The organism is Nonomuraea rosea, from assembly GCF_039539705.1.
GTDB classification, from domain to species: domain Bacteria; phylum Actinomycetota; class Actinomycetes; order Streptosporangiales; family Streptosporangiaceae; genus Nonomuraea; species Nonomuraea rosea.
In genome coordinates this window covers 505,715-551,364 of the sequence record NZ_BAABDQ010000005.1, presented here as the reverse complement: position 1 = coordinate 551,364, position 45,650 = coordinate 505,715, and the positions used below count along the sequence as shown (strand labels likewise).

The 45,650-nt window shown below is 72.6% G+C and carries 42 protein-coding genes and 1 pseudogene (1 of these 43 cut by a window edge); 13 read left to right on the top strand and 30 right to left on the bottom strand.

The features are described from left to right. From ABEA43_RS16295 to ABEA43_RS16270, 6 genes are all read right to left on the bottom strand, one after another. On the bottom strand, positions 1-1,163 hold a 1,163-nt coding region (locus tag ABEA43_RS16295), incomplete at its 3' end, for a tetratricopeptide repeat protein (RefSeq protein ID WP_345562584.1). Between the two features lie 16 nt (positions 1,164-1,179). Beyond that, positions 1,180-1,677 carry a hypothetical protein gene (locus tag ABEA43_RS16290; RefSeq protein WP_345562583.1) on the bottom strand — a complete coding sequence of 166 codons (498 nt, stop codon included), beginning with the start codon at positions 1,675-1,677 and terminating at the stop codon, positions 1,180-1,182. After that, positions 1,677-2,372 carry an RNA polymerase sigma factor gene (locus ABEA43_RS16285; RefSeq protein ID WP_345562581.1) on the bottom strand — a complete coding sequence of 232 codons (696 nt, stop codon included), beginning with the start codon at positions 2,370-2,372 and terminating at the stop codon, positions 1,677-1,679. Before ABEA43_RS16285 ends, ABEA43_RS16290 begins: the two co-directional genes overlap by 1 nt. Then, entirely contained in the window at positions 2,372-3,973 is a 1,602-nt protein-coding gene (locus ABEA43_RS16280) for a S8 family peptidase (protein WP_345562579.1), read from the bottom strand. Before ABEA43_RS16280 ends, ABEA43_RS16285 begins: the two co-directional genes overlap by 1 nt. Positions 3,974-4,057: 84 nt before the next feature. Continuing rightward, positions 4,058-5,656, bottom strand: a complete 1,599-nt coding sequence (locus ABEA43_RS16275) for a glycoside hydrolase family 13 protein (protein WP_345562577.1) — start codon at positions 5,654-5,656, stop codon at positions 4,058-4,060. Positions 5,657-5,834: 178 nt separating this feature from the next. Beyond that, a complete protein-coding gene (locus ABEA43_RS16270; RefSeq protein WP_345562575.1) occupies positions 5,835-6,575 on the bottom strand; it encodes a phytanoyl-CoA dioxygenase family protein in 741 nt (246 codons plus the stop codon). A gap of 103 nt (positions 6,576-6,678) precedes the next feature. Here ABEA43_RS16270 and ABEA43_RS16265 point away from each other — a divergent pair, with 103 nt between their 5' ends. From ABEA43_RS16265 to ABEA43_RS16250, 4 genes are all read left to right on the top strand, one after another. After that, a complete protein-coding gene (locus ABEA43_RS16265; protein WP_345562573.1) occupies positions 6,679-7,143 on the top strand; it encodes a nucleoside 2-deoxyribosyltransferase domain-containing protein in 465 nt (154 codons plus the stop codon). Between the two features lie 154 nt (positions 7,144-7,297). After that, a complete protein-coding gene (locus ABEA43_RS16260) occupies positions 7,298-7,762 on the top strand; it encodes a MarR family winged helix-turn-helix transcriptional regulator (RefSeq protein WP_345562571.1) in 465 nt (154 codons plus the stop codon). Between the two features lie 93 nt (positions 7,763-7,855). After that, entirely contained in the window at positions 7,856-8,329 is a 474-nt protein-coding gene (locus ABEA43_RS16255) for a hypothetical protein (protein WP_345562569.1), read from the top strand. A 135-nt stretch (positions 8,330-8,464) separates the two neighbouring features. Next, positions 8,465-9,439 (top strand): aldo/keto reductase, encoded by a 975-nt coding sequence (locus ABEA43_RS16250; protein WP_345562567.1) that lies wholly within the window; start codon positions 8,465-8,467, stop codon positions 9,437-9,439. A 40-nt stretch (positions 9,440-9,479) separates the two neighbouring features. Here the strand turns inward: ABEA43_RS16250 and ABEA43_RS16245 are convergent, their stop codons facing one another. Next, a complete protein-coding gene (locus ABEA43_RS16245; RefSeq protein WP_345562565.1) occupies positions 9,480-9,938 on the bottom strand; it encodes a helix-turn-helix domain-containing protein in 459 nt (152 codons plus the stop codon). A gap of 69 nt (positions 9,939-10,007) precedes the next feature. Between ABEA43_RS16245 and ABEA43_RS16240 the strand changes: the two genes are divergently transcribed. Continuing rightward, positions 10,008-11,261 carry an MFS transporter gene (locus ABEA43_RS16240; protein WP_345562563.1) on the top strand — a complete coding sequence of 418 codons (1,254 nt, stop codon included), beginning with the start codon at positions 10,008-10,010 and terminating at the stop codon, positions 11,259-11,261. A 75-nt stretch (positions 11,262-11,336) separates the two neighbouring features. Here ABEA43_RS16240 and secD read toward each other — a convergent pair whose 3' ends face one another. The 5 genes from secD to kstD all read right to left on the bottom strand — a co-directional run bounded on the left by secD (position 11,337) and on the right by kstD (position 17,439). Continuing rightward, entirely contained in the window at positions 11,337-13,580 is a 2,244-nt protein-coding gene (gene secD, locus ABEA43_RS16235; protein ID WP_345562561.1) for a protein translocase subunit SecD, read from the bottom strand. 40 nt (positions 13,581-13,620) lie between these two features. Continuing rightward, positions 13,621-13,962: a hypothetical protein gene (locus ABEA43_RS16230; RefSeq protein ID WP_345562559.1), complete on the bottom strand. Its 342-nt coding sequence runs from the start codon at positions 13,960-13,962 to the stop codon at positions 13,621-13,623. Between the two features lie 47 nt (positions 13,963-14,009). Continuing rightward, positions 14,010-14,159, bottom strand: coding sequence for an MFS transporter small subunit (locus ABEA43_RS16225; RefSeq protein ID WP_345562557.1), 150 nt, complete (start codon positions 14,157-14,159; stop codon positions 14,010-14,012). After that, complete coding sequence (locus ABEA43_RS16220) at positions 14,156-15,559, bottom strand: L-lactate MFS transporter (protein ID WP_345562555.1); 1,404 nt, start codon at positions 15,557-15,559, stop codon at positions 14,156-14,158. The genes ABEA43_RS16225 and ABEA43_RS16220 overlap by 4 nt, the downstream gene beginning before the upstream one ends. A gap of 107 nt (positions 15,560-15,666) precedes the next feature. Beyond that, positions 15,667-17,439: a 3-oxosteroid 1-dehydrogenase gene (kstD, locus tag ABEA43_RS16215; RefSeq protein WP_345562553.1), complete on the bottom strand. Its 1,773-nt coding sequence runs from the start codon at positions 17,437-17,439 to the stop codon at positions 15,667-15,669. A gap of 281 nt (positions 17,440-17,720) precedes the next feature. On the opposite strand from kstD, the gene ABEA43_RS16210 reads away from it, so the two are divergent. After that, the gene (locus tag ABEA43_RS16210) at positions 17,721-18,932 is read left to right on the top strand and encodes a riboflavin synthase (RefSeq protein ID WP_345562552.1); all 1,212 of its coding nucleotides are present in this window, start codon (positions 17,721-17,723) and stop codon (positions 18,930-18,932) included. Between the two features lie 43 nt (positions 18,933-18,975). Here ABEA43_RS16210 and ABEA43_RS16205 read toward each other — a convergent pair whose 3' ends face one another. Further along, complete coding sequence (locus ABEA43_RS16205; RefSeq protein ID WP_345562550.1) at positions 18,976-19,923, bottom strand: aldo/keto reductase; 948 nt, start codon at positions 19,921-19,923, stop codon at positions 18,976-18,978. Between the two features lie 152 nt (positions 19,924-20,075). Between ABEA43_RS16205 and ABEA43_RS16200 the strand changes: the two genes are divergently transcribed. Then, the gene (locus tag ABEA43_RS16200; RefSeq protein ID WP_345562549.1) at positions 20,076-20,597 is read left to right on the top strand and encodes a GbsR/MarR family transcriptional regulator; all 522 of its coding nucleotides are present in this window, start codon (positions 20,076-20,078) and stop codon (positions 20,595-20,597) included. Here the strand turns inward: ABEA43_RS16200 and ABEA43_RS16195 are convergent. Further along, positions 20,542-21,027, bottom strand: a complete 486-nt coding sequence (locus ABEA43_RS16195; protein WP_345562547.1) for a GNAT family N-acetyltransferase — start codon at positions 21,025-21,027, stop codon at positions 20,542-20,544. The two genes, ABEA43_RS16200 and ABEA43_RS16195, sit on opposite strands and share 56 nt — an antisense overlap. Positions 21,028-21,144: 117 nt before the next feature. Here ABEA43_RS16195 and ABEA43_RS16190 point away from each other — a divergent pair, with 117 nt between their 5' ends. Together ABEA43_RS16190 and ABEA43_RS16185 are read left to right on the top strand one after the other, a co-directional pair. After that, positions 21,145-21,801 carry a TetR/AcrR family transcriptional regulator gene (locus tag ABEA43_RS16190; RefSeq protein ID WP_345562545.1) on the top strand — a complete coding sequence of 219 codons (657 nt, stop codon included), beginning with the start codon at positions 21,145-21,147 and terminating at the stop codon, positions 21,799-21,801. A gap of 31 nt (positions 21,802-21,832) precedes the next feature. Next, a complete protein-coding gene (locus ABEA43_RS16185) occupies positions 21,833-23,464 on the top strand; it encodes a serine/threonine protein kinase (protein WP_345562544.1) in 1,632 nt (543 codons plus the stop codon). Positions 23,465-23,468: 4 nt separating this feature from the next. Here the strand turns inward: ABEA43_RS16185 and ABEA43_RS16180 are convergent, their stop codons facing one another. The 12 genes from ABEA43_RS16180 to ABEA43_RS16125 form a co-directional block, all read right to left on the bottom strand. Beyond that, complete coding sequence (locus ABEA43_RS16180) at positions 23,469-25,250, bottom strand: tannase/feruloyl esterase family alpha/beta hydrolase (RefSeq protein ID WP_345562542.1); 1,782 nt, start codon at positions 25,248-25,250, stop codon at positions 23,469-23,471. Between the two features lie 28 nt (positions 25,251-25,278). Continuing rightward, positions 25,279-26,061: an ABC transporter ATP-binding protein gene (locus ABEA43_RS16175; RefSeq protein WP_345562606.1), complete on the bottom strand. Its 783-nt coding sequence runs from the start codon at positions 26,059-26,061 to the stop codon at positions 25,279-25,281. A gap of 52 nt (positions 26,062-26,113) precedes the next feature. Next, positions 26,114-26,887: an ABC transporter permease gene (locus ABEA43_RS16170; protein ID WP_345562540.1), complete on the bottom strand. Its 774-nt coding sequence runs from the start codon at positions 26,885-26,887 to the stop codon at positions 26,114-26,116. Continuing rightward, on the bottom strand, positions 26,884-27,702 hold the full coding sequence (locus ABEA43_RS16165; RefSeq protein ID WP_425570267.1) for an ABC transporter permease: 819 nt from the start codon (positions 27,700-27,702) through the stop codon (positions 26,884-26,886). The genes ABEA43_RS16170 and ABEA43_RS16165 overlap by 4 nt, the downstream gene beginning before the upstream one ends. Positions 27,703-27,707: 5 nt before the next feature. After that, on the bottom strand, positions 27,708-28,676 hold the full coding sequence (locus ABEA43_RS16160) for an ABC transporter substrate-binding protein (protein WP_345562537.1): 969 nt from the start codon (positions 28,674-28,676) through the stop codon (positions 27,708-27,710). 545 nt (positions 28,677-29,221) lie between these two features. Further along, complete coding sequence (locus tag ABEA43_RS16155; protein ID WP_345562535.1) at positions 29,222-30,601, bottom strand: aminotransferase class V-fold PLP-dependent enzyme; 1,380 nt, start codon at positions 30,599-30,601, stop codon at positions 29,222-29,224. Between the two features lie 158 nt (positions 30,602-30,759). Next, positions 30,760-31,740 (bottom strand): L-histidine N(alpha)-methyltransferase, encoded by a 981-nt coding sequence (gene egtD / locus ABEA43_RS16150; RefSeq protein WP_345562534.1) that lies wholly within the window; start codon positions 31,738-31,740, stop codon positions 30,760-30,762. A 17-nt stretch (positions 31,741-31,757) separates the two neighbouring features. Then, positions 31,758-32,477 (bottom strand): ergothioneine biosynthesis protein EgtC, encoded by a 720-nt coding sequence (egtC, locus tag ABEA43_RS16145; protein WP_345562533.1) that lies wholly within the window; start codon positions 32,475-32,477, stop codon positions 31,758-31,760. 1 nt (position 32,478) lies between these two features. Then, entirely contained in the window at positions 32,479-33,771 is a 1,293-nt protein-coding gene (gene egtB / locus ABEA43_RS16140) for an ergothioneine biosynthesis protein EgtB (protein ID WP_345562531.1), read from the bottom strand. Further along, the gene (gene egtA, locus ABEA43_RS16135; protein WP_345562530.1) at positions 33,768-35,027 is read right to left on the bottom strand and encodes an ergothioneine biosynthesis glutamate--cysteine ligase EgtA; all 1,260 of its coding nucleotides are present in this window, start codon (positions 35,025-35,027) and stop codon (positions 33,768-33,770) included. The genes egtB and egtA overlap by 4 nt, the downstream gene beginning before the upstream one ends. Positions 35,028-35,177: 150 nt before the next feature. Next, positions 35,178-35,417, bottom strand: coding sequence for an anti-sigma factor family protein (locus ABEA43_RS16130; RefSeq protein ID WP_345562529.1), 240 nt, complete (start codon positions 35,415-35,417; stop codon positions 35,178-35,180). 118 nt (positions 35,418-35,535) lie between these two features. After that, the gene (locus tag ABEA43_RS16125; protein ID WP_345562527.1) at positions 35,536-36,174 is read right to left on the bottom strand and encodes an RNA polymerase sigma factor; all 639 of its coding nucleotides are present in this window, start codon (positions 36,172-36,174) and stop codon (positions 35,536-35,538) included. 367 nt (positions 36,175-36,541) lie between these two features. Between ABEA43_RS16125 and ABEA43_RS16120 the strand changes: the two genes are divergently transcribed. Both ABEA43_RS16120 and ABEA43_RS16115 read left to right on the top strand, forming a co-directional pair. Beyond that, positions 36,542-37,486, top strand: coding sequence for an SDR family NAD(P)-dependent oxidoreductase (locus tag ABEA43_RS16120; RefSeq protein WP_345562525.1), 945 nt, complete (start codon positions 36,542-36,544; stop codon positions 37,484-37,486). Between the two features lie 40 nt (positions 37,487-37,526). Further along, positions 37,527-39,233, top strand: a complete 1,707-nt coding sequence (locus ABEA43_RS16115; protein WP_345562524.1) for a family 20 glycosylhydrolase — start codon at positions 37,527-37,529, stop codon at positions 39,231-39,233. Here ABEA43_RS16115 and ABEA43_RS16110 read toward each other — a convergent pair. From ABEA43_RS16110 to ABEA43_RS16095, 4 genes and pseudogenes are all read right to left on the bottom strand, one after another. Beyond that, positions 39,206-40,000, bottom strand: a complete 795-nt coding sequence (locus ABEA43_RS16110) for an ABC transporter ATP-binding protein (RefSeq protein ID WP_345562522.1) — start codon at positions 39,998-40,000, stop codon at positions 39,206-39,208. The two genes, ABEA43_RS16115 and ABEA43_RS16110, sit on opposite strands and share 28 nt — an antisense overlap. Beyond that, positions 39,997-41,679 carry a dipeptide/oligopeptide/nickel ABC transporter permease/ATP-binding protein gene (locus ABEA43_RS16105; protein WP_345562520.1) on the bottom strand — a complete coding sequence of 561 codons (1,683 nt, stop codon included), beginning with the start codon at positions 41,677-41,679 and terminating at the stop codon, positions 39,997-39,999. Before ABEA43_RS16105 ends, ABEA43_RS16110 begins: the two co-directional genes overlap by 4 nt. Next, on the bottom strand, positions 41,676-42,617 hold the full coding sequence (locus ABEA43_RS16100; RefSeq protein ID WP_345562518.1) for an ABC transporter permease: 942 nt from the start codon (positions 42,615-42,617) through the stop codon (positions 41,676-41,678). Before ABEA43_RS16100 ends, ABEA43_RS16105 begins: the two co-directional genes overlap by 4 nt. 1 nt (position 42,618) lies before the next feature. Continuing rightward, positions 42,619-43,798: pseudogene (locus ABEA43_RS16095) on the bottom strand (ABC transporter substrate-binding protein). Between the two features lie 292 nt (positions 43,799-44,090). Here ABEA43_RS16095 and ABEA43_RS16090 point away from each other — a divergent pair. Together ABEA43_RS16090 and ABEA43_RS16085 are read left to right on the top strand one after the other, a co-directional pair. Further along, positions 44,091-44,708: a TetR/AcrR family transcriptional regulator gene (locus ABEA43_RS16090; protein WP_345562516.1), complete on the top strand. Its 618-nt coding sequence runs from the start codon at positions 44,091-44,093 to the stop codon at positions 44,706-44,708. Continuing rightward, a protein-coding gene (locus ABEA43_RS16085) for a glycoside hydrolase family 3 C-terminal domain-containing protein (RefSeq protein ID WP_345562514.1) crosses the window boundary here: on the top strand, positions 44,689-45,650 show its 5' portion. 1,237 nt of this gene lie beyond the right edge of the window; the window shows 962 of its 2,199 coding nt (coding positions 1-962); the start codon lies at positions 44,689-44,691; its stop codon lies beyond the right edge, outside the window. Before ABEA43_RS16090 ends, ABEA43_RS16085 begins: the two co-directional genes overlap by 20 nt.

Genomic DNA, 45,650 nt, shown 5'->3' with positions numbered 1-45,650 from the left:
CCGCGCGGCGCGGCGCCCGAGCCGGTCGCCCCCGCAGCCCCGGGACGCGGCGCGGGGCCCGGCGTGATCGACCCCGCAGGCCGTCTGCCGGTCTCCGTCGCGGGCTCGCCGCGCGGCGCGGGGCCTGGGGCGGTTGCCTGGGCGAAGTCGCCGCGCAGGCGCATGAGGGCGGCGCGCAGGGCCCAGGCCGTGCTGCCTCTGCGCCAGAAGTGGGACTCCGCGCGCCTGGCCCAGTCCCGCGCCTCGGCGGCGCGTCCCGCGTCCAGCGCGCACTGGGCGCGGGCCAGCTCGGCCTCGGCGTAGTCCTGCATCAGCCGCTGCCGCCGGAAGCCGTCGATGGCCTGGTCCAGGGTGCGCCCGGCCTCGTCGGTCAGCCCGACGGCCAGCAGCGCCCTGGCCCGGTCGAGCGCGAGCACCGGCAGGAAGCCCGGGCTGGCCTCCCGGTAGAGGGGCTCCACCCGGGCGAACACCGCCAGCGCCGCCGGCACGTCACCCAGCAGCAGGTCGCAGTAGCCGTCGTTGTGCAGGGCCTTGGCGGCGAGCACGTCGTGACCGAGGGCGTGGGCGATCTGCGCGGACCTCTGCGCGTCGTCCCTGGCCTGGCGGATCCGGCCGGTCGAGAGGTGGATGACCGACCGGTTGAGCAGCACCCGGGCCAGCTCGACCCGGTCGTGGTCGAGGAGCATGGGAGCGGCGAGGTCCAGCTCCCGCAGCGCCTCGGCGTTGGAGCCCAGGCGCAGGAGGAGCAGGCCGCGCTGGGCGTGCACGATGGCCAGCTCCGGCGGCGGCGCGCCACGCTGGGCCTCGTCGAGCAGGCTCAGCCCGAGCTCTGTCCTGCCCAGCTCGGCCTCGGCGTGCGCCAGGCTGGTCAGCAACCGCGCCAGCAGATCGTCCCACCCAGCCCGGCCCGGAGCGTGGTCGGCGACGACGTCATCGGTGACGGCCGTGGCGGTGGTGGCGGAGGTGCCAGCATCATCGGCGGCTGCGTCGGTGGCGGAGGCGGCAGTGGAAGCGGCGGTGGCGGGCCAGCCGAGGCGGGTGAGGGCCTGCCGTAGCCGTCGCGCGGCCAGCGCCGGGCGGCCGTTGTCGGTCGCCTCGACGCTGGACCTGTGCAGCCGCTCGATCCGCTCGCGAAGAGCGGCTGCCCGTTCGTCGTCCGCCAATACCGCCTCGCGCCGGTCAGAGAATGAGTGAGGGGGTCACCGCCAGTATCGTCGCCAGCGCCGGATCGTCCAGCCCCTGTCTCACGACGAGCTGCGTCAGACCGCGCGGCACCACGTCGATGACGAATCTGCCCTGGTCGTCGGCCCTGACCAGATGCGGCCCATCGCTCGTGCGCAGCTCCACCAGGTGGTCGCCGGGCGGGGCGAGCCAGCCGTCCACGCGTACGGCGTGCTCGTCGTGCGCGCTCACGCTGATCATGATCGTGAGGATCTCGCCGTCGAAGGTGATCGTCCGGCTGTCCTCACCGCCCCGGACCCCGGCGGTGAGCCCACTGTCCTCGTGCGGGCGCAGGATCTCGAACTCCGGTGACTCCAGCGCCAGAGCGAACTGCAGGCGTTCGACCAGCGTCGCGGGGACCGGGTCTATCCGGCGGTAGACGTCCGCTATGTCGTCGATAAGGAGCTGGTCCTCGGTGGTGAAGTCGGATGTGTTCTCCCCATCTGCACCGTTCATCACGGGCTCCATTCCGGGTCCATCGCGAGCAGGCGGCGTAGCTTCGCGAGGCATCGGCCACGGGTGGGGCCGATGCTGCCCATCGGCATACCCAGAGCGGCGGCCACGGCGTCGTAGTGCGGGCGGGGCACGAAGGCGATGATCCTGAGCAGCTCGCCGCACCGCTCGGGCAGCCTTGCGACCGCGTTCCAGAGGGTCCGCCGCCGCTCGTCGTCCACCAGCAGCTCGTCCGGCGACAACAGGCCGCCGGGCAGTTCGTCGAAGGTGTCGTCACCGGGCAGATCGGCCTTGCGCGCGGCCGCGCCGGCCCGCCACGCCTCGCGGCGAGCCGTCGTGACCAGCCATTCGATGAGCGCGCCCGGTGCGGCGATGTCGTTCAGGTGGCGCAGCAGGATCAGCCAGGTGGTCTGGATGACGTCCTCCGCGGCCTCCGGGCTCAGGCCCTGGTTCCTGGCGGTGTGCCAGAGCATCGGCGTGAGCTCGGCGACGATGGCGTCCAGCGCGCCGCTCCTGCCCTCGCGGGCGTCGAGGAGCAGGCCCGCCAGCCGGTCGCGGCGCTCACCGCCGTGACCAGCCGGCGCCCGTCCAGGTGCGGGGGCGGTCGCCCGGCCAGCTGCCGGACCGGTCGCCGGACCAGGTGCGGGGCCGGCCGCCGAACCAGGTGCGGGGTTCAGTTCGGGGTCCTTGGTCATCATCAGATGGGGGTGGTTTCCGGGCGGATCACCTTTTCGCTGATCATCTGCTGGATGACGTCACGGGCGCGTTGCATGCGGTCGAGGCCCACCTGGTGCACCGTCCGGCTCAGCCGCGCGGCGATGACCCCGGCCACGATCGGCGCCGCGAACGAGGTGCCGCTCCAGCTCCTGAACGGGCTGGCCGAGTCGCTGTCGAGCGAGGTGCGCCGCCCGTTGGTGAGCGCGGCGTTCTGGGCGCCCTGCACGTACGGCGGGAACGTGCTGACCAGCATCGCGCCGGGCGCACGCCACCGGACGGCCGCGTTCTCGTTGCTGAAGATCGCGATCGTGTCGTCGGGGTTCTTGGCGCCGACGCCGATCATGGGCGCCAGCGGCGGGCCGCCAGGCACGACCGTGTCGGAGTGGGCGGCGAGGTAGAACGGCCTGGTCGTGGAGTAGTTGCCGGCCGCGTTCACCACGATGACACCGCGCGCCCGCAGCTCGTTGACCTTCTCGAACAGCGCCTGCATGGCGTCGGTCCCCTGCCGCGTCTCGGCGAAGCCGCCGAAGGCCAGGCACAGGACGTCCACGGTGAACCCGGACCTCATCCGCTCCAGCAGGCGGTCGATCGCGGCGTGCACCGCCTCACCCGGCACGATGCCGTCGGCGTGCATGACCTTGTACATCAGCACCCGGGAGTCCGGCGCGAGCTGCGCGATCAGCCCGGCGATCATGAGGCCGTGCCCGGTGTGGCTGTTGAGGGTGCCGACGAGCGGGTTCGGCAGCTCGCCGAGGTCCTCGTAGCCCATGAGCCTGGCGACCGGCTTGCCGCCCTGCGTGAGGTCCAGCGCCTCGATCACCGCCTGGCCCGGTGGGTCCACGGTCAGGAACGCGTCCGGGTCGCTCCACGGCTTGAACCAGGGGTGGCCGCGTACGACGCCGGTGTCCATGGTGACCACGGTGATCCGGTCGCCGCCGAGCTCCTGCACCGTCCTGCGGCGCGGCGGCCCGCTCATCAGGGTCACCGGCGTCCGGCCGTAGCCGACATGGGAGAAGACACCCGACTCGTCGGTCACGCCGTGCCCGCTCGTGGCCGGCGCGCCGCCCAGGTCGGCGCCGACGCCGTCGACGCCGGACCCGACGAAGAGGTGGTCCAGCGACGTCCTGGTCACGAACTCCTCCCGCGGCACCCCGCCCGCCTGCTCGCGGCAGGCCCTGCGCAGCGTGCGCAGCGCCCGCCAGGCGTCCAGGTCGACGTCCTGCACCTCTCCGTCGGGCTCCAGCCCGACCGGCATCCAGACCGGCTCCTCCGGGTAGTCCCTGCCGCGGGCGCGCTCGACGCCGCTCGGCGAGAGCTGCACGCCCCGGCCCAGGTTGCGGCTGATCCACTCCGTGGAGGTCTCCGACGCCAGCGCCTGGCCGGGGATCAGCAGCACGTACGCGCGGTAGATCGTGGAGTCCGGCGGGGTCTCGCCCTTGTCCAGCGGGACCGCCCAGGGGTCGAGGATCCGGGCGCCGTGCCGATCCAGGATGGCCTTGGGAAGGGTGATGCCCTGCCACGGCAGCCCGAAATGTTCCGTTGCGCCCTCGGCGGGCGGGTCGGGGATGTAGTCGATGGTCATAACATCGTCTCCGTTCCTCTGTGGCTACGAGGGCGGCTCCCCTGATGCGATACGCGCCTTTGATAACGAAAACGTCACGGTTGCTCAGTACGGAGGCCCGGCGAGCCGCCACCAGACCGTCGAGTCGGCCGCCAGCCGTCCGCCCTCCGGGGCCGCGCTGGCGAGCAGCACCTCTCCCCGTACGGGACTCTCGACGGGCCGCCCGGTCAGGTTGACCACGCAGGCGACGTCGCCGCGAACGAACGCCAGCGTCCCCTCCGGCGAGTCGAGCCAGGTCAGCGGCCCGTCGCCGAGGTCGTCCAGCTCGTGCCTGAGCCTGAGCGCCGCCTGGTACAGCCGCAGCGTGGAGCCGGCGTCGCGGAGCTGGGAGTCGACGCTGAGCGGCCCCCACGCCGCCGGGATGGGCAGCCAGCTCGGATCGGCGGCCGGGAAGCTGAACCCGTGGCTCGGCTGGAGGTCTGCCCACGGCATCGGCACCCGGCAGCCGTCGCGGCCGCTGTCGGGGTCGCGCAGCCGCTGCGGGTCCTGGCACAGCTCGTCCGGCAGGTCGAGCACCTCGGGCAGACCCAGCTCCTCGCCCTGGTAGACGTACACGGAGCCGGGCAGCGCCAGCATCAGCAGCGCGGCGGCGCGCGCCCTGCGCAGCCCCTGCTCGCCGCCACCGTAGCGGGTGACGTGCCGCTTGACGTCGTGGTTCGACAGGACCCAGGTGGTGGGCGCGCCGACCAGCGCGGTGGTGGCGAGCGAGGAGTCGATCACCGCGCGGAACCCGGCCGCCTCCCACGGGGTGGTCAGGAAGTGGAAGTTGAACGCCTGGTGCAGCTCGTCCTGGCGGACGTAGAGCGCCAGCCGGTCGGGGGTGGGCGCCCAGGCCTCCGCGACGCCGATCCGATCGCCGTCGTAGGAGTCCAGGATCTGCCGCCAGGCCCGGTGGATGTCGTGCACGCCGTCCTGGTCGAAGAAGGGCAGCACGGCGGTGCCGATCATCTCGACCTGCCCCGTACGGCCGATGTCGGGCAGGCCCTCGGCCTTGACCATGCCGTGCGCGACGTCGATGCGGAAGCCGTCCACGCCCAGGTCGAGCCAGAACCGCAGGACGCCGGCGAACTCCTCGTGCACCTCCGGATGCTCCCAGTTGAGGTCGGGCTGCTCGGGGGCGAACAGGTGCAGATACCACTGCCCGTCCGGCAGCCGCGTCCAGGCCGGTCCGCCGAAGACCGACTCCCAGTCGTTCGGGGGCAGGTCGCCGCTGCCCGCGCGGAAGACGTACCGGTCGCGGGCCGGGCTCCCGGGGCCCTCGCGTACGGCCTGGGCGAACCATTCGTGCCGGTCGGAGGTGTGGTTCGGGACCACGTCGATGATGATCCGCAGGCCCAGCCGGTGGGCGTCGTCGATCAGCGCCTTGGCGTCGGCCAGCGTGCCGAAGATCGGATCGACCTGCCGGTAGTCGGCCACGTCGTAGCCGAAGTCGGCCATCGGCGAGGTGTAGAACGGCGTCAGCCAGACCGCGTCCACCCCCAGCTCGGCGAGATACCGCAGGCGGCTGCGGACGCCGAGCAGGTCCCCGACGCCGTCGCCGTTGCCGTCGGCGAAGCTGCGCACGTACACCTGGTAGATCACGGCCTCGCGCCACCAGTCGGTGGCGCTGGCGGCGGGACGCTCCGCGTAGGCGAGCTCGGTCATGTGGGCCCCCAGATCAGGTGGCGCCGGCGGCTGCCGCCGGCGCGGGAGGTGGCGCGGGACCAGCGCGTACGCCGTGCGCCCGAGATGTGTTCATCGTCCGGCGCGGGCCACCCCCTGGCCTACCCCACCTCACCCCAGCCCGGCGGGGAACCGCAGGCCGGCGGGGGTGCGCGGGCGGCTAACGATCTCCCGTGGGGTCGACGCCGCGCAGCATCGTCCCCTGTCCCCGCGAGCGGTGCACGTCGTCGACCGGCCGGTCCTCGGGGTCGCGGAACTGGATGAGCAGGGTCGTACGGGCCTCGGCCGCCCGGTTGACGCCGGACCCGTGCACGGTGAGATAGGTGAGGAACAGGACGTCCCCGGCCTCCGCCTCGACCGGCACGGCGGCCTCCAGCGGCCAGCTCGCGAGCGGCAGATGCCAGCCGCCCTCCTCGATGTGCGGCAGCGGCCCGCTCCTGTGGCTGCCCGGCACCACCCGTACGCACCCCTTCTCCTCGGGCGCGTCGTCGAAGTGGAAGATGGCCGCGCCGAGCGTGTGCCTGGTGTGCGGGAAGTGCGCGGCGTCCTGGTGCATGGGGAACGGCGACCCCTTCTCCGCCGGCTTGACGAAGATCTTGGTGTGGTGGAGCTGGACGTTCTCGGAGCCCATCAGGGCCGCGGCCACGTCGGTGAACCGCGGATCGACCATGAGCCGGGCGAAGGCGGCCGAGCGGAACTGCGCGTCGTGGCAGTGCCGCAGCTCGGTCGCGCCGCCGGCCAGCTCCCTGGCGCTCCCCCAGGTGGCCTCGGTGTGGCGCAGCCTGGCCAGCACCGCGTGGCACTCCTCCCGGTACGCCCGCGCCTCCGCCTGGCTCAGCAGCCCCTTGACCAGCACGTAGCCGTTGTCCCGGTAGAACCGCACCATCGACGGGTCGTTCATCCCCGTGCTCCTGCCGTCCGAAGTCGTGGGTCTGCACCGAGAATGACATACCGCGAAAGGATGTCCTTCGTCCTTCCGCGTCACCTGGGAGAGGAACATCACCGTGCGCCCCTATTACGAGGCCCCCGACTACTACGAGCCCTCCCCCGGCGACCCGCCCGCGGTGTTCCTGGCCGGCGGGATCACCGGGGTCGAGGACTGGCAGCGGCGGGCCGCGGCGGCGCTGCGGCGGTTGCCCGCGATCGTGCTCAACCCGCGCCGCCGCGACTTCCCGATGAACGACCCCGCGCAGACTCCGATCCAGATCGCCTGGGAGCACCACCACCTGCACCTGCCGGGCGTGCTGACCCTCTTCTGGTTCCCGGCGGGCGGCAGCCTGCAGCCGATCGCCCTGCTGGAGCTGGGCGCCGCCCTCGACAACCCGGCCCGCGGGCTCGCCGTCGGGGCCGACCCGGGGTATCCACGGGTGGAGGACGTGCGCTGGCAGACCCGGCTGGCCCGGCCGGGCCAGATCGTGCACGCCACCCTGGACGACACCCTCGACGCCGTGCGCAGCCTGACCGGCTGACGGCGTCCGGGCCCAACTCTCCGCTACGGCTGACGCGTCCGGGCCTCCTCCCCTGTACGGGCCTCCTCCCCGGTCTCCGGTACGGGCCTTCTCCCCGGTACGGGTCGCCACCCGGCGCGCGGCTCGCCTCCCGGGGGTGCGGGAGACTGGGACCGTGACCAACGACGAACGCCCCAGCCCGCCCGTGACCAGCACCTCCATCGTGGTGCTCACGCTGGCCCGCCGGATCGAGACCGAGCTCGGCGCCGCTCTGGCCCCTCTTGATCTCACGGTCAGCCGGCTCGGGCTGCTCGGTCACATCGCCGGCGTGCCCGGGGTCTCGTTCAGCGATCTGGCAAGGATGTCGGGGACCACGGTGCAGAGCGTCCACACGGCGGTGAAGGCGCTGGCCGCCGCCGGCCTGGTCCGCGATCGCACCGCGCGGGCCGGCTCGGCCTCGACCATCGAGGTCACGCCCGAGGGGGCGCGGCTCCTCGACGCGGCGAAGGAGGCGGTGTCCATGGTGGACGAGCGCCTGTTCGGCCCGGACGCCGACCCGATCCAGCGCCAGGTCTCCGAGGCCGTCCAAGCCGCCTTCCAGCCCAACCGCACCCCTCGCCCCGGCCCAGCCACCCCCTGAGACCCCAGCCTCCCGCGCACCCCGGAGGACCTTCAAGGGGCCTGAAGCTTTCGTGCTAAGCTTCAGGCCGCCTGAAGGTTCTGAGGAGGGTCCGTGGAAGGTCTGTTGCTGTCGGTTCACGTCCTGGCAGCCATCGTGTTCGTCGGCGGCTCGGCCGTCGCGACGAGCCTGTTCCCCCGCTACGCCCCGGTGGCAGTCGGCGTTCCAGCCACAGGCGGGGAGGGCGGCACAGGCGGGGAGGGCGAGCGGAGCCGGTCCGTGGCCGTGGCGCTGCACCGCATCAGCCGGGGCTACGCCGTCGCCGGGCTCGTCGTCCCCGTGGCCGGGATCGTGCTGGCCATCGTCCAGGGCCGGATGGGCGAGATCTGGATCAACGTCTCCATGGTCCTCACCATCTTCGCCGGCGGCCTGCTGGCACTGCAGATCCTGCCGCTCCAGCGGGACGCGCTCGCCGAGCCGGGACCGCGCGACCGGCTGCGCAGGCTCAGCATGTTCGCCGGGATCTACAACCTGCTCTGGGCGATCGTCGTGGTGCTGATGATCGTCCGCCCGGGCGCGGACTCATGATCCCGTCGTCGCCACGAACAAGCCGAGCGGCGTCGATCACCCACTGGGCACCGAACCCACGTGGCCTGCCCATGCTTAACTAGGACGGGTAAAAACGATTCATTGTGATCATGATTGAGCTCGGGAAGGTCATCGTTGGACTACGAACGCCAGCCGTACAGGAGATGTGGCCGCAGCGGCCTGCTGCTCCCCGCCGTGTCGCTCGGCCTGTGGCACAACTTCGGCGCGGGCAAACCGCTGGACGGCCAGCGCGCCATCCTGCACAAGGCATTCGACCTCGGCATCACCCACTTCGACATCGCCGACCGCTACGGCCCGCCGATCGGCGCGGCCGAGTCCGCGTTCGGGCAGCTCCTCCCCCGCTCGCTGCGTGACGAGGTCGTCGTCACCACCAAGGGCAGCAACCCCATGTGGGACGGCCCCTACGGCAAGGGCAACTCGCGCAAGCATCTGCTCGCCACCCTCGACCGCTCGCTCGCCCGGCTCGGCCTCGACCACGTGGACGTCTTCTACCTGCACCGCGACGACGACGCCACGCCGCTCGAAGAGCAGGTCAGCACGCTCGACCACATCGTGCGCACCGGCAAGGCCCTGTACGCGGGCGTCTCCAACTTCTCCCCCGAGCGCACCGCCGAGGCTGCCCGCCTGCTCCGCGACCTCGGCACCCCGCTGCTGGTCCACCAGCCCTCCTACTCCCTGCTCAACCGGGGCATCGAAGCCTCCCTGCTGGGCGTCCTGGAGCAGGAGGGCATCGGCTGCGTGGTCTATTCGCCCCTCGCCCAGGGCCTGCTGACCGACCGCTACCTGGCCGGCATCCCCGCCGACTCGCGAGCCGCCGAGGGCCGCTTCCTGACCGCCGACCGCGTCACCCCGGAGGTCCTGGCCTTCGTACGGTCGCTCGCCGAGCTGGCCGAGTCGCGCGGCCAGTCGGTGGCCCAGCTCGCGCTCGCCTGGGCGCTGCGCGACCCCCGCATCACCTCGGTCCTCGTGGGCGCCTCCAGCCCCGAGCAGCTTGAGGCGAACGTGGCCGCCGTCGACCGTCTCGACTTCACCGACGACGAGCTGTCGGCCATCGACCGCGCGGCCAAGGAGGCCGGCGTAGCGGTGTAGGGCCCGAGGCGGCCCCGGTGGAGCAGACGCCCGGGGCCGCCTAATCCGCCGGATGTCCCAGGATCAGCACCATCGCGTCCAGCAGCCGCCGCCAGTCCCCCTCATGGAGGTCCCGCCGCAACGGCGCGGCGGCGGCGGCCAGCGCGTCCACGAGCATGGCCCGTACCGTCCGATCGTCCTCGGCGAGCGTGCCGGCCAGCAGCGCGACCTCGCGCCGGAACCGGGCGCCGCGCGAGAAGGCCAGCAGCGACGGCGGCACGGCCACCGGAGCCGCCGCCTTCCCCTGATCCTCGTCCGGTCCCACCAGTTCGACCACCAGCCGGGTGCCGAGCGCGTCGGCCAGCCGGTCGAGGGCGGAGACGGTGGGGTTGCCCCGGCCGTTCTCCAGGTTGGCCACGTAGGGCACCGACAGCGCCGCGTCCGTGGCCACCGAGGCGACGGTCCGCCCGAGGGCCGCGCGGCGACTGCGCAGCCGCAGGCCGAGTTCCACGTTGTCCACGCATCTATCTTGACAGAATAAGAGCGCCCCTGTTCTCTTTTGGGAGAATAATTCTCCCGGGGAGGGGCGATGGTGAGCGCACTGAAGGTGCGGGACTTCCGGCTGCTCTGGGGCGCGCGGGCGATCGCCGGTCTCGGCACGAGCCTGCTGGTCGTCGCGGTGCCCGCGCACGTCTACGCCGTCACGGGCTCGGCGCTGGCGACGGGCGTCACGCTGGCCTTCGAGTACCTGCCGTCGCTGCTGCTCGGCCCGTTCGCCGGGGTGCCGGCCGATCGGTGGGACCGCCGCCGCCTGATGATCGCCACCGATCTCCTGCACGCACTGGCGATCTCCGTGGCGCTCCTCGCCAGGACCCCCGACACCATCTGGCTCGTGTACGCGGCCGTGCTCGGGCAGGGCACGGCCGGGGTGCTGTTCCGTCCCGCCGCCGCGGCCCACACGCCGTCCGTGGTCGGCACAGGACCCGCGCTGACCAGCGCCAACTCGCTGGGCGCGGTCACCACCGGCGTGGTCGGGCTCAGCGGCCCGCCGCTCGGCGGGCTGCTGTTCGCCACCTCCGGCATCGACGGGGCCGTCGCCGCCAGCGTCACCGCCAGCCTGCTGTCCGCCGCGGCCATCAGCAGGATCGCGAAACGACCCAGGGATACGGCCCCCGCCGAAGGGCCTGCGGCGGCCGCCGCCCGGAGGGTGCTCGCCGACATCGGGGACGGGCTGCGGCACGTCCGCCGCGCCGCGGTGACCCGGGCGCTGCTCGCCACCAACAGCCTCTACCTGCTCGCGAACGCGGCCCTGACCGCCCTCCTCGTCCCCTTCGCCGTAACGCATCTGGGCGGGAGCGTCCAGGTCGGCTACCTGCTGTCCGCGCTGGGGCTCGGCTTCCTCGTCGGCGCGCCGATCAGCCGCAGGATCGTGGACCGGTTCGCCACCAGGCCGGCGCTCGCCACCGGTCAGGCGCTCGTGGCCGGTGCCTTCGCCCTGCTGTTCAACAGCAGCTCGCTGCCCCTGGCGCTGGCCGCCGCGGTCCTGCTCGGGCTGCCGGGGGTCACCGTGCTGGTGGCCGTGCAGACCCGGATGCAGCGAGCCACCCCCGAAGGGCTGCTCGGGCGCGTCAGCTCCGTGTTCCTCACCGCGGAGGCCGCGGCGACCATGATCGGGGCGCTCGCGGGCCCCGCCGTGAGCGAGCTCTCCGGGCTGCCGGTGGCGCTCAACGCCGCCTGCGCGCTCACCCTCCTGTCCGCCCTGCTCACCCTCTGGCTGCTCCCGAAAGGGGCCACGCCCGGCACCCACCCCAAGCCGAGTACGGCGACCCGCCGCAGAAGCTGACCACGAGTCAGCGGCCGGCCGCAGGCGTTGGACACGGCGGCCCGTCCCACTCACGCCACGGCCGGTCGCCCTTCCTCACACCACGGCCCCCGTGCCCTCCCTGGCCTTGCGGGCGCGCCGCTTGGCCGGCTCGGGCGGCGGCTGCCGGTCGAACCTGGCCAGCGAGATCGCCGCGGGCCCGGCCACGAACGCCGACGACAGCGTCCCCGTCACGATCCCGATCACCAGCGCCGTCGCGAAGTCGCGCAGCGAGTCGCCGCCGAAGGCCATCAGCGCGGTCAGGATGAACAGCGCCCCCAGCCCCGTGTTGACGGTCCGCGGCATGGTCTGCAGGATCGCGCCGTTCACCGCCGCCGCGAACGGCTCGCTACGCCGGGCCGCCCACAGCTCGCGTACCCGGTCGAACACCACGACCTTGTCGTTGACCGAATACCCGACGATGGTCAGCATGGCGGCCAGGAAGATGCCGTCCACCGGCTTACCGAGCCAGGCGAACACCCCCATCACCACCGTCACGTCCACCAGCAGCGCCAGCACCGCCGCCGCGCCGAACGTCCACCTGAACCGGATCGCCAGATAGACCAGCTGCATCGCCACGGCCACGCCGAGCGCGACGAGGGCGTTGCGGCGCAGCTCCTCGCCCAGGCTGGGGCCGACGAACTCCTCGCGCCGCTTGGTCACCTCGCCGCCCTGCTGTTCGAGCGCCTGCTCGATCCTGGCCACCTCGTCGAGGCCGAGCCGTCCGGCGCGTACCGTGACGCCGTCGCCGGTCGACTGCACCACGGCGGAGGGGAACCCGGCGCGGGTGACCGCCTGGCCGGCGGCGTCGGCCGGGATCGGCCGGCTCGTGGCGAACTCGACGAGCCGCCCGCCGGTGAACTCGACGCCGAAGTTCAGCCCGCGCGCGAGCAGCCCGGCGCAGGCCACCGCCACCAGGCCGCCCGCGACCGCCAGCCACAGCCTGCGGCCCCGCATGAGCTGCGGGTTCCTGCGGGTCAGCCAGGTGCGTACGGCGCCGGCCGAGCCGAGGCCGGACAGGCGCGGGCGCACCTTGCCGATGACGGTCTCGGCCAGCACGCGGGTGATGAGCATGGCCGAGACCAGCGAGGCCAGCACACCGACCGCCAGGGTCACGCCGAAACCCTTGACCGGGCCGGAGGCCAGCCAGAACAGCAGGCCGGCGGCGATCAGGGTGGTGACGTTGGAGTCGGCGATCGCGCTCCACGCGTTCGCGAACCCACGGCCGAGCGCCCCCTTCAGCCCGCGTCCTGGCGCCTGGCCGTACTCCTCCCTGGCCCGTTCGAAGACGAGCACGTTGGCGTCGATGGCCATGCCGATCGCCAGCACGAACCCGGCCAGTCCCGGCAGCGTGAACGTCGCCCCCATCGCCACCAGCGTCGCGTAGGAGATGACGCCGTAGCACAGCAGGGCGAGCACCGACAGCAGGCCGGACAGGCGGTAGACGGCGACGATGAACACGGCCGTCAGGGCCAGCCCGGCGATCGCCGCCTTGGCGCTGGCGTCGATGGCCGCCGCGCCGAGCGTCGGGCCGACCGTCCGCTGCTCGACGAGGTCGAGCGGGACGGGCAGCGCGCCGCCCTTGATCAGCACGGCCAGGTCGCGCGCCTCCTCGTACGTGAACGACCCGGTGATGTCGCCGCTCGCGCCCGGGATGCCGGTCCCGCAGAGGACCGAGGGATCGAGCGGCGGCGAGGAGATGATCTCCTTGTCGAGTACGATGGCGATCCTGCGCTTCGCGTCGCCCGCGGGCTCGCAGGCCGCCGCGCCGGTCAGCCGCTGCCAGAGGCCGGCGTCGCGGAAGCCGATGCTCACCCACCAGCCGGGCCCGCGCTGGGGGTCGCTCTGCTCCGTCGCGTCGCTGATCCCGTCGCCGCTGACGGCCACGGGCCCGAGCTTCAGCAGCCCGCCGTTCTCGTCGGGGACCGCCGTCTTGTCGCCGGCCTCGGCCGCGCCGAGCACCGGGTGGAACGCGAGCTGCGCGGTACGGCCGATGACGTCGGCCGCCTGCCGCGGGTCGAGCACGCCCGGCAGCTCGACGATGATCCGCCGCTCGCCCGAGCGGACCAGGGTGGGATCGACCACGCCGAGCGCGTCGGCGCGCTGGCGCAGGACGTTCAGTGCGCGGTCGGTGGCGGCCGAGTCGGCCTTGACGGTGGCCGAATTCCTCGTCTCGAAGACGAGCTGGGTGCCGCCTCTTAAATCCAGGCCCAGACGCGGCGCGGTGATCAGGGCCAGGGTGAGAGAGATCGCGATGACGGCGAGCGCCGTCACCGCACGCCAGACAGGCGCACGGGACATGGGAAAGCCTCCACAGGCTCAGACGTGCGGAAAAGGGATCTCAGAACCCTGTGGAGGGAGGCGCGCGAGCGGGCGCCGCCAGGGGGCGGCGGTCGGCGGGGGCGCCCGGGACGGCGGTGGCGACGACGACGGCCCACGCGTGCCCGAAGCCGGGGGGACCGGCCGCGAGCAGGGCCGCACCGCTGGGGCCCGCCGCGCCGTGCGGCCCGGCCCACACCCGGGCGGTCGCGGGCTCGTACGGGAGCTGCCGCGCCTCCGGCGTCCGGCTCGCGACCTGCTGGACCATCGGGGCGGCGACCTGCTGAGCCGCCGGGGCCTGGCCCGCGACGGGCAGGAGCCAGGACAGGAGGAAGAGCAACGCGGCAGGCAGCCTCGTCCGCACGTCTCCCCCCTCTCCGTCCGGGCCACCTTAACCCGTGGCGGGCGGGGTCAGCCCGCGAAGAGCTGGGTGAGTTTGAGCAGCAGCTGATAGACGCCGTACGCGAAGGGCAGCCCGACCCAGGACCACGCCAGCACCATCAGCCAGGTCCGCCGCGGCTCCGCCGCCTCCCGCGCGTCCGTGTCCGTGGTGGAGGTCATCGCGCCTGCCCCTTCTCCGTGACCGGCTTCGCGGGCCGCTCGTGGTGCCTGTCGTGCACCGGCCGGATCAGCTCGTTCGCCAGGAAGCCCACCGCGAGCAGCCCGATCATGATGTACAGCGACGTGGTGTAGAGGGCGGGCCCGGACCGCCCCGCGGCCTTCTGCGCGTCGGCGATCGCGTTGACGATCAGCGGGCCGAGCACGCCGGCGATGGACCACGCGGTGAGCAGCCGCCCGTGGATCGCGCCCACCTGGTACGTCCCGAACAGATCCTTCAGGTACGCCGGGACGGTCGCGAAGCCGCCGCCGTAGAAGGACAGGATCCCCAGCGCGCACATGATGAACAGCGGCCGGGACGAGTCCCCCGCCAGCGCGATCACGAGGTAGAGCAGCGCGCCGGCGCCCAGGTAGACGCGGTACATGTTCTTGCGCCCGATCACGTCGGAGGTGGAGGACCAGACGAACCGCCCGGCCATGTTCGCCAGCGACAGCAGGGCGACGAAACCCGCCGCGGCCCCGACGGCGACGGGCGTCGCGGTGCCCGAGAAGAAGTCCTTGATCATCGGGGCGGCCTTCTCCAGGATCCCGATGCCGGCCGTGACGTTGCAGCACAACACGATCCACAGGCAGTAGAACTGCGGGGTGCGGATCGCGTTGCGGGCCGAGACGTCGGCCGTGGTGATCAGCGCGCGGGCGGCGACCTGCGGCGGCTGCCATCCCCGGGGCCGCCAGCCGTCCGGCGGGACCCGTACGAGCAGCACGCCCACGGACATGAAGACCGCGTAGACCAGGCCGTGCACGAGGAAGGTCGTGGCGATGCCGGTCGTGCTCGTGCCGAACGAGCCGAGCATCTGCGCCGACCACGGCGAGGCGATGAGCGCGCCGCCGCCGAACCCCATGATCGCGATGCCGGTCGCCATGCCCGGCCGGTCGGGGAACCATTTGATCAGCGTGGACACCGGGGAGATGTAGCCGATGCCGAGCCCGATCCCGCCCACGAACCCGTAACCGAGGACGACCAGCCAGTACTGCCGGGTGGCCACCCCCAGCGCGGACAGCAGGAAGCCGGAGGAGAAGCAGGCCATCGACACGAACATGGCCCAGCGCGGCCCGTTCCGCTCCACCAGCGTGCCGCCGAAGGCCGCGGACAGGCCGAGCATGACGATGCCGAGCTGGAACGGCAGTGCGCTCTGGGTGCCGGACAGCTGGAGCGAGGACTCCAGCGGGGGCTTGAACACACTCCAGGCGTACGCCTGGCCGATCGCCAGGTGCACGGAGAGCGCCGCGGGTGGCACCAGCCACCGGCTCCAATTGGGCGGCGCCACGGTACGGGAACGGCTGAGGAATCCTGCGGAGCTCGCGGGGCCCGCAGGGCCCGCGAGTCTCGTGCTGTCTGCCACGGATCACGGGTACCACATACGGTATGCAGTATTGCGCACCCTCCTTTTCCTTTACGGCAAGCGGTCAGATCTTGTCGACGAACGGCCGACAGCCCTACAGCCGCCGGTCAGGGGCTGTCGGCGAGATCGTTCGCGGCCACGTAGCCGAACGTCATGGCGGGCCCGATGGTCGAGCCGGAGCCGGCGTAGCTGTGGCCCATGACGGCGCCGCTGGCGTTGCCGGCCGCGTACAGGCCGGGGATGACGGATCCGTCGGCGCGCAGCACCCGGGCGCGGGCGTCCGTGCGCATGCCGCCCTTGGTGCCCAGGTCACCGGGGACGATCTTGAAGGCGTAGAAGGGCGGCAGCCACAGCGGGGCCAGGCACGGGTTGGGCTTGACGTACGGATCGGCGTAGTAGCGGTCGTAGGCGCTGTCCCCGCGGTGGAAGTCGGCGTCCCTGCCGGTCAGCGCGAACCCGTTGAACCGGGTGATCGTGGCGCGCAGGGCGGCGGACGGCACCCCGATCTTGCCGGCCAGCTGCTCGATCGTCGGGGCCCGGAACACCGCGCCGCTGTCGTACCAGGAGGCGGGCAGCGGCAGCAGCGGGGCGACGTCCTTGAACAGATACCGGTTGCGGTAGTTCTGGTCGACGATCAGCCAGGCCGGGATGTGCGGCGCGGAAGGGGTGTTGCGGTCGTACATGACGTGGACCACGTCGCTGTAGGGCGCTCCCTCGTTGACGAAGCGCACGCCGTTGCCGTTGACCAGGACGCAGCCGGGCAGGGTCCGCTCGGCCAGGCAGAAGTACGGCTGGCCGGGCAGCGGGATCGACGGCCCCCACCAGGCGTCGTCCATCAGGTCCAGCGCGGCCCCGGCGCGCTCGCCGGCCTCGATGCCGTCGCCGGTGTTCTCCTTCGCGCCCACGGTCCAGCTCGTCCCGATGGGCTGGCGCTGGAACTCCGCGCGCATGGCCGCGCTGTGCTCGAACCCGCCCGACCCCACGATCACCCCGCGCCTGGCCCTGACCAGTCCCGCGGAGGTGACCACGCCGGCGACGCGGCCGGACTCGACGTGCAGGTCCAGCAGCGGGGTGTTCAGCCACACCGGCACCCCGGCCGCGAGCAGCCCGGCGCGCAGCCCGGCGGCCAGGGACTGGCCCATGGTGAGCGGCTTCTCCCCGCGTAACGCGGCCTCCGTGCCGCGCAGCAGGCAGGCGGCGCTCACTTCCAGGCCCTTCGGGTTGACCGCGCTGAGCGTCAGCCACTTGTAGTCGGCGCTGAAGACCACCATGCCGGCCGGGGTGGCGATGTACGGAGGGTTGAGCCGGGCCAGCTCGGCGCCGAGGAGGTTCCCGTCGAACTGTCCCGGCTCGATGGAGCGCCCGTTCGGCATCCCGCCGGGGAACTCCGGATAGTAGTCCGAGTAGCCCTCCATGAAGCGGAAGCGCAGCGGGCTGTTCCGCAGCACGAACGAGATCATGGCCGGGCCCGCGGCCAGGAACGCCCGCTGGCGCTCGACGGGCACCGTGCCGCCGACGACGCGGGAGAGGTACGCGGCGGCCTTGGCCGGGGTGTCGGGCACGCCGGCGGCGAGGATCACCTCGTTGTTCGGGATCCAGATCCCGGCGCCCGACCGGGCGGCCGACCCGCCGAACGTCGGCGCCTTCTCCAGCACCACCGTCCGCAGCCCGCGCTTGGCCGCGGTCAGCGCGGCGGTCATGCCGGCCGCCCCCGAGCCGACGACCACGACGTCGTACTCGGCGTCGGCGTAGGCGGGGTCCTGGCCCAGCGCCGCGCCGGTCACGAGGATCCCGCCCGCGAGGAGCAGGGTACGGCGGCTCGGCCCCGCTGCGGCTGAGGGCCCAGGAGCAGACGCTGGAGTGACCTCGGCAGGTCCCATCGATCGATCCCTTCGGGGAGTCGCGGGAGCCCGGCGCTCCTCGCGACACGAAGCATGCGCTTGGTTGGTTAGCCTGTCAACGCATGTCGCCGCTTCACCGCCATCCGGCGTGCTGTTAGATTTGAGGCTCTGGTGCGATTCCAGGGTGCGGCGGTGACAGCCCGCCGGTCCCGCCGCGCAGGCGGGACGATCCGGTGCGACTCCGGGGCCACGCGGCGACACCCCGCCACCTCTCGGGCCTTCCGGCCCCTGACAGTCATGCTGCTGAGAGGTGTAGCACCATGTTCACCGGACACATCGACGAGGTCGGCGTCATCGAGCACGCCGACGACCGGCGGGTCCTCATCCGGGCCGCCAAGACCGGCCTGCACTCTACGATCTGCGTCGACGGCGTCGCCCTGGCCGTACGCCCGGCCGGCGAGGACGGCGTCGTCGAGGCGGACCTGTCGCCCGAGACCAGGCGCCGCACGACGTTCGACCGGATCACGCCCGGCACGACGGTCAACGTGGAGACCCCGCTCGCGGTCGGCGACGCGATCTCCGGCCACCTGGTCCAGGGCGACGTGGACGCGGTGGGCAAGGTCGTCCGCGTCGACGACGAGCACCCGGCCAGGCGGGTCTGGATCAAGATCCCCGACCGGTACGTCCGCCTCGTCGTGCCGAAGGGCCAGATCGCCGTCAACGGGGTCAGCGTGACCGTCGCCGAGGTGGCCCGCGACAGGTTCTCCGTGGCGCTGATCCCGCTCACCCTGAGCTCCACCACGCTCGGCGGCCTGGCCGTCGGCGACCGCGTCAACCTGGAGTCCGACCTGGTCACCCGCATCGCCAGGCGGTCCCCTGCGGGCGCGGGCGGCGCCGTGCGCGACCTGGTCGCCGCACTCCCGTGGGCCGGGCACGTCAGCGGGGCCCAGGGCGTGCAGAAGGTGGTCGCGCAGATCGCCGCCGGCGGCGCGGCGCTGATCTGGGACCCCGACCGTGAGGCCGAGGGAGACGTCATCTTCGCCGGCTCCCGGCTGCGCCCCGAGGACTTCGTCTTCCTGCTCACCCAGGTCTACGGCTATCCGTGCGTGCCCTGCGCGCCCGAGGTGCTGGAGCGGCTGGAGATCGAGCCCATGCGGGGCGCGGGCGACCGCCACGGCACCGCCTTCCACACCCCGGTCGACCTGGCGGCGGGCGCCGGCACGGGGGTCAGCGCGGCGGAACGGGCCGCCACGGTGCGCCGCCTGGCCCACCCGGACGCGCGGCCCGGCGACTTCACCGGGCCCGGCCACGTCATCCCGATCGCCGCGAGGCCCGGCCGCCTGGCCGAGCGAAACGGCCACACCGAGGCCACCGTGGCGATGTGCGAGGCGGCGGGGCTGCCGCCGGTCGGGGTGTGCTGCGAGATCATGAACCAGGACGGCACCATGGCCACCGCCGCCGACCTGGAGATCGCCGCGCTGCGCTGGGGCCTGCCCCTGCTCGACATCGACGACCTGCGCACCTGGCTGTAGCCGGACGGCCCGGGAGGCGCAGGACGCCTCCCGGGCACGCAGGTCAGCCGTCGATGGTGGACGGCGGCGTCCCCAAAGCCTCCAGCGCGGGCCAGAAGTCGTCGGGGACCGTGGTCAGGCGCAGCTTCTCGAGCTGCTCGATCCGTTCAGGCCGGCTCACGCCGACCACGGTGGAGTGGACCAGCGGGCAGCGCATCGAGAAGTGCAGGGCCGCCGCCGACAGGTCGATCGACCACGTGTCGCACAGCTCGCGGGCACGCTCGGTCCAGGCCAGCAGCTCGGGCGACGCCTCGCGGTAGGCGTAGCGGGTGCCGCGCCCGGCGAGCAGCCCGCCGCCGAACGGCGCCGCGTTGAAGACGCCCATGCCGCGCTCCGCCGCCTCGGCCATCAGTGCCTCGGCGCGCCGGTCGACCAGCGTGTAGCGGTTGTGCGTGAGCAGCACGTCGAAGACGCCGCTGGTCACGTATCTGGTCATCAGGTCGATCTCGCCCGCGGCCACGCCGATCGCGCCGACCAGCCCCTGCTCGCGCAGCTCGACCAGGCCCTGCACGGCCCCGCCCGGCGCCAGGGCCTCCTCCACGGTGACCGTGTACGGATCGTGCAGGTGCAGCAGCGGCAACGTCTCCAGCCCCAGCCGCGCCGTGCTCTCCTCGAACGAGCGCCAGACGCGGTCCCGGTCGAAACGGCCGGTCCCGGGCTCGGAGTCGGCCTTGGTGACGATGCTGCGCCCGTCCGGCAGCCCGTGTTCGGCGATCGCCCGCCCGAGAGCGGTCTCGCTGCGGCCCCCGGCGTAGTTGTTGGAGGTGTCGATCACCGCGTACGGGCCCGCGAGCAGCGTCCGCGCCAGCTCCGCGGACTCCGGCGCCGGCGAGCCGTCCGGCTGGGCCGGGTTGCCGAGAAACGAGGTGCCCAGACTGATCGAGCTGACGGAGAGCCCGGTCCCGCCGAGCGGCCGCACGCGATCATGAGAATGGTCGTCAGAGAAAGTCATAGTGGCCATCCTCCCCATTTCCCCTCGTGGTGGCGATTCTGGCGAGGGGCCGGCCGTGGGGAGATCCGAACGGCGGTCAGGCGGTAGGCTGTCCCAGCAGAAAGTTCAGTCAAGAGTGAACGTTCAGTTTTCTGACCGAATGGAGACGGGCGGTGTCCGACCCCGCCGGCGACGTGCATCCGCTGATCGACGACTTCGGCCTGCGCATCGGCCGCGCCATGGGCTGGCCGCCCATGGCGGGACGCGCCGCCGGGGTGCTGATGCTCAGCAGGGCGCCCATGACGATGCCGGAGCTGCAGAGCGCGCTCGACGCGAGCAAGGGCTCGATGTCGGAGACGACCCGCCTGCTGATGCTGAGCGGCACCGTGCGGCGCTTCAAGGAGCCGGGCTCCCGCCAGTACGTCTACGAGTGGCGCGACGACGCCTGGATCGGCTGCCTCCAGCACCAGCTCGACCAGACGACCGAGCTGCTGGCGCTGGCCGAGAACGCGCAGGCGCAGGGAGCCGGGCTGCCCGACCGGCAGCGCGCCCGCCTGCGGGAGATGCACGACTACTACACCTTCATGGTGCGGCACATCGCGGCGATCCTGGCGGAGTACACGACGTCGTGGGAGACCGCTAGCGCGGCGGGCTCACGTAGTGGTGGACCAGAGCCGGCTCACCCGCCGCGTTGAGCCAGCCGGCGCGGGTGCTGCCGACCCTGCGCCAACCGGACCGCTCGTAGAACGCGATGGCGGCCGTGCCCTCGGAGGAGACCTCCAGCTTGAGCGGGACGAGCGCGGCGGCGCGTACGGCGTCGAGGAGCCGGGCCGCCAGGCCGCGCCCGCGGGCGGCCGGGACGACGAACAGCCGGGTGATCTCCATGTCCGGGGTGAGCGCCACGTGCCCGAGCACGGCCCCTGCCTCGACCGCTGCCTCGACCCCAGCCTCGACCCCAGCCTCGACCGCGATCCAGGCCCTGAGCCGGCCGCCCGGCGTCAGCCAGCCGGCCGGATCGTCCGGCCAGTCCACGGGATAGCGGTCGGCCGCCTGGACCTGGGCGAGAGCTTCGACGCACGCTTCCAGGTCGGCGGGGGTCCTCGGCCGGATGTCCAGGTGATCCACCCGGAAAAGCCTAGGTCACCCCCGCCACCGCGCGAACACGTGACAGCGGCGGAGCGAGGTTGCGCCAGGCTGATCATGCCTCTAAGTTAGGGCGGGTAACTAAGGGAGGCGTGTCCCATGAAGACCGGGGGGCGCACGGCCACGTTCACCCTCCGTGACGTGGTCGACGCTGGGGTGCGGATCGGCCTGACCGAGCTGTCCATGCAGGGCGTGGCCGACGCGCTCGGCGTCACGACGGCGGCCGTCTACCGCCATGTGCCGAGCCGCTCCGCGCTGGAGGTCCACGTGGGCGAGGCCATCCTCGGGACGCTGACGCTGGTCGACGACCCGGCCGAGTCTGCCAGTGCCCACCTGGTCGGCTTCGGCGCGCAGCTGCGGCGCTTCACGCTCGGGCATCCGGGCACGGCCCAGTACCTTCAGCGGCTCTTCCCGCGCGGGCCGTCGGGCATCCGGCTCCTGGAGCACCAGATCATCGCCCTCGGCAGGCGTGGCTACGATCCGGCCGCCGCCACCGTGCTCAGCTCGGCGATCGCCACCATGACCATCGGCGTCACCGTGTCGGAGCAGGAGCGCGCCGCGCACCTCGAGTCGCAGAGCATCGAGGACGCGCTGGCCGTGATGGCCGCTTCGCCGCTCGTGCGGCAGGCCATGGCCGGCCTCCCAGAACACACCCCGGAGGACTACTTCGTGCTGATGCTCACCGCGGCCGCCGAGGGGCTGGTCGCCCAGCTCCCGCCGGGCCGGCCGGTCTCGGACCTGAGGGCAGCGCTCTGAACGCCACACCATGCTCCGCCGAGGAGGCTCGGTGCCCGAGCTAGCGGAGCTGTTCCCCGACGATCCCCGCGCCGCCGGGCCCTACCTCCTCGAAGGGCGGCTCGGATCGGGCGGGCAGGGCACGGTGTTCGCGGGCCGGAGCCCGGGCGGCGTCCTCGTCGCGATCAAGCTGCTGCATCCGCACCTGATCACCGACGATCAGGCCCGTGCGCGGTTCCTGCGCGAGGTGGAAACGGCCAAGCGGGTGGCGCCCTTCTGCACGGCGCAGATGCTCGACTCCGGCTTCGCCGGCGCCCGGCCGTACATCGTGAGCGAGCTGGTGGACGGCCCCTCCCTGCAGGAGTCGGTCCGTGAGAGCGGGCCGCGCGCCGCGGCGGCGCTGCAGCGGCTGGCCGTCAACACCGCGACGGCGCTGGCCGCGATCCACGCGGCCGGGGTGGTGCACAGGGACTTCAAGCCGGGCAACGTGCTGCTCGGCCCCGACGGGCCGGTGGTGATCGACTTCGGCATCGCCAAGGCGCTCGACCTGAGCCAGTCGGTCGTCAGCAGCCAGCCGATCGGCAGCCCCGCGTACATGGCGCCGGAGCAGATCGCGGACGGCGAGGTGGGGCCGCCCGCCGACCTGTTCGCCTGGGCCGCGACCATGTACTACGCGGCCACGGGCAGCCGGGCCTTCGGCGGCGACACGATCCCCGCCACCCTGCACTCGGTCCTGGCGAGCGAGCCCGATCTGAGCGGGATGGAGGGGCGTTTCCGGCGCCTGCTTCAGGAGTGCCTGGCCAAGGAGCCGGCCCGGCGGCCCACCGCCGCCCAGGTGGTCGAACAACTCCGGGCGCTGCCCGTCCCCACCTGGCAGGACCCGCAGGTGGCCGAACAACTCCGGGCGCTGCCCGTCCCCACCTGGCAGGACCCGCAGGTGGTCGAACAACTCCAGGCGCTGCCAGTCCCCGCCTGGCAGGACACGCAGCCCCGGGCGCTGCCCGTCCCCGCCCCGCAGGACGCCCCGGCGGGGAGACCCGATCGCCGCCGTACGCTCGCCGTGGCCGCGATGGCCGCCGCCCTCGTCGTCACCGCCGGCGTCGGCTTCTACGCCCTGGCGCCCGCCACCGCCCAGCAGCAGGCGGCGGCCGGACCGGTCCCGAGCCGCACGGCCGCTCCGCCGGAGGCCACCCCCATGACCTCGGGCACCCCGGCGCCGCCCCCGACCGCGTCCCTCATGGGCGAGGAGGCCGACCTCGCCCAGAGTCCGGCCGCGTCGCCGGCCAAGGTGCCGCGCACCCGTACGAGCAGGTCACGCGAGCCGGATCCGACGGCGGGCGCCCGGCACACCGTCGCGCCCACGTCGGCGAAACCGTCCCGCACATCGACCACCAAGCCGACGTCCAAGCCGTCCGCCAGCAAGGAGTCCACCGCCCCGCCGCGGCTGCCTCCCTCCACCGGCACGGTGTCGTGGACCGACGCCAACGAATACTGCAAGGCGCAGGGCTACTCCTCCTACTCCTTCGTCTTCAACGCGGGCTGGTCCGACCTGCGGTGCTCGGGGTCCGACACGAAGATCTCCGCGACGACGCTGTGCCAGTGGAAATACCCTGGCTACGCGCGGGCGGAGGGCGTGCCGCCGGACAACGCGTTCACCCCGACGGCGACCTGCCACCTGTCCTGACGGGTCAGCCGCCGGGCGTCCTGCGGCGGGTGAGCCAGGTCTCGGACGGCCGGCAGCGGAGCTCCGTGCCCTCCGCCGTGCACCAGACCTGGTAGCCGTGGGAGTACAACCGCTCGCCGAGCCAGTGGTAGCCGGCGCGCGGCTCCCCGCGCGGCGTGACGGCGGCGAAGTTCGCCGCGTCGTCGGTGCTGCCGGTGCCGTCGTAGCGGGCGACGGCGGGGTAGGGATAGACCGGCCGGGTACGTGTGACGGCGCCGTCCGCGACGTTCGACGCGATGATCTTCCCGGGCTGCCGGCCGCTCTCCGCCCACGCCATCACCGGGGTGAGGACGTCGAAGGTGTTCGGCCCCTCGCCGCCGCCGCAGTGCGCGACGCCGGGGAAGAGGTAGAGCCGGGCGAAGCCGTCGACGGCCTTGTCCCCCATCGTCTTCCGCAGGGCGTCGTAGTACGCCAGAGTGCCCCGCGGCGCGATGTGCTGGTCGTTCCAGCCGTGCCAGAGCAGCAGCTTCCCGCCGCCGCGCTGGAAGGGGCGCAGGTCCGGGTCCATCGCGGACAGGTAGCCGGCGGACTGCATCGTGTTCCAGAACGACTTCGCCGTGAACTTCAGGTCGGCGAGCTGCCAGCCGGGGTTCACCACGTTCGGGTAGGCCAGGTAACGGGCGAAGCTCAGCACGAAGTTCTCGCTGCCCACCCGCTGTCCTTGCACCGCCGGCACGAACAGGGTCCAGTCGAGCTCGGAGCCCCATTCGTGGGCGACCTCGGGCTCCAGCCGCCGGCCGCGATCGTCGACCGCGCCGTCGTGCAGCCGCCGGACCACGCCGGCCTCGGCCGGGGACAGGCACGACGCCGGGTCCTGCCCGGCCGCGCACACCAGCGCCGAGGGGTCGAAATCGCAGCGCCGCGGGTCGCCGAGCACGCCGTCCCGCAGCCCGTCCAGCCCGTCGCAGGCGGCCAGCACGGCGTTGTGGATCAGCGGGAGCCTGCCGGCGAGCAGGATGTACTCGCCGTTCTCCGCGCGGTTGGTCAGGACGTTCCACGCGTGGTGGAACGTGTTCTGGACGACCATGTTGTTCGCGGGCGCGCCGGCCGCGATGCCGTCGAAGTCGCCGGGGAAGCGCTGGGCCTCCATCAGCGCCTCCCGGCCGCCGTCGGAGCAGCCGTTGAAGTACGAGTACGCCGGCGGGCGGCCGTAGAACCTGGTGATGATCGCCTTGGCGACCTCGGACGTCACGTGCACGCCCCGGTAGGCGAAGTCGATCTGCGCCTGCGGGTTGCGCGCCGCCCAGGTGCCGTCGTTCTGGCCTTGGTGTCCCATGTCGGTCGTCGCGCTGGCGATCGTGCCGTCCGCGATCGGCGGGCAGGTGGACGCCTGGGTGTAAGTGATGTTGGCGCTGCCGCACAGGCCGCCGCAGCCGGTCTGCGCGTAGCGCTGCGTCCAGCCGTTGACGGGCAGGCGCACGACGATGGTGTCGGCGGGGGCGATCGTACCCCTGACCTCGCAGTACGGCGCCGGCGCGCCCGTGGTCACGACGGACGCGGACCGGATCGTGACCGGCGCGTCGGTGACGCCGCCCAGGTCGAGGCCCGTCAGGCCGGCGCAGTCCAGCACCGGGGGCAGCGCGGGCAGATTCGCCAGGCCCGCCGCCGTGACGGGCGGCTTCCCGGCCTGAGTACCCGCCTGGGCGCCGGCCGGGGCGCTCAGGCTCATCGCGGACATCAGGACCGCGATGATGAGGGCCGCGGCCAGGCCGGGCCCGCGTTTCGTCTTTCCTGGGAGATCGCGCAAGGGACAACCACCTCTCGGATCTGACTGTTCAGGAGGTCGGGCGGTGACCGCCCTTGGCTCGCTGGACGAGCTCGTAGACGTGCGCCCGCAGCTCGGCGAAGCGCGGCAGCGAGCGGGTGGTGAGCTGGTCGCGCTCGTCCGGCAGGTCGATGACGACGTCTTCGAGCACGACCGTCGGCGAGTCGGACAGGACGATGACGCGCCGGCCGAGGTAGACGGACTCGTCGATGTCATGCGTGACGAACAGCACGGTGACCCCGAGCCGCCGCCACAGGGAGCGGACGAGGTCTTCGAGGTCGGCGCGGGTCTGGGCGTCCACGGCGGCGAAGGGCTCGTCCATCAGCAGGAGATGCGGCTCGTAGGCGACCGCGCGGGCGATGGCCACGCGTTGCTGCATGCCGCCCGACAGCTGCCAGGGGTGGGCGCCGTGCACGTCGGACAGGCCGACCGCCTCCAGCGCCTCCTCGACGAGCCGCCGCCGCTCGGCCTTCGGGACCTTCTTCTCCTTCAGCGGCAGCTCGACGTTCTGCCGTACGGTCATCCATGGGAACAGGCTGCGGCCGTACTCCTGGAAGACCACGGCCATGCCGGGCGGCGGCCCGGTGACCCGCTCGCCTTCGAGCACCACCTCGCCCGAGGTGCTGTCGAGCAGCCCGGCGATGCACCTGAGCAGGGTGGTCTTGCCCGCGCCCGACGGGCCGACGATGCAGACGAGCTCGCCGGACCCGACGGTGAAGGTCAGGTCGCGGATCGCCTCGACGCTGCGGCCCCTGCCCTCGTAGACCTTCTTCAGGGCGCGGACGTCCAGCATCGTGGCGACGGTCTCCGAACGCGCGGCGGCGCCGACGGGTGTGGTGGTCATCTCAGCCCTCTCGCTGTGACATGCGCAGACCGGTGTACCAGCGCAGCAGCCGGGCCTCCGCCCAGCGGAAGATCATCGACAGGACGATGCCGATGAGCCCGAGCAGGATGATCCCGGTCCACATCTGCGGGACGGCGAAGCTGCGCTGGAACTGGATGATGGTGAAGCCCACGCCGTTGCTCGCGGCGAACATCTCGCTGATCACCATCAGGATGATCCCGATGGACAGCGCCTGCCGCGCGCCGGCGGCGATCTGCGGGCTGGCTCCCCGCAGCACCAGGTGGATCAGCCGCGAGCGGCGGCGCATCCGGTAGCTGCGGGCGGTGTCGCGCAGGACCTCGTCCAGCGCCCGGACGCCCTCGACCGTGTTCAGCAGCACCGGCCAGACGCAGCCTGAGACGATCACCAGGACCTTCATGCCGTTCCCGATGCCGGCGAACAGCATCAGGATCGGCACCAGCACCGGCGGCGGGATGGCGCGGAAGAACTCCAGGACCGGCTCCAGGAGGCCGCGAAGCGTGGGCGACGAGCCGATCGCGGTGCCCAGGCCCACGCCCAGTGCCACGGCGGCCAGGTAGCCGGCCAGCAGCCGGGCCAGGCTGGGCAGCACGTCGGCGGCGAACCGGCCGGTGAACCACGTCTCGCCGAACGTGCCCGCTATCTGGCTCAGCGGTGGCCAGAAGAAGTTCGTGCTGCCCGCCGTCGCCGTCCACCAGGCCACGACCAGCAGCACCGGTACGGCCAGCAGCAGCAGGACCCTGCGTCCCGCGCTCACGACGCCGTCTCCCTGCGGATCGAGGGGTGCCAGCGCAGCGCGCGGCGCTCGATGGCCCGGGCGGCCACGTTGACCAGGACGCCGATCAGGCCGACCACGATGACCAGGGCGTACATCGACGCCACCGCGCCGGAGGTCTGCGCCACCGCGATCTGCTTACCGAGCCCGGGCGATCCGATGATCAGCTCGCCGGTGATCTCCAGGATCAGCGCCACCGCCGCGCCCAGGCGGAACCCGGTCATCACGTACGGCAGCGCGGTCGGCCAGATCACGGTGCGGACCTGGGTCAGCGGGCGGAACCGGTAGGAGCGCGCGGTCTCCCTGGCGACCGGGTCCACGTCCTGGACGCCGTACAGCACCTGGACCAGCACCTGCCAGAAGGAGGCGTACACGACCAGCAGGAGGGTCGAGCGCATGTCGGTGCCGAACAGCAGCACGGCCAGCGGGATCAGCGCCACCGAGGGGATCGGGCGCAGGAACTCGATCGTCGAGTTCAGTGCGGCCCGCACCAGCGGGACGCCGCCGATCAGGATGCCGAGCAGCACGCCCCCGGCCATCGCGATCGCCAGGCCGGCGGCCCAGCCGCGCAACGTCTCCAGCAGCGACTGCCAGAACTCCGCCGTGCCGGCCTGCTCCCCCAGGGCCGCGACCATGGCGCTGAACGGCGGCAGGTACCGCTCGTCCACCAGCCCCGTCCGTGGCGCCAGCTCCACCACCGCGACCAGCCCCGCCAGGCCGATCGCGCCCAGGAGCCAGGCGGGCAGCGCGCGGTGACGGCGGCCGCTCCGGCCCCGTCCCGGTCCCGCCGTCACCACCGCCGTCACGGAAGCAGCCCGCTGAGGTCGGGAGCGGTCTGGATCAAGCCGTCCTGCAGGGCGAGCTTCGACAGCGTCGCCAGCGAGGCGCTGTTGATCTCCGCGGGATACGTCGGGAGCGTGAGCGAGCCGGTCAGCGCCGGGTCGATCTTCGTGTACGTGAGCAGGACCTTGCGCACCGCGTCCGGGTTGTCCGTGGCGTACTTCAGCGACTTCTGCATCGCGGACGTGAAGCGCTTGACCAGGTCGGGCTTGGCGGTGGCGGTCTGCTGGGAGGTGAAGTAGCCGGCGATGGTCAGGTCGGGGGCGGTGTCGACGTAGTTCGAGGCGATCACGCGGTCGCCGTTCTTCTTGGCGGTGGCCAGGAACGGCTCGACGACCTGGACCGCGTCCACGTTGCCCTTGTCGAGGGCGGCGAGCATGTCGGGGAAGGCCAGCTCGGTGAAGGTGACGTTCTTCGCGTCCCCGCCGGCGGCCCGGATCGAGGCTCGTACGGTGGTGTCGTTGATGTTGTTCAGGGTGTTGACCGCCACGCGCTTGCCGGCCAGGTCCGCGGCCGTCTTCAGCGGGCTGTCCGCCTTGACCACCACGCCGCCGAAGTCCTTGCCCTGGATCCCCGTCGAGGCCGCGCCGGGGGCGACGACCTTGAGCGGGAGTCCCTTGGACTTGGCGATGATCAGTGACGTGAAGTTGCTGAACCCGAACTCCACCTGGCCGCTGACGACGGCGGGGACGATGGCGGCGCCGCCCTGGGCGGACACGAGTTCGAGCTTCAGCCCCTCCTCGGCGAAGAACCCCTGCTGGTCGCCGAGGTAGATCGGCGCCACGTCGATGATGGGGATCACGCTGACCTTCACCGTGGTGGCGCCGGCCGAGGACGACGTCCCGGGGCTGGTGGAAGGGGTCTGCCCGCCGCCGCACGCGGTGAGCAGGAGAACGGAGGCGGCGGCCAGGGCCGCGCGAGCTTTGGTCACAGTGCTTCTCCGGGGGACGTCGGGTGGGGGGTGTGGAGATCACTTCTGCCGACCTCACCCAGGCCTGGAGGCGAGATCGTCAACGGGCTGAGCAACGATATCGTTGACAATATCGCCTACTATCGCCTCGTCACAACCGCCATCTCCCGCCGGTGCACACCCATCCACACACCCGCCACCACACCGGACCCGATCCGGGACGCGGGCTTTCTGGGCGCTGCAGACGTCCTGGCCTGCTCGCGGGCGCGACGGCCGCCGTCGAACAGCCGCACGCGGGAGGCGCTTCGGCACCCATGCCAGTGGAGTGGAGATCAACGTCGCTGTGAGGATTGATGACAATATTGCATACATAACTTGCGACAGGGGCTTGGAAGGGCCAGGATCCCTTGGCGTGCGACGCCCACGCGGGCAGCGCCGCACGGCTGAGACGAGGACCCGGCGAGCCGGGGGCACGCAGGGGCGTGCGGGGCGCGGCGACACGGCGCATGGAAGCGAGGACGCAGGCCCAGGCGCCCAGGATCTCCGGGGGCAAGTCAGGGGGCAAGTCAGGAGGAAGCGAGGACTTGGGCCAGGGCTTGCAAGGTCTCCGGCGGTGTGCCGGGTGGCGGGGAGACGCGGAGCACGGGTTCGCGCAGGTCCAGCGGCGCTCGGGCGGTCGGCACCACGCTGGCCCGCAGGGACGCCGCGGCCGCCCGCGCGGCGGCGCGCTCGGCCGTGTCGCCGGGCGGTGGCTTGAGCGTGACGAGCGCGGACGGCTCGTCGAGCGGCTCGGCCACCCGCCAGCCGCCGGCCCCGTCGAGCACGCCGCGCGCCATGCGGCCGAGTGCGGCCAGGTGCTCGTACACCGCGGCAGGGCCGAGCACGTGGTGCTCCAGCACCGCCGCGCAGAGCCCGATCCTGGCCCCGATCGCCGCCTCCGCGCTCTCGTAGCGGGCCGCGCCCGGCAGCGGGGCGACGCCCTCCGGCGCGGTCCCGTCCCAGAGATGCCCGCCGAGCGTGGGGACCGCGGCGTCCATGCCGGGGGCGAGGCCGGGCACGATCAGGAACCCGACGCCCCGCGGCCCGGCCAGCCATTTGCGCGAGGTGCCCACGTACGCGGTCGCGCCGGCTCCCCGTACGTCCACGTGGCCGAGCGACTGGCACACGTCCAGCACGTACGGGACGCCCGCCGCGTGGCACAGCTCGCCGATCTCCCGCACGGGCTGGACGGTGCCGCGGTGGGAGGCGATGTGCGAGACGACCAGGAGATCCAGCCCCGCCGCAAGCTCCACCCGCAGCCCTTCCAGGTCGAACCGGCCGTCGCCGTCCATGGGCAGCTCCACGAGCTCCCAGCCGCGCTGGGCAGCCAGGCGGCGCAGCAGCATCAACGTGCTGCCGTACTCGAAACGCGGAAACCCGACCCGAACGGCCCGCCCGCCACGACCAGCACCGCCGGCTCGATCAGCGCGGTCTGGACGATCTGCGCGGGCGACGCCGCTCGGCCCGCGCAGGCGGCCGACGCCGCTTGACCCGCCCAAGTGGGCGACGCCGCTCTCGTTCCCGGAGTGCCCGGCGCGGCGGTCCGCTGTCGGCCACCAGCCGCCGAGCAGTGCCGCCATCGCCGCCGTGCCGCTCTCAAGGAACGCCACGTCCGCCGGGCCCGCGCCGACCAGGGCGGCCAGGGCGGCCCTCGGCACGGTGAGGTCGGGGACGGCGCCGTAACCGCCGCGCTCCCGCTCCAGACGCAGGTGGGCCACGACCGCGTCCAGCACCCGGTCGCTGGGCACGTTGCAGCCGGCCGCGTCGAGGTACCCAACAGGCGCGACACGCCGCCCGGCCCGCCACGCCTCAGCGACCCGCGACGGCGGCGCAACCGGCCCCACCGCGTCCGCCTGCTCCACCGCGTCCGCCGGGTCCACCGGGTCCACCGGCCCGAAGCCGACCACTTCCGCCCCCTTCCTCCAGCCGCTCCCAACGCCTCCGCCAGCCCAAACCCGGCCGGCCCATCACCCCCGTCGGCCCAAACCCGACTGGCCCACCCCCTCCACCAGCCCGGGAGCCGACCGGCCTCGCCCCTCAGCGGGGCGGAACCGGCGGGCGGGGGTTATGGGGTGGCCAGGACCAGGGTGAAGTCGCCTTCCGGGTCCGTGAAGCGGCGGCGGACGTCGAAGCCGGCCGCCGCGAGCTCCTCCCGCAGCCCCTCCGGCCGGAACTTGGCGCTGATCTCCGTCCGCACCTCCTCCCCCTCCTCGAACGAGACGGCCAGGCCGAGCCCGTCGATCCGCACCCGCATGTCCCTGGTCGCGCGCAGCCGCATCTCGATCCACTCCTGGCGCTCGTCGTACACGGCCACGTGCTCGAACGCCTCCGGGTCGAAGTCGGCCGCCAGGTCCCGGTTGATCACGCGCAGCACGTTCCGGTTGAAGGCGGCCGTCACCCCGGCCGCGTCGTCATAGGCCGCCACCAGCCGCCCGGTGTCCTTCACCAGGTCGGCCCCCAGCAGGAACGTGTCCCCCGGCCGCAGCGTGGCCCGCAGCTCCTTCAGGAACACCGCCCGCGCGGCCGGTTCGAGGTTGCCGATCGTGCCGCCGAGGAAGGCCACCATCCGCCGCCCGGTACGCGGCAGCAACGCCAGATGCCGTTCGAAGTCGGCGCACACCGGCTGCACGGCAAGGTGCGGAAAGCGCCCGGCCAGCCGCCGCGCCGCCGCCTCAAGGGTGACCGCGTCCACGTCCACCGGCGTGTACGCCCGCAGCCTCCCCGCCGCGGCCAGCGCGTCCAGCAGCAGCACGGTCTTCTCGCTGGTGCCCGAGCCCAGCTCGACCAGCGTGTCCGCGCCGGAGGCGGCCACCAGGTCCGCGGCCCTGGCCCGCAGGATGGCCAGCTCACGCCGGGTCGGGTAGTACTCGGGCAACCGGGTGATGCGGGAGAACAGCTCGCTGCCCGCCTCGTCGTAGAACCACTTGGGCGGCAGCCACTTGGGCGAGGCGCTCAGCCCGGTCCTGACATCGTGTTCGAGCGCCTGGCGCAGGTAGTCGCGGTCAAGATGGTTGATCACACGCACGGTCGACTGGCTGACGGGCACGGGGCCTCCTAGAGAGATCACAATGGCTGTACGCGGACGTCCGTCGCGGTGACGGTCAGCAGGCTGCGCTCGGGTACGGCCTGCCATCCGGGCAGGTCGTCGAGCGGCTCGCTGGCGACGCGCACGCCGTCGGGAAGTCGGTGATGGAAGAGCGTGTCGCCCCAGACGGTCGCGACGATGGACGCGCCGTCGCAGGCGAGCAGGTTCAGGCGGGCGGCCGGGTCCTTGCTCCCGGCCCGTACGACGACCTCGGACAGCGCCTCGCCCAGGCCGGCCCCGGCGCGCCCGCGCAGGAACACGGCGGCCGCCACCCAGGCCGCGTCGCACGCGCTCTCCGCGCGGTCGGGCAGGTCGTCGGCGAGGTCGCGCAGCGCGTCCCTGACGACGCGCCCGTTGTGGCTGAGCAGCCACGTCCGGTCGATGAACGGCGCGGTGGCGCTCTCCTCGATCGGCATGCCCACGGTGGCCGACCGGACGGCCGCCAGCAGGCAGGTCGAGCGGGCGACCGCGGCGAGCGCGGGCAGGTTGGCGTCGGTCCAGATGGGCACGGAACGCCGGTAGCGCACGGGCTCGGGGCGCGCGGGGTCGTACCAGCCCATGCCGTAGCCGTCGGCGTTGATCAGGCCGGACCGCTGGCGGCGCGGCGCGTAGGACTGCTTGAGCAGCCCGTGCTCGGGCTCCTGGATGAGCCAGGTGAGCGGGCGGGCGGCGCCCAGCCAGGCCGCGTGCCTGCACACCTCAGACCTGCTCGGAACGGGCGCAGCGGAAGCCGGTGAAGATCTGCCGGCGGATCGGATAGTCCCAGTTCCTGAACGTGGTCCGCACCGCCGCCGGGTCGGCCGCCCACGAGCCACCGCGCAGCACCCGGTACTCCTCGCCGAAGAACACCTCGCTGTACTCCTTGTACGGGAAGCTGCGGAAGCCGGGATAGGGATGGAACCAGGACGAGGTCCACTCCCACACGTCGCCCACCATCTGCTCGGCCCCGTACGCGCTGGCCCCCGCCGGGTAGGCGCCCAGCGGGGCGGGGTGGGCGGCGCGGTGGCCCAGGTTCGCGAGCTCGGGGGTCGGACCGTCCTCGCCCCACGGGTAGCGGCGCGCCCGCTCGGCCGCCGGGTCCCAGCCGCACGCCTTCTCCCATTCGGCCTCGGTGGGCAGCCGCTTGCCCGCCCAGCGGGCGTAGGCGTCGGCCTCGTACCAGGAGACGTGCTGGACCGGCTCGTCCAGCGGCACCGGCTCGGTCCTGCCGAACCGGGTACGGCACCAGGCGTCCCCGTCCCTGACCCAGAACAGCGGCGCGGTCACCCCGCTGCGCTGCCGCCACTGCCAGCCCTCCGCCGTCCACCAGCGCGGGTCGTCGTAGCCACCCTCCGCGATGAACGCCATGTAGGCCTCGTTGCCGACCGGGAGCCGGTCGATCCAGTAGCCGGGCAGGTCCACCCGGTGGGCGGGCCGTTCGTTGTCGTAGGCCCAGGGCAGCGTGCCGGTGCCCATGAGGAACGAGCCCGCCGGCACGTGCACCTCGCCGGGACCCGCACCCCGGCCCTTCGGCAGCTCGCCCTCGCGCACCAGGCCCGGCTGGCCCGACAGTTGCAGCGTGGCGAGCATGGTCTCGTCGTGCTGGTGCTCGTGCTGGATCACCAGGCCGAACACGAAGCCGTCGCGGTGCAGCGGAGCGGGCCCGTCCAGGTCGACCGCGTCGAGGACGTCGAGGACGCGCCCGCGTACGCCCTCGATGTAGCGGCGGGCCTCGGCCGGGCCCAGGAACGGCAGGCTGGGGCGGTCCTTGCGCGGGGTCTTGAAGGCGTCGTAGATGTCGTCGATCTCGGGACGCAGCGGCGTGATGCCCCCGGCCTCGCGCAGCACCCAGAGCTCCTCGTAGTTGCCCACGTGCGCCAGATCCCACACCAGCGGGGACATGAGGGGCGAATGCTGGCGTACCAGCAGGTCGTCCTCCGCCTCGGTGTAGGCCAGAGACCGGTCGCGCACCGCGATGAGCTCGGCCGCGATCCGCTCCTTGAAGTCGTTCATCGGCGTCCTTCGTCGTTAAGCCAGGCCGGGACGCGCCGTCCCGGCGTCGGAATCATCAGGTCGGCCGCCGGGGAGCGGCCGGTCGTCACGTGCCGGTCGGCGAACGCGGCGACCGCCCCGGCCAGCGCCGCGTCCCCGCCCAGGCGCGGGAGCGCCTCCAGCGCGGCGCGGAAGCACGTCTCCGCGGCCCGGCGCAGGCCGGGGTCGGCCAGCCCGCACCGCGCCGCCACCTCCCACGACGCCCGGTACGTCCCCCCGGCAGGCCCAGCGGACGGCTCGACGGCGGCCAGCGCGGCGTTGGCGGCCCGGTCGTCGGCGATGAGGGCGTGGGTCACGGCCACGCACACCGGCCAGGTCGCCGGGTGCTGGGCGTCGAGGTAGCGGATCTCCAGCCAGCCCCTGGGACGCACGGGCGGGAAGAGCGTCGTGGCGTGGTAGGCCAGGTCCTCGGCGGTGGGCCGGCGCCCGCCGCCGGATTCGAGCCAGTCGCGGAACGTCGAGCCATCGCGTACCGGGCGATAGCGTTCGTCGTCCTCGCGTATCAGCATGAGCCGGGCGTTCAGCAGGTATTCGGCCCAGTCGGCGGCGGGGTCTGCGGCGGGGTCTCCGTTGGCGGGCACGGGTGCGGTCCTGGAGCGGTCGAGGTGGTCCCAGACGGCCTGGCGGCCGGACATCCAGCCGCTCGGCCGCCCCCCGGACAGCGGCGAGTTGGCGAAGGACGCCATCAGCACCGGGCCGAGCGCGTGCGCCCGCCACCAGCGCTCCGCGGGCCGCTCCCCCAGGTCCAGGTTGACCTGGACGGACGCGGTCGAGCACATCATCAGCGGGCCGTAGGGCACGCCGAGGAACTCGGCCATCGCCTCATACCGGGGCAGGGTCAGCTGGCGGCGGGCCGGGCGCAGCGGGTCGAGGCCGACCCCTGCCAGCGCCATCCCCTCCGCACGCAGGGCGTCGCGCACGGCGGCCACGTCGGCCGCCATCCGGGAGAGAGCGTCGGGCAGCGCGCCCACCGGTCCGGACAGTTCGAGCTGGCCGCCCGGCTCGAACGTCACCCGGCTGCCGCCCGGCAGCGCGGGCAGGGCCCGCTGCACCTTGGCCAGGGGGACGTGCCGGCCGGCCGCCGTGCTGTCGAAGACCAGGAACTCCAGCTCAACGCCCACCAGGTCCGCGGTGGAGGGGTGGAAGCACCGGCGCGCGAAGTCCGCCACCTCCGAGGCGTCCAGCAGCGGTGTGCTCTCGGCCGTCAATCCGCTCATCGTCTTTCCATCGCGTGGCGCATAGATCTACAGACCCGCGAACCGCGCGATCGTTACAGACGGATTTTCATGGGACGGACGGGGATGACCGGCACACAGCCGGAAGAAGGGGAATCAGAGCACGCTGACGTGCGGCAACAGGGGTGACGGCTAGGAGTGGCGCCGCTCCCGGAAAGTCGACATCAGCCGGTCGCGCACGTCTGCGGGCAGCTTCTCCGGCGGCGGGTCGGCGAGGGCCCTGATGCTCGCACGGAACTGCTCGACGTAGCGGCGGCATCCCTCGCAGCAGGCCAGATGCGCGCGTACGCCGTCGCGCTCGGCCGAGTCGAGGGCGAGTTCGAGGTACGCGGTGATGAGCTCCACCAGTTCGTCGCAGGTGAACCGCTTCACGACGTTGACCGCCCTTATCTACTGGAATGAACCGTTTCACTTATTGTGCCGCTCCACGGACCGGAAGGGGGTTCGCGAAACGATCGTGGCCGTATTTCAGATGGGACGCAGCCGCCGGCTATTCCGGCTGCTTCACGGACTCAAAGTAGTCTGCGAGCCAGCCCCGCACCGCCTCACGGGCGCGATGCAGCAGCACCCGCTGGTTGGCCGCGGAGATCTCCAGGATCTCGCACACCTCGTCGGAGGAATATCCTTCCACGTCGCGCAGCGTGATCACGACCCGTTGCCGCGGCGGCAGCCTGGCCAGCGCCTCGGCGATCAGCCCGCGCATCTCCGCAGCCAGCGCCTCGCCCTCGGGCGTCGGCCAGGCCGCGGGCGCCTCCTGCCAGCCCCCTTCGGGCACCGGGCCGAGCCACTGGCCGCCGCCGTGGTCGCCGTCCGGCTCGAAGAAGCTCCACGGCAGTGTGCGGCTCTCGCGCAGGCTGCGTTTCTTCGCGGTGTTGATCAGGATGCGGTAGACCCACGTCTTGACCGAGGAACGCCCCTCGAAGTCGTCGATCGCGCCGATCACCGCCAGCCACGTGTCCTGGACGACCTCCTCGGCGAAGGAGTCGGTGGTCACATAGGACCTGGCGACGCGCAGCATGCCTCCGGACCAGGTGTCGAGCAGTGCCGCGAACATCGCCTCGTCTCCTGCGCGCAGAGCCGTGACGACGACGTCATCCGGGGGCAGCACTCCGCCCGCGAAAGACCGCACGATCGCTTCCCTCCGGTCGAACGCTGGGACATCCATGACATCAGGCCGGGCCGGAGCCCGTGTCGCCCCCCGGCGGGACGACACCGCCCAGGTTATTCGTTCCCACTGACAATCCCGGGTCCCGCGGGTGAGGCAAAGTCTGTGCGTATTCTCGGAGGATTTGTCCTGACGACACCCGGAACAACCTCCGTCACCGGCGGAAACCGGGGCCGGGACGGCCGGCGGCCGGGCCCTTCGCCCGCACGCGGCGGCGGTCTGTCGTGGCGGCCATGTCTTACTACTGTGGCGGCATCGGCTCAGCGCCTGCCGTCTGACGTGCCTAGCACGAATTGACCTGGAGCCGACTCCAGGTCGTACGGTCGCGTCCATGAGCATGCAGCAGCACAAGATCGGCTCCGGATTCGGCGTGGACAGCACCGCGGAGGAGGTTCTGCGCGGCCTCGACCTGTCCGGCCGGCTCGCCATCGTCACGGGCGGCTATTCGGGCCTGGGCCTGGAGACCACGCGGGCGCTGGCCGGCGCTGGGGCCCGGGTGATCGTTCCGGCACGGCGGCCCGCGGCGGCGCAGGAGGCCCTGGCCGGCATCGACGGCGTGGAGGTCGGCAGGCTGAACCTGGCGGACCTGGAGAGCGTGCGGGAGTTCTCCGAGCGATTCCTGGCGTCGGGGCGGGACCTGCACCTGGTGATCAACAACGCGGGGATCATGGCCAGCCCGGAGACCCGGGTGGGGCCGGGCTGGGAGGCGCAGTTCGCGGTCAACCACCTCGGCCACCACGCCCTGGTGAACCGGCTCTGGCCGGCGATCGAGCGGGGACGGGCGCGCGTGGTGGCGGTCTCCTCCAACGGGCACCAGCTCTCGGGGATCCGCTGGGACGACGTGCAGTTCAAGCGGGGGTACGACAAGTGGCAGGCCTACGGGCAGGCCAAGACCGCCAACGTGCTGTTCGCCGTGCACCTCGACGCCCTGGGCGCGGCGGCGGGCGTACGGGCGTTCGCGGTGCACCCGGGCGCCATCGCCGACACGTCGCTCGCCCGTCACATGAGCGACGAGGAGCTGGCCGCGCTGACGGCCACGATCGCCGGCTGGAAGCCGGTGGCGGCGGGCGCGGCCACGCAGGTGTGGGCGGCCACCTCCCCGCAACTGGCCGGGCTGGGCGGTCTCTACTGCGAGGACTGCGAGGTCGCCGAGCCCGCCGCGGCGGGCGCGACCCTGAGCAGCGGGGTCGCGGCCTGGGCGGTCGACCGGGAAGAGGCCGCGCGGTTGTGGCGGCTTTCGGCCGATCTGACCGGCCTCGACGCCTTCGCCGCGTAGGGGCCGCCGCGCATTACTTACCATGTGGTAGGAAATGTGCATGACGATCCCGCTTGTCCCCCTCCCCCAGCGATGCGAGCTCACCGCGGCCGGGCTCACCTTGGGCCCGCGGCTGCGCGTCGGAGTGCCGTCCGGCGACCTGCTCGGGCTCGCCGAGACCGTCGCCGGCCTGCTGACCCGCCTGCACGGCCTGGCCGCGACGGCCGAAGTGACCGGGCCAAGAGCCGAGGCAGCTGATCTCCTGTTGCGGATCGGGCCGGTGGCCGCCGGGGCGGCGGCCGCACGCGGGCTGGACCCGTGGGGCCGCGACGACAAGGCGGATGAGCGGTACGAGCTGCGCGTCGGCCCAAACGGCGGCCCAAACGTCGGCACGAACGGCTGCACGAACGGCGGCCCAAACGTCGGCACGGACGGCGGCCCGAACGGCGGCCCAAACGTCGGCACGGACGGCGGCCCGAACGGCGGCACGGTGACCGCCGGTTCGGCGGACGGGCTGTTCCGCGGCGCGACCACCTTCGCCCAGCTCATCCGCCAGGATCGGACGGTCCCTGGCGTGCACGTCGTGGACGGCCCCGCACTCCGCTGGCGCGGCCTGTCGCTCGACGTCGTCCGCAGGTTCTTCCCCGTCGCCCAGGTCAAGCGGGTCATCGACCTGCTGGCGCTGTACAAGTTCAACGTGCTGCACCTGCACCTCACCGACAGCCAGGCGTGGCGGCTGGAGATCGCCGGCCGTCCCGAGCTGACCGACGAGCGCAACTGGCCGAACGGCGACGCCACCCGCAACGGCGACGGCCCGCAGTTCTATTCGGCCGGCGACTACCGGGAGCTGGTCGCCTACGCCGCGGCGCGCTTCGTCACGGTGGTGCCCGAGATCGACATGCCCGGCCACGCGCAGGCCGCGATCCGCGCCCGGCCCGAGCTGGCCGGCACGGACGAGCCCGCGCATCCGCTGCTGCGCTACCTCGACCCGAGGGCCGGGGCGGCGCACGACTTCGCCGCCGACGTCCTGGGCCGGCTGGCCGAGCTGACGCCGGGCGCGTACCTGCACGTCGGCGGGGACGAGGCGTTCGGCATGCCGCACGATCTGTACGCCGCGTTCGTGGCGCGGGCGCTGGAGCTGGGCAGGGCCACGGGCAAGCGGGTGGTCGCCTGGCAGGAGTCGGCCAGGTCGGGCGCGCTCACGTCGCGGGACGTGGCGCAGTGCTGGGTGGGCGACGGCGACGCGTTCGACGCGGACCGGGCCCGTGCGTCCGCCCCCGCCGAGCACCATCCGCTGATCGACATCGTGGCCGAGTCCTTCGCCAGGACGCCGGAGGACGCCCCGGCCGCGGTCGCGGCGGGCGCCTGGGTGCTCGCCTCGCCCAGCCGGGTGCTCTACCTCGACCGGCGTTACGCCGAGGACTCCACGCTGGACGGGCAGACGGCCAGGCGGACCCAGGTGGGCATGCCGCACTACACGCCGCGCACCACGAGGGAGCTGTTCGGCTGGCGGCCCGGCGAGCTGGCCGAGATCCCCGAAGGCGCCCGGCTGGCCGGGGTGGAGGCGGCGATCTGGTGCGAGAGCGTCACCGGCTTCGACGACCTGGCGTTCCTGCTGCTGCCCCGGTTGCCGGGCATCGCGGAGAAGGCGTGGACGCCGCAGGCCACGGAGTGGGACGACTACCGGGACCGGCTCGGCGCCCACGCGGGCTGGTGGGAGCGGCTGGGATGGGGCGGCTTCTACCGCTCCAAGGAGCTGTTCAGCTGAAAGCGGCGGGCGGCCAGCAGCAGTCCCCTGCTGTAGGGGTGCTGCGGCTCGGCCGTCACGCTCGCCGCGTCGCCGCTCTCCACGATCTCCCCGTGGTGGATGACCGCGACCCGGTGGCTCATGAAACGCACCACGCCGAGGTCGTGCGAGATGAACAGGTAGGCGACGCCCGTCTGCTCCTGGATCTCCAGCAGCAGGTCCAGGACGGTCTTCTGGGTGGTGAGGTCGAGCGCCGAGACCGGCTCGTCGCACACGATCAGGCGGGGGTCGATGGCGAGCGCGCGGGCGATCGCCACCCGCTGGCGCTGGCCGCCGGAGAACTCGCGCGGCAGCCGCCGGGCGGCGTCGGCGGGCAGGTGCACGCGTTCGAGCAGCGCGCCGACCCGGTCGCGGGCCTCGCGGGCCGGCAGCCCGTGCCCGAGCAGCGGCTCCGACAGCGTGTCGCCGATCGTCCGCGAGGGGTTCAGCGAGGTGTACGGGTCCTGGAAGATGACCTGGAGGTCGCGGCTGAGCGCTCTCCTTCGCCTGCGCCCGGCCTGGTCGAGGCGTTCGCCGGCGAAGGTGACCGTTCCGGACGCGATGGGGACGAGCCCGAGTATCGCCCGGCCGAGCGTGGTCTTGCCCGACCCTGACTCGCCGACCAGGCCCAGCGTCTCGCCGGCGGCGATGTCCAGGCTCACGCCGCGCAGGACCTCGACGCGTGGGGCCCGCCACCCCTTGCCGGGGAAGCCGACGTGCAGGTCCTCGACGGCGAGCAGCGGGTTCACGCGACCTCCAGGGGGAGCACGGCGGCGAGCAGCTTGCGGGTGCAGGGGTCCTGCGGCGCGCTGAGGACGTGCTCGGCGGCGCCGGTCTCGACGATGCGGCCCGCGCGCATGACGGCGACGCGGTCGCACAGGTCGGCGACGACGCCGAGGTTGTGGGTGACGAGCAGCACGCCGAGGTCGCGTTCGCGCTGCAGCCTGCGCAGCAGGTCGAGGACCTCCGTCTGGACCCGTACGTCGAGCGCGGTCGTGGGCTCGTCGGCGATGAGCAGCGCGGGCTCGCACGACATGGCCCCGGCGATCAGGACGCGCTGGGCCATGCCGCCGGAGATCTCGTGCGGATAGCTGCCGAAGGTGCGGCGCGGGTCGGTGATCTCGACCAGGCTCAGCAGGTCGAGCGCGCGCCGCCGGGCCGCCGCCCTGCTCAGGCCGAGCTTGTAGCGCAGGGGCTCGACGAGCTGGTGGCCGACGGTGAAGGCGGGGTCGAGGTTGCTCATCGGCTCCTGCGGCACGTACGCGACGATGGTGCCGCGCAGCGCGCGGTGCTCGCGCTCGGGCAGGCCGACGATCTCCTTGCCGCCGATCGTGATGCTGCCGCGCGAGACGCGGCCGCCTTCGGGCAGGATGCCGAGGATGGAGAAGGCGGTCTGGGTCTTGCCCGATCCGGACTCGCCGACCAGCCCGACGATCTCTCCAGCCCGTACGTCGAGGTCCACGCCGTGGACGACCTCGCCGGAGGCGTAGGAGACGGCCAGGTCGTGTACCGACAGCAGCTCGGCCCGATCCCCGGCGGCCGGGGCGCCGACCGTCCCGGCAGCGGCGCGGTCCCCGGTGGCCGGGGCGCGAACCGTCGCGGCCGCTGTCTCGCGGGTGGGGGCAGAGGCCGTGCCGCGGTCTTCGAGCAGGTCGCGCAGGCCGGCGGCGAGCAGGACCAGCGCGCCGCTGGTGAGGCCGAGCGCCAGCCCGGGCCAGAGCATCAGCATGGGGGCGCGCTGGATGTTCTTGAACGCCTCGTTGAGCATCGCGCCCCAGGTGGGGGCGTCGCCGCTGCCGATGCCGAGGAACTCCAGCCCCGCCTGCAGGCCGATGGCGATCCCGGCGACGAGCGCCACCTGGATGATGATCGGCGCGCGGACGACGACGAGGACGTGCCTGGCCATGATCCGGGCGTCGCTCAGGCCGGAGACGCGGGCGGCGTCGATGTACAGCTCCCTGCGCACGTTGGCGACGATGCCGCGTACCAGCCGGTAGAAGCTGGGCGCGACCAGGAAGCCGAGCACCACCATGAGGACCCAGACGTCGGAGCCGAGGATGGCGCGCGAGGCCAGCAGCACCACCATCGCCGGGAGCGCCATCACCAGGTTGACCAGCCACGACGCGGCCGAGTCGAACCAGCCGCCGTAATATCCGGCCACCAGCCCGGCCGGCACGCCGAGGAGCAGCGCCACCACGAGCGCGATCAGCGCGCCGCCGAGGGTGTTGCGCCCGCCGTACAGCAGCCTGGCCAGCACGTCGCGCCCGGCCGAGTCGAAGCCGAGCGGGTGCCCGGCGGCCGGGCCCTCGAAGGCGTCGCGCAGGCTGGACACCCCGGGGTCGTGCGCGCTGAGCACGGGCGCGAGCAGCACGGCCAGCACGACGGCCGCGAGCAGCAGCCCGGACAGCACGCCCAAGGGATGTCTCATGCGATCCTCGCCTTCGGATTGAGCCACCCGATCAGGATGTCGACGACGAGGTTGATCAGGATCACGCCGATCACAGTGAACATGACCAGCGCCATGATGACCGGGATGTCGCCTCGGGTGGTGTAGCTGACGGTCATGCTGCCGATGCCGGGCAGCCCGAAGATCTGCTCCACCAGGACGGCCCCGCCGAGCAGGCCGACGAACTGCATGCCGAGCACCGCGAGCGCGGGGGCCGAGGCGTTGCGGACGACGTGCAGGAAGACGATCCGGCGCGGCGGCAGGCCGCGGGCCCGCAGGGTGCGCACGTAGTCCTGCCGCATGACGTCGATGACCGACCCCCTGACCTGCTGCGCGACGCCGGCGATGGAGCCGATGGAGAGCGAGAGGACCGGCAGCGTCACGGTGGACAGCCAGCCGGTGAAGGACCGGCCGAGCCCGACGTACCCGATGGCGGGGAACCAGCGCAGCCGTACGGCGAAGACCAGGACGATGACCAGCGTGACCAGGAACCCCGGCAGGGCGTAGCCAACGACGGCGAACACCTGCACGAACCGGTCCACGGCGCCGCGGCGCACGCCCGCCCAGATCCCGAGCAGGACCGCCGACACCGCCGTGACCAGGGTGACCCCGAGCATCAGGCTGAGCGTGACGGGCAGCCGGTTGGCGATCGCCCGGACCACGTTCTCGCTGGTGAACCAGGAGGTGCCGAAGTCGCCGCGGACGGCGCCCGCCAGCCAGTCCAGGTACTGCACCAGCGCGGGGCGGTCCAGGCCGAGCGCGGCGTTCTTGGCGTCCACGAGGTCCTGGGCCGCGCTCTGGCCGAGGAGCTGGCGGCCCACGTCGATGTGCGGGATGGACAGCAGGGTGTAGGAGAGCAGCGAGATCACGAGCACCAGGAAGATCCCGGCCGCGATCCTGCGTACGACGAAAGCGAGCATGTCAGCGCGCGGGAGCGTAGTTGTAGATCGCGGGCACGGCCATGCCGTCCTGGGGAGTGATGCGCACGCTGCCGTCGGAGACGTGCAGATACGTCATCCGGTAGAAGGGCAGGAACCAGCCGTCCTCGACCAGGTGCTGGTTGAGCGCCTGTACGTCCTTCGCGGCCCCGTCCCGCTGGATCGCGGGCAGCAGCGCCTTCACGGTGTCGTCGGTGTAGCCGAACATGTTGAACGCGCCCGGCAGGACCAGATCGCCGATGACCACCCAGTCGGCCGGGGACTGGCCCATGTTCATGACCATGGCGGAGTAGGCCCGGTCCTTGAAGATGCGCTGGACGGCGGAGCCGGCGTCGATGTCCTCCCACACCACCTTCACCCCGACCGCGCCCAGGTCGGTCTGGAGCGAGGCGGCCAGCGCGTCCGTCACGATCGCGGGGATGCGCGGCAGCTTGAGGGTGAAGCCGCCCTCCAGGCCGGCCTCCTTGAGCAGCTGGCGGGCCTTGGCCTGGTCGAAGGTGTAGTAGCCGTCCAGCTCGGGCTTGTAGCCGGCGGACGTGGGGCCGAAGACCTGGCTGGTGACCGTGCCGCGGCCCTGGCGGATCTTGGCCAGCATCGTCTGGCGGTCGATCGCGTAGTTGAGCGCCTGGCGCACCCGCGGGTCCTTGAGCTGCGGGGTGACCGCGCCGGACCGGTCGAACAGCATGAGGCCCTGGAAGTCGAAGTCCTGCTTGGTGGTCTTGACGTTCGGGTCGCCCTCGACGCTGATCTGCTGGTCGGCGTCCTGGATGAGGGCGGCGTTGAGCTGGCCGGTCTTGACGCCGTTGACGATGGCGGTCTCGTTGTCGAAGTAGCTGATGGTGACCGAGTCGTAGGGCAGCTTGTCGCCCCAGTAGCCGGGCGCCCTGGTGAAGGCCCACTTCGTGCCGATGACGGTCTGCTGCTGGTCCAGGTCGTACGGCCCGGTGCCGCTCGGCTTGGTCTTCAGCGACTCGCCCTTGGCGAAGTCGGCGGGGTTGGCCATCAGCCCGGCGGCGTCGCTGAGGTAGTAGAGCAGCGCGGGGTTGGGCCGCCTTGACGGCGGCGGCGTCGAACGGGGCGCCGTCGTCGAACTTCACGCCGGCGCGCAGGGTGAGCGCGAGCTCGGTCTTGTCCTTGTTGTAGGCCCACCCGGAGGCGAGCATCGGACCGTACGTGCCGTCGGGGGCCCGCTTGACGAGCGTGTCGTAGACCGCCTGGAAGAAGGGCAGGGCGCTGCCGTTGGCGTCCTTGGGGTCCAGGCTCTGCGGCAGGGTCATCGTGGCGATGTTCAGGGCCTGGGCGGCGGCCGGCGCCGCGTCTCCGGCCCCGGAACAGCCGGTGAGCGCGATGGCCAGCAGGGCGGCCAGCGCGGCGGATCTCTTCATGGCGCTCACTCCGTCTCGGATTTGCGGGTGAGCATACACACAAAACTAACCACCTGGTAGATTTAACGTCGTGCAGAAAACGCCGACACCACGCCGGGGAACCAAGGGTCAGCGCACGCGTGAGCGCATCCTCGACTCGGCCATGGAGCTGTTCTCCCGCTCCGGCTTCTACGCCGTCTCGCTACGGGACATCGCGGCGCACGCGGGGATGACCCACGCCGGGCTGCTGCATCACTTCCCCGGCAAGGACGAGCTGCTCATCCAGGTGCTCACCCGCCGCGAGGAGATGGCCGCCGAGCAGACCCAGACCGGCGACACCGACCCGGACAAGCTGCTCGAACGGCACCTCGACCAGCTCACGTTCAACATGCGCACGCCGGGGCTCGTCGGCCTGTTCGTGAAGATCTCGGGCGAGGCCAGTGACCCCAGCCACCCGGCCCACGACTACTTCGTCCAGCGCTACCGCCGCCTGCGCAAGGGCACGGCCTGGCTGATGCGGATCCTGTTCGCGCGCGCCACGCCGCCGATCGGGCACGACCCCGACTCCGTCGCCCAGCAGCTGCTGGCCCTGGTCGACGGCCTGCAGACCCAGTGGCTGCTGGACCCGGACGAGGTCGACATGCGCGCCTCCGTCGTCACCTATCTCAACCAGCTCGGATTGGACCTCGATGACCGACCGCACCCTTGAGGAGAAGGCGTCGCTCACCTCGGGCAGCGGCACCTGGCACACCACCGCCGCGGCGGGCGTGCCCGCGCTCACCCTCGCCGACGGGCCGCACGGGCTGCGCGTGCAGCGGCGGAGCGGCGACGCGCTCGGCCTGCACGACAGCGTCCCCGCCACGTGCTTCCCGCCCGCCGTGGCGCTCGGCTCCTCCTGGAACCCGCGGCTGGCCCGCGAAGTGGGCGCGGCGCTGGCCCGCGAGGCGGCCGCGCTCGGGGTGAACGTGCTGCTCGGGCCCGGGGTCAACATCAAGCGCTCGCCGCTGTGCGGGCGCAACTTCGAGTACTTCTCCGAGGATCCGCACCTGACCGGCGTGATGGGCGCGGCGATGGTCACCGGGATCCAGTCCCTGGGCGTCGGCGCGTCGCTCAAGCACTTCGCGGTCAACAACCAGGAGACGGACCGCATGCGGGTCAGCGCCGAGGTCGACGAGCGGACGCTGCGCGAGATCTACCTGCCCGCCTTCGAGCACATCGTGCGCGAGGCGCGGCCGTACACCGTCATGTGCTCCTACAACCGCGTCAACGGCGTGTACGCCAGCCAGCACCGGTGGCTGCTGACCGAGGTGCTGCGCGCGGAGTGGGGCTTCGACGGGCTGGTGGTCTCCGACTGGGGCGCGGTCAACGACCGCGTCGCCGCGCTGGCGGCCGGGCTCGACCTGGAGATGCCGCCGACCGGCACCGACGAGCAGATCACCGAGGCCGTACGCGCCGGGCGCCTGGAGGAGAAGATCCTCGACCAGGCCGTGACCCGCCTCATCCAGCTCGTCCGGCGCACGGAGGGCCGGGCCCGCTTCGACGGCTGGGACGCCGAGGCCCACCACGAGCTGGCCCGCGAGGCGGCCAGGCAGTCGGCCGTGCTGCTGAAGAACGACGGCGGCGTGCTGCCGCTGCGGCCCGGCCGGCGCGT

Coding starts and splice junctions, on each gene's coding strand:
- ABEA43_RS16280 (WP_345562579.1), bottom strand. CDS start 3,973: ATGACCATCGACTACATCCCCGACCCGCCCGCCGAGGGCGCAACGGAA.
- ABEA43_RS16120 (WP_345562525.1), top strand. CDS start 36,542: ATGAGCATGCAGCAGCACAAGATCGGCTCCGGATTCGGCGTGGACAGC.
- ABEA43_RS16285 (WP_345562581.1), bottom strand. CDS start 2,372: ATGATGACCAAGGACCCCGAACTGAACCCCGCACCTGGTTCGGCGGCC.
- kstD (WP_345562553.1), bottom strand. CDS start 17,439: ATGGGACCTGCCGAGGTCACTCCAGCGTCTGCTCCTGGGCCCTCAGCC.
- ABEA43_RS16190 (WP_345562545.1), top strand. CDS start 21,145: ATGAAGACCGGGGGGCGCACGGCCACGTTCACCCTCCGTGACGTGGTC.
- ABEA43_RS16175 (WP_345562606.1), bottom strand. CDS start 26,061: ATGCTGGACGTCCGCGCCCTGAAGAAGGTCTACGAGGGCAGGGGCCGC.
- secD (WP_345562561.1), bottom strand. CDS start 13,580: ATGTCCCGTGCGCCTGTCTGGCGTGCGGTGACGGCGCTCGCCGTCATC.
- ABEA43_RS16225 (WP_345562557.1), bottom strand. CDS start 14,159: ATGACCTCCACCACGGACACGGACGCGCGGGAGGCGGCGGAGCCGCGG.
- ABEA43_RS16210 (WP_345562552.1), top strand. CDS start 17,721: ATGTTCACCGGACACATCGACGAGGTCGGCGTCATCGAGCACGCCGAC.
- ABEA43_RS16100 (WP_345562518.1), bottom strand. CDS start 42,617: ATGCTCGCTTTCGTCGTACGCAGGATCGCGGCCGGGATCTTCCTGGTG.
- ABEA43_RS16205 (WP_345562550.1), bottom strand. CDS start 19,923: ATGACTTTCTCTGACGACCATTCTCATGATCGCGTGCGGCCGCTCGGC.
- egtA (WP_345562530.1), bottom strand. CDS start 35,027: ATGAGCGGATTGACGGCCGAGAGCACACCGCTGCTGGACGCCTCGGAG.
- ABEA43_RS16105 (WP_345562520.1), bottom strand. CDS start 41,679: ATGAGACATCCCTTGGGCGTGCTGTCCGGGCTGCTGCTCGCGGCCGTC.
- egtB (WP_345562531.1), bottom strand. CDS start 33,771: ATGAACGACTTCAAGGAGCGGATCGCGGCCGAGCTCATCGCGGTGCGC.
- ABEA43_RS16270 (WP_345562575.1), bottom strand. CDS start 6,575: ATGAACGACCCGTCGATGGTGCGGTTCTACCGGGACAACGGCTACGTG.
- ABEA43_RS16115 (WP_345562524.1), top strand. CDS start 37,527: ATGACGATCCCGCTTGTCCCCCTCCCCCAGCGATGCGAGCTCACCGCG.
- ABEA43_RS16290 (WP_345562583.1), bottom strand. CDS start 1,677: ATGAACGGTGCAGATGGGGAGAACACATCCGACTTCACCACCGAGGAC.
- ABEA43_RS16240 (WP_345562563.1), top strand. CDS start 10,008: ATGGTGAGCGCACTGAAGGTGCGGGACTTCCGGCTGCTCTGGGGCGCG.
- ABEA43_RS16275 (WP_345562577.1), bottom strand. CDS start 5,656: ATGACCGAGCTCGCCTACGCGGAGCGTCCCGCCGCCAGCGCCACCGAC.